Origin of the sequence: Nocardioides sp. (assembly GCF_029937575.1) — a bacterium.
Taxonomy (GTDB): Bacteria; Actinomycetota; Actinomycetes; order Propionibacteriales; family Nocardioidaceae; genus Nocardioides.
In genome coordinates, this window is record NZ_JAPYPS010000006.1 from 57,239 (window position 1) to 114,909 (window position 57,671).

56 protein-coding genes (2 of these 56 running past the window's edge) are annotated in these 57,671 nt (G+C 70.4%); 36 read left to right on the top strand and 20 right to left on the bottom strand.

All coding sequences use genetic code 11. The features are described 5' to 3' along the window. The 8 genes in view from Q1K33_RS03800 to era are tightly spaced (at most 45 nt apart) and all read left to right on the top strand, a layout consistent with a single transcriptional unit that may run on beyond the window. Positions 1–940 carry the 3' portion of a PhoH family protein gene (locus Q1K33_RS03800; RefSeq protein ID WP_300400778.1) on the top strand. 107 nt of this gene lie to the left of the window's left edge, so 940 of the gene's 1,047 nt are visible here — the last part of the coding sequence; its start codon lies beyond the left edge, outside the window; it ends in the stop codon at positions 938–940. Beyond that, the gene (gene ybeY, locus Q1K33_RS03805; protein WP_300400781.1) at positions 937–1,407 is read left to right on the top strand and encodes an rRNA maturation RNase YbeY; all 471 of its coding nucleotides are present in this window, start codon (positions 937–939) and stop codon (positions 1,405–1,407) included. The genes Q1K33_RS03800 and ybeY overlap by 4 nt, the downstream gene beginning before the upstream one ends. Continuing rightward, entirely contained in the window at positions 1,404–2,738 is a 1,335-nt protein-coding gene (locus Q1K33_RS03810) for a hemolysin family protein (protein WP_300400783.1), read from the top strand. The genes ybeY and Q1K33_RS03810 overlap by 4 nt, the downstream gene beginning before the upstream one ends. Positions 2,739–2,768: 30 nt before the next feature. Beyond that, on the top strand, positions 2,769–3,107 hold the full coding sequence (locus Q1K33_RS03815; protein WP_300400785.1) for a cytidine deaminase: 339 nt from the start codon (positions 2,769–2,771) through the stop codon (positions 3,105–3,107). 45 nt (positions 3,108–3,152) lie between these two features. Then, positions 3,153–4,550 carry an FAD-binding oxidoreductase gene (locus Q1K33_RS03820; RefSeq protein ID WP_363319626.1) on the top strand — a complete coding sequence of 466 codons (1,398 nt, stop codon included), beginning with the start codon at positions 3,153–3,155 and terminating at the stop codon, positions 4,548–4,550. Positions 4,551–4,558: 8 nt separating this feature from the next. After that, a complete protein-coding gene (locus tag Q1K33_RS03825) occupies positions 4,559–5,842 on the top strand; it encodes a cyclopropane-fatty-acyl-phospholipid synthase family protein (RefSeq protein ID WP_363319627.1) in 1,284 nt (427 codons plus the stop codon). 31 nt (positions 5,843–5,873) lie between these two features. After that, positions 5,874–6,656 (top strand): siderophore-interacting protein, encoded by a 783-nt coding sequence (locus tag Q1K33_RS03830; protein WP_300400787.1) that lies wholly within the window; start codon positions 5,874–5,876, stop codon positions 6,654–6,656. Continuing rightward, complete coding sequence (gene era / locus Q1K33_RS03835; RefSeq protein WP_300400789.1) at positions 6,653–7,600, top strand: GTPase Era; 948 nt, start codon at positions 6,653–6,655, stop codon at positions 7,598–7,600. Before Q1K33_RS03830 ends, era begins: the two co-directional genes overlap by 4 nt. Positions 7,601–7,707: 107 nt before the next feature. On the opposite strand, the gene Q1K33_RS03840 is transcribed toward era, so the two are convergent. The 4 genes from Q1K33_RS03840 to Q1K33_RS03855 form a co-directional block, all read right to left on the bottom strand. After that, entirely contained in the window at positions 7,708–12,261 is a 4,554-nt protein-coding gene (locus Q1K33_RS03840) for a hypothetical protein (protein WP_300400791.1), read from the bottom strand. Between the two features lie 168 nt (positions 12,262–12,429). Then, on the bottom strand, positions 12,430–13,293 hold the full coding sequence (locus Q1K33_RS03845; RefSeq protein ID WP_300400793.1) for a septum formation family protein: 864 nt from the start codon (positions 13,291–13,293) through the stop codon (positions 12,430–12,432). Continuing rightward, complete coding sequence (locus tag Q1K33_RS03850; protein WP_300400795.1) at positions 13,286–13,987, bottom strand: septum formation family protein; 702 nt, start codon at positions 13,985–13,987, stop codon at positions 13,286–13,288. The genes Q1K33_RS03845 and Q1K33_RS03850 overlap by 8 nt, the downstream gene beginning before the upstream one ends. A gap of 172 nt (positions 13,988–14,159) precedes the next feature. Further along, positions 14,160–14,645, bottom strand: coding sequence for an NAD(P)H-dependent oxidoreductase (locus tag Q1K33_RS03855; protein WP_300400797.1), 486 nt, complete (start codon positions 14,643–14,645; stop codon positions 14,160–14,162). 132 nt (positions 14,646–14,777) lie between these two features. Here Q1K33_RS03855 and Q1K33_RS03860 point away from each other — a divergent pair, with 132 nt between their 5' ends. Then, on the top strand, positions 14,778–15,425 hold the full coding sequence (locus tag Q1K33_RS03860) for a hypothetical protein (RefSeq protein ID WP_300400799.1): 648 nt from the start codon (positions 14,778–14,780) through the stop codon (positions 15,423–15,425). 327 nt (positions 15,426–15,752) lie between these two features. After that, positions 15,753–17,510, top strand: coding sequence for a 2-isopropylmalate synthase (leuA, locus tag Q1K33_RS03865; protein ID WP_300400801.1), 1,758 nt, complete (start codon positions 15,753–15,755; stop codon positions 17,508–17,510). On the opposite strand, the gene Q1K33_RS03870 is transcribed toward leuA, so the two are convergent. Next, on the bottom strand, positions 17,511–20,288 hold the full coding sequence (locus Q1K33_RS03870) for a PAS domain S-box protein (RefSeq protein WP_300400804.1): 2,778 nt from the start codon (positions 20,286–20,288) through the stop codon (positions 17,511–17,513). Positions 20,289–20,420: 132 nt separating this feature from the next. Between Q1K33_RS03870 and recO the strand changes: the two genes are divergently transcribed. Further along, positions 20,421–21,149, top strand: a complete 729-nt coding sequence (recO, locus tag Q1K33_RS03875; protein WP_300400806.1) for a DNA repair protein RecO — start codon at positions 20,421–20,423, stop codon at positions 21,147–21,149. 10 nt (positions 21,150–21,159) lie between these two features. Next, positions 21,160–21,936 (top strand): isoprenyl transferase, encoded by a 777-nt coding sequence (locus Q1K33_RS03880; protein ID WP_300400808.1) that lies wholly within the window; start codon positions 21,160–21,162, stop codon positions 21,934–21,936. A gap of 28 nt (positions 21,937–21,964) precedes the next feature. On the opposite strand, the gene Q1K33_RS03885 is transcribed toward Q1K33_RS03880, so the two are convergent. The 7 genes from Q1K33_RS03885 to Q1K33_RS03915 form a co-directional block, all read right to left on the bottom strand. Beyond that, entirely contained in the window at positions 21,965–22,384 is a 420-nt protein-coding gene (locus Q1K33_RS03885; protein ID WP_300400810.1) for a Fur family transcriptional regulator, read from the bottom strand. Beyond that, entirely contained in the window at positions 22,371–23,372 is a 1,002-nt protein-coding gene (locus Q1K33_RS03890; RefSeq protein WP_300400813.1) for a metal ABC transporter permease, read from the bottom strand. The genes Q1K33_RS03885 and Q1K33_RS03890 overlap by 14 nt, the downstream gene beginning before the upstream one ends. After that, a complete protein-coding gene (locus Q1K33_RS03895) occupies positions 23,369–24,166 on the bottom strand; it encodes an ABC transporter ATP-binding protein (protein WP_300400815.1) in 798 nt (265 codons plus the stop codon). Before Q1K33_RS03895 ends, Q1K33_RS03890 begins: the two co-directional genes overlap by 4 nt. Beyond that, positions 24,157–25,119: a metal ABC transporter substrate-binding protein gene (locus Q1K33_RS03900; RefSeq protein ID WP_300400818.1), complete on the bottom strand. Its 963-nt coding sequence runs from the start codon at positions 25,117–25,119 to the stop codon at positions 24,157–24,159. Before Q1K33_RS03900 ends, Q1K33_RS03895 begins: the two co-directional genes overlap by 10 nt. A gap of 214 nt (positions 25,120–25,333) precedes the next feature. After that, positions 25,334–27,346, bottom strand: coding sequence for an SDR family oxidoreductase (locus tag Q1K33_RS03905; RefSeq protein ID WP_300400820.1), 2,013 nt, complete (start codon positions 27,344–27,346; stop codon positions 25,334–25,336). 61 nt (positions 27,347–27,407) lie between these two features. Then, complete coding sequence (gene sepH / locus Q1K33_RS03910; RefSeq protein WP_300400822.1) at positions 27,408–28,463, bottom strand: septation protein SepH; 1,056 nt, start codon at positions 28,461–28,463, stop codon at positions 27,408–27,410. 73 nt (positions 28,464–28,536) lie between these two features. After that, positions 28,537–29,766: an MFS transporter gene (locus Q1K33_RS03915; protein WP_300400824.1), complete on the bottom strand. Its 1,230-nt coding sequence runs from the start codon at positions 29,764–29,766 to the stop codon at positions 28,537–28,539. 141 nt (positions 29,767–29,907) lie between these two features. Here Q1K33_RS03915 and Q1K33_RS03920 point away from each other — a divergent pair, with 141 nt between their 5' ends. The 3 genes from Q1K33_RS03920 to Q1K33_RS03930 all read left to right on the top strand — a co-directional run bounded on the left by Q1K33_RS03920 (position 29,908) and on the right by Q1K33_RS03930 (position 32,321). Continuing rightward, positions 29,908–31,020: a ferrochelatase gene (locus Q1K33_RS03920; RefSeq protein ID WP_300400827.1), complete on the top strand. Its 1,113-nt coding sequence runs from the start codon at positions 29,908–29,910 to the stop codon at positions 31,018–31,020. Beyond that, complete coding sequence (locus tag Q1K33_RS03925) at positions 31,017–31,835, top strand: inositol monophosphatase family protein (RefSeq protein ID WP_300400828.1); 819 nt, start codon at positions 31,017–31,019, stop codon at positions 31,833–31,835. The genes Q1K33_RS03920 and Q1K33_RS03925 overlap by 4 nt, the downstream gene beginning before the upstream one ends. Before the next feature lie 195 nt (positions 31,836–32,030). Further along, a complete protein-coding gene (locus Q1K33_RS03930) occupies positions 32,031–32,321 on the top strand; it encodes a DUF4193 domain-containing protein (RefSeq protein WP_300400831.1) in 291 nt (96 codons plus the stop codon). A gap of 62 nt (positions 32,322–32,383) precedes the next feature. Here the strand turns inward: Q1K33_RS03930 and Q1K33_RS03935 are convergent, their stop codons facing one another. Both Q1K33_RS03935 and Q1K33_RS03940 read right to left on the bottom strand, forming a co-directional pair. Then, the gene (locus tag Q1K33_RS03935; protein ID WP_300400835.1) at positions 32,384–32,707 is read right to left on the bottom strand and encodes a DUF4235 domain-containing protein; all 324 of its coding nucleotides are present in this window, start codon (positions 32,705–32,707) and stop codon (positions 32,384–32,386) included. Positions 32,708–32,716: 9 nt separating this feature from the next. After that, the gene (locus Q1K33_RS03940) at positions 32,717–33,169 is read right to left on the bottom strand and encodes a DUF3093 domain-containing protein (protein ID WP_300400837.1); all 453 of its coding nucleotides are present in this window, start codon (positions 33,167–33,169) and stop codon (positions 32,717–32,719) included. A gap of 75 nt (positions 33,170–33,244) precedes the next feature. On the opposite strand from Q1K33_RS03940, the gene dut reads away from it, so the two are divergent. From dut to Q1K33_RS03960, 4 genes are read left to right on the top strand one after another with little or no spacing between them, the layout of a single operon-like run. Then, positions 33,245–33,724, top strand: a complete 480-nt coding sequence (gene dut / locus Q1K33_RS03945) for a dUTP diphosphatase (protein ID WP_300400840.1) — start codon at positions 33,245–33,247, stop codon at positions 33,722–33,724. 15 nt (positions 33,725–33,739) lie between these two features. Then, positions 33,740–34,381: a DUF3710 domain-containing protein gene (locus Q1K33_RS03950; protein ID WP_300400842.1), complete on the top strand. Its 642-nt coding sequence runs from the start codon at positions 33,740–33,742 to the stop codon at positions 34,379–34,381. Between the two features lie 22 nt (positions 34,382–34,403). Then, positions 34,404–34,766 (top strand): OB-fold nucleic acid binding domain-containing protein, encoded by a 363-nt coding sequence (locus Q1K33_RS03955; RefSeq protein WP_300400844.1) that lies wholly within the window; start codon positions 34,404–34,406, stop codon positions 34,764–34,766. Next, positions 34,763–35,485 carry a DUF3159 domain-containing protein gene (locus tag Q1K33_RS03960; protein WP_300400846.1) on the top strand — a complete coding sequence of 241 codons (723 nt, stop codon included), beginning with the start codon at positions 34,763–34,765 and terminating at the stop codon, positions 35,483–35,485. Before Q1K33_RS03955 ends, Q1K33_RS03960 begins: the two co-directional genes overlap by 4 nt. On the opposite strand, the gene Q1K33_RS03965 is transcribed toward Q1K33_RS03960, so the two are convergent. Both Q1K33_RS03965 and Q1K33_RS03970 read right to left on the bottom strand, forming a co-directional pair. Further along, positions 35,473–36,144 carry a TrkA family potassium uptake protein gene (locus Q1K33_RS03965; protein ID WP_300400848.1) on the bottom strand — a complete coding sequence of 224 codons (672 nt, stop codon included), beginning with the start codon at positions 36,142–36,144 and terminating at the stop codon, positions 35,473–35,475. The two genes, Q1K33_RS03960 and Q1K33_RS03965, sit on opposite strands and share 13 nt — an antisense overlap. Continuing rightward, positions 36,141–36,806 (bottom strand): TrkA family potassium uptake protein, encoded by a 666-nt coding sequence (locus Q1K33_RS03970; RefSeq protein ID WP_300400850.1) that lies wholly within the window; start codon positions 36,804–36,806, stop codon positions 36,141–36,143. Before Q1K33_RS03970 ends, Q1K33_RS03965 begins: the two co-directional genes overlap by 4 nt. A 55-nt stretch (positions 36,807–36,861) precedes the next feature. On the opposite strand from Q1K33_RS03970, the gene Q1K33_RS03975 reads away from it, so the two are divergent. From Q1K33_RS03975 to Q1K33_RS03990, 4 genes are read left to right on the top strand one after another with little or no spacing between them, the layout of a single operon-like run. Further along, positions 36,862–38,907, top strand: coding sequence for an APC family permease (locus Q1K33_RS03975; RefSeq protein ID WP_300400852.1), 2,046 nt, complete (start codon positions 36,862–36,864; stop codon positions 38,905–38,907). A gap of 40 nt (positions 38,908–38,947) precedes the next feature. After that, a complete protein-coding gene (locus Q1K33_RS03980) occupies positions 38,948–39,997 on the top strand; it encodes a TRAM domain-containing protein (RefSeq protein WP_300400854.1) in 1,050 nt (349 codons plus the stop codon). Further along, positions 39,994–40,449 (top strand): hypothetical protein, encoded by a 456-nt coding sequence (locus tag Q1K33_RS03985; RefSeq protein ID WP_300400856.1) that lies wholly within the window; start codon positions 39,994–39,996, stop codon positions 40,447–40,449. The genes Q1K33_RS03980 and Q1K33_RS03985 overlap by 4 nt, the downstream gene beginning before the upstream one ends. A gap of 31 nt (positions 40,450–40,480) precedes the next feature. Beyond that, positions 40,481–41,272, top strand: coding sequence for an aminoglycoside phosphotransferase family protein (locus Q1K33_RS03990; protein ID WP_300400858.1), 792 nt, complete (start codon positions 40,481–40,483; stop codon positions 41,270–41,272). A 10-nt stretch (positions 41,273–41,282) separates the two neighbouring features. Here Q1K33_RS03990 and Q1K33_RS03995 read toward each other — a convergent pair whose 3' ends face one another. From Q1K33_RS03995 to Q1K33_RS04005, 3 genes are read right to left on the bottom strand one after another with little or no spacing between them, the layout of a single operon-like run. Next, entirely contained in the window at positions 41,283–42,245 is a 963-nt protein-coding gene (locus Q1K33_RS03995) for an ATP-binding cassette domain-containing protein (protein ID WP_300400861.1), read from the bottom strand. Then, positions 42,242–43,066 (bottom strand): ABC-2 family transporter protein, encoded by an 825-nt coding sequence (locus tag Q1K33_RS04000; protein WP_300400863.1) that lies wholly within the window; start codon positions 43,064–43,066, stop codon positions 42,242–42,244. Before Q1K33_RS04000 ends, Q1K33_RS03995 begins: the two co-directional genes overlap by 4 nt. After that, the gene (locus Q1K33_RS04005) at positions 43,059–43,889 is read right to left on the bottom strand and encodes an ABC-2 family transporter protein (RefSeq protein WP_300400865.1); all 831 of its coding nucleotides are present in this window, start codon (positions 43,887–43,889) and stop codon (positions 43,059–43,061) included. Before Q1K33_RS04005 ends, Q1K33_RS04000 begins: the two co-directional genes overlap by 8 nt. A 194-nt stretch (positions 43,890–44,083) precedes the next feature. Here Q1K33_RS04005 and acnA point away from each other — a divergent pair, with 194 nt between their 5' ends. The 13 genes from acnA (at position 44,084) to Q1K33_RS04070 (ending at position 57,628) form a co-directional block, all read left to right on the top strand. Beyond that, entirely contained in the window at positions 44,084–46,768 is a 2,685-nt protein-coding gene (acnA, locus tag Q1K33_RS04010) for an aconitate hydratase AcnA (RefSeq protein ID WP_300400867.1), read from the top strand. 148 nt (positions 46,769–46,916) lie between these two features. Continuing rightward, positions 46,917–48,317 (top strand): hypothetical protein, encoded by a 1,401-nt coding sequence (locus Q1K33_RS04015; RefSeq protein ID WP_300400870.1) that lies wholly within the window; start codon positions 46,917–46,919, stop codon positions 48,315–48,317. Then, positions 48,304–48,846 (top strand): SigE family RNA polymerase sigma factor, encoded by a 543-nt coding sequence (locus tag Q1K33_RS04020; RefSeq protein ID WP_300400873.1) that lies wholly within the window; start codon positions 48,304–48,306, stop codon positions 48,844–48,846. Before Q1K33_RS04015 ends, Q1K33_RS04020 begins: the two co-directional genes overlap by 14 nt. A 68-nt stretch (positions 48,847–48,914) precedes the next feature. Next, on the top strand, positions 48,915–49,607 hold the full coding sequence (locus Q1K33_RS04025) for a hypothetical protein (RefSeq protein WP_300400876.1): 693 nt from the start codon (positions 48,915–48,917) through the stop codon (positions 49,605–49,607). 31 nt (positions 49,608–49,638) lie between these two features. Continuing rightward, entirely contained in the window at positions 49,639–49,941 is a 303-nt protein-coding gene (locus Q1K33_RS04030) for a thiamine-binding protein (protein ID WP_300400879.1), read from the top strand. Positions 49,942–50,068: 127 nt separating this feature from the next. Then, complete coding sequence (locus tag Q1K33_RS04035) at positions 50,069–50,641, top strand: DUF3105 domain-containing protein (protein WP_300400882.1); 573 nt, start codon at positions 50,069–50,071, stop codon at positions 50,639–50,641. A 4-nt stretch (positions 50,642–50,645) separates the two neighbouring features. Then, positions 50,646–51,050: a YjbQ family protein gene (locus Q1K33_RS04040; protein WP_300400884.1), complete on the top strand. Its 405-nt coding sequence runs from the start codon at positions 50,646–50,648 to the stop codon at positions 51,048–51,050. Between the two features lie 34 nt (positions 51,051–51,084). Next, the gene (locus Q1K33_RS04045) at positions 51,085–51,456 is read left to right on the top strand and encodes a hypothetical protein (RefSeq protein WP_300400886.1); all 372 of its coding nucleotides are present in this window, start codon (positions 51,085–51,087) and stop codon (positions 51,454–51,456) included. A 34-nt stretch (positions 51,457–51,490) separates the two neighbouring features. Beyond that, positions 51,491–52,438, top strand: a complete 948-nt coding sequence (locus Q1K33_RS04050; protein ID WP_300400888.1) for an SMP-30/gluconolactonase/LRE family protein — start codon at positions 51,491–51,493, stop codon at positions 52,436–52,438. A gap of 32 nt (positions 52,439–52,470) precedes the next feature. Next, positions 52,471–54,378 (top strand): 1-deoxy-D-xylulose-5-phosphate synthase, encoded by a 1,908-nt coding sequence (gene dxs, locus Q1K33_RS04055; RefSeq protein WP_300400891.1) that lies wholly within the window; start codon positions 52,471–52,473, stop codon positions 54,376–54,378. Further along, a complete protein-coding gene (locus tag Q1K33_RS04060) occupies positions 54,359–55,798 on the top strand; it encodes a hypothetical protein (RefSeq protein ID WP_300400895.1) in 1,440 nt (479 codons plus the stop codon). Before dxs ends, Q1K33_RS04060 begins: the two co-directional genes overlap by 20 nt. 34 nt (positions 55,799–55,832) lie before the next feature. Further along, positions 55,833–56,780 carry a PAC2 family protein gene (locus tag Q1K33_RS04065; protein ID WP_300400898.1) on the top strand — a complete coding sequence of 316 codons (948 nt, stop codon included), beginning with the start codon at positions 55,833–55,835 and terminating at the stop codon, positions 56,778–56,780. Next, a complete protein-coding gene (locus Q1K33_RS04070; protein WP_300400900.1) occupies positions 56,777–57,628 on the top strand; it encodes an acyl-CoA thioesterase II in 852 nt (283 codons plus the stop codon). The genes Q1K33_RS04065 and Q1K33_RS04070 overlap by 4 nt, the downstream gene beginning before the upstream one ends. Here Q1K33_RS04070 and Q1K33_RS04075 read toward each other — a convergent pair. Continuing rightward, positions 57,612–57,671, bottom strand: the final stretch of a protein-coding gene (locus Q1K33_RS04075) for a MaoC/PaaZ C-terminal domain-containing protein (RefSeq protein ID WP_300400902.1). 852 nt of this gene lie beyond the right edge of the window; 60 of the gene's 912 nt are visible here — the last part of the coding sequence; the start codon falls outside the window, past its right edge — the gene reads right to left on this strand; its stop codon occupies positions 57,612–57,614. The genes Q1K33_RS04070 and Q1K33_RS04075 overlap by 17 nt on opposite strands.

The following is a 57,671-nucleotide window of genomic DNA, read 5'->3' on the forward strand; positions in this document are numbered from 1 at the left end:
CCTCGAGGGCGCCTTCGCCGTCGAGCTCCACGTCCGGGGCAATCGGATCACGCTGCGCGGCGAGCCCGGCGAGGTCGCCCTGGCGGAACGGCTCCTCGACGAGCTGATCGCGATCATCCGCACGGGCCAGGGGATGACCGACGAGACCGTCGAGCGGGTCATCGACATGCTGCGCGCGGAGACGACCGAGAAGCCGGCAGACGTGCTCTCGCTCAACATCCTGAGCAACCGCGGGCGCTCCATCAGGCCCAAGACGCTCAACCAGAAGAAGTACGTCGACGCGATCGACAAGCACACGATCACCTTCGGCATCGGCCCCGCCGGCACCGGCAAGACCTACCTGGCGATGGCCAAGGCGGTCCAGGCGCTGCAGGCCAAGAACATCAACCGGATCATCCTCACCCGCCCGGCCGTCGAGGCCGGCGAGAGCCTCGGCTACCTCCCCGGCACCCTGAGCGAGAAGATCGACCCCTACCTGCGTCCGCTGTACGACGCCCTGCACGACATGATCGACCCCGACACGATCCCCAAGCTGATGGCGGCCGGCACGATCGAGGTCGCGCCCCTGGCCTACATGCGCGGCCGCTCGCTGAACGACTCGTTCATCATCCTCGACGAGGCGCAGAACACCACGCCCGAGCAGATGAAGATGTTCCTCACCCGGCTCGGCTTCGGCTCCAAGATCGTGGTCACCGGCGACGTCACCCAGGTCGACCTGCCCAACGGGGCGAAGTCGGGCCTGCGGATCATCGAGGGGATCCTCGACGAGGTCGAGGACATCGCCTTCAACCGACTCACCAGCAACGACGTCGTACGGCACCGGCTGGTCGGCAAGATCGTCGCCGCCTACGACGAGTTCGACGCCGAGAGCCAAGCCCGGATCGAGGGCCGCCAGGGGCCCACCCGCACGAGTGAGCAACGGAGCGCTGAACCCCGGTGACCATCGAGATCATCGACGAGTCGGGTCACCGCCTCGACGTCAAGCACCTCGCCACGCTCAGCCGCTTCGTGATGGACCAGATGCGGGTCCACCCCCAGGCGGAGCTGTGCATCAAGGCCGTCGACGAGGACACCATCGCCCAGCTCAACGAGCAGTGGATGGAGAAGGACGGGCCGACCGACGTGCTGGCCTTCCCGATGGACGAGCTCCGGCCCGGACTGGTCAACGAGGAGCCCGAGGAGGGCGTCCTCGGAGACCTCGTGCTCTGCCCGGCGATCGCCGCGACCCAAGGTGAGAGCGCCGGTCACGGCACGCTGGCGGAGATCGAGCTGCTCACCACGCACGGCATCCTCCACCTCCTCGGCTACGACCACGCCGAGCCGGAGGAGCACCGCGAGATGTTCGGCCTGCAGGACCGGTTGCTGGAGCAGTGGCGCGCACAGGGGCGGGAGGGTCGCGAGAAGTGACCTCGACCCAGCTCCTGCTCTTCCTGCTGGCTGCCCTGCTGGTCGTGGTCGCCGGTGTCTTCACCGCCGCCGACGCGGCGCTCGCGTCCTTCTCCCGTGCCCGGGCCACCGAGCTCGTCTCGGAGGAGCGCGCCGGTGCCAAGCGGCTGGTTGCCCTGCTCGACGACGCCCCGCGCCACCTCAACACGGCCCTGTTCCTCGAGCTCCTCGCCGAGATCTCGGCCATCGTCATCGTCACCCTGCAGATCTCCGCCATCGTCGACGGCCGCGGCTGGCCGTCGGCGCTGAGCACGATCGCGGTGATGCTCGTGGTCTCGTTCGTCGTCATCGGCGTCGCGCCCCGCACCCTCGGCCGCCAGCACGCCGAGACGTTCGCACTCCTGGTCGCGGGTCCCGTCACGGCGTTCACCCGCGTCCTCGGCCCGCTGCCCCGAGTGCTGATCCTGGCGGGCAACGCGATCACTCCCGGCAAGGGCTTCCGCGAGGGTCCGTTCTCCTCGGAGACCGAGCTGCGCGAGATGGTCGACATCGCCGAGCAGTCGGCGCTGATCGAGTCCGGCGAGCGCAAGATGATCCACTCCGTCTTCGAGCTGGGCGACACGACCGTGCGGGAGGTGATGGTCCCGCGCAACGACGTCGTCTACATCGAGCGCCACAAGAACCTGCGTCAGACGATGTCGTTGTTCCTGCGCAGCGGCTACTCCCGGGTGCCGGTCATCGGCGAGAACCTCGACGACATCTGCGGGATCGCCTACCTCAAGGACATCGTCCGCCGCGACTTCGAGGCGCCCGACGTCGAGCTCACCCAACGCGTCGACGAGGTGATGCGCCCGGTCTCGTGGGTGCCGGAGTCCAAGCCGGTCGACGCGCAGCTCTCGGAGATGCAGGCCAACCGGGCCCACATCGCCGTCGTCGTCGACGAGTACGGCGGCACCGCCGGACTGATCACGATCGAGGACCTGCTCGAGGAGATCGTGGGGGAGATCACCGACGAGTACGACGACGACGAGATCGAGGTCGAGCTCGTCGACGACGCCCCGATGACGACCTACCGGGTCTCCTCGCGCTACCCGATCGACGACCTCGAGGAGCTGTTCGGCTTCGACGTCGAGGAGGAGGACGTCGACTCCGTCGGCGGCCTGATGGCCAAGCACCTCGGACGGGTGCCGATCCCTGGGTCGCACGTCGAGGCGCACGGCCTGCGCTTCGACGCCGAGGACGCCGCGGGCCGGCGCAACAAGATCGGCACCGTCGTGATCCGCCTCCTCGAGTCGGACCAGCACGTGACCACGACCACGGGCGAGCTGGAGACGGTCGACGCCACCGACTGACGGGCTCACGGACGCCCCTAACCTGAGACCATGACTATCAGCACCGAGGACGCCAAGCTGGTCACCCTGGCCCGGGCCACTCGCGCTCGGGTCGGCGCCGCAGAGGGTGCTGCCGTGCGCGACCAGGACGGGCGCACCTACGCGGCGGCGACGGTGGACCTCCCCTCGCTCCAGCTCTCGGCCCTCCAGGTGTGCGTTGCCATGGCCGTGGCGTCGGGTGCCCGGAGCCTCGCAGCTGCTGTGGTGCTGGGGGAGAGCGGCGCTCTGGCTGACGCCGACCGGGCCGCACTGGGCGACCTGGCCGCCCCGGGCCTGCCGATCCACCTCGGGGATCCACGCGGCACCATCACGACCTCGTTCCCCGAATGAAACGTTGCGGGAGTAAGTTGCGGCAACGTGGTGTTGGAACCTCTCGTGGCAACTGATCCCTGGCAGCGACACGCGGACGCGGTGGCGCGTCTGGCGGCGTCGTACGACGCGATGCCCGGCGACGCCCCGGTGCGCCTGGCCAAGTCGACGACCAACCTCTTCCGCGTGCGCAGCGCCAGCAGCGCTCCCGGGCTCGACGTCTCCGGTCTGACCGGCGTCATCGACATCGACGCGGAGGCCCGCACCGCCGAGGTGCAGGGCATGTGCACCTACGAGGACCTCGTCGACGCCACGCTGCCGCACGGCCTGATCCCCCTGGTCGTCCCCCAGCTGCGCACCATCACCTTGGGCGGGGCGGTGACGGGCCTCGGTATCGAGTCGACCAGCTTCCGCAACGGGCTGCCCCACGAGTCGGTGCTCGAGATGGACGTCTTCACCGGTGCCGGCGAGGTCGTCACCACCCGACCCGGTGACGACCTCTTCGACGCCTTCCCCAACTCCTACGGCTCCCTGGGTTACGCCACCCGGCTGCGCATCTCCCTCGAGCAGGTGCCGGCCTACGTCGCGCTGCACCACGTGCGCTTCGACGACGCGGCGCTGATGGCCAAGACGATCGCGGAGATCACCGAGACCGGTGAGTACGACGGGCAGCCGGTCGACGGGCTCGACGGCGTCGCCTTCGCGCCCGGCGAGCTCTACCTGACGCTGGCCCGGTGGACCGACGACGCCACCTCGGTGCCCGGCGCCACGACCCCGAGCGACTATGCCGGCGCCAAGATCTTCTTCCGGTCCCTGCAGGAGCGCGAGCACGACCTCCTGACGGTCTACGACTACCTGTGGCGGTGGGACACCGACTGGTTCTGGTGCTCGGGGGCCTTCGGTGCCCAGAACCCGACCGTCCGGCGACTGTGGCCGCGCCGCCTGCGCCGCTCGGACGTCTACATGAGGCTGCTGGCCCTGGATCGTCGCTTCGACATCGCCGACCGCCTGGATCGCCGCGCCGGCAGGCCTCAGCGCGAGCGCGTCGTGCAGGACATCGAGGTCCCGGTCGAGCGGCTGCCCGAGTTCCTCGCGTGGTTCGACGCCGAGATCGGGATGCGCCCGGTCTGGGTCTGCCCGCTGGTCTCGACCGGTCCCGACGGCCAGGGCGGCGGCCGGGGTTGGACGACGTACCCCTTGGCGCCGGGTGAGACCTACGTCAACGTCGGCTTCTGGGGCACCGTCCACGTGGGTCCCGAGGCGCCCGAGGGGCCACGCAACCGTGCCATCGAGGCCAAGGTGCACGAGCTGGGTGGCCACAAGTCCCTCTACTCCGAGTCGTTCTACGACCGCGAGACCTTCGACCGGCTCTACCGCGGCGACGACCTCGCCACGGTCAAGCGCCGCTACGACCCTGACGACCGCCTGACCAACCTCTACGACAAGACCGTTCGGAAGAAGTGAGAGAGATCGTGCCCACCCCTGCGAAGACCCAGCTCAAGATCGGCGACGTCGTCGGTGACCTGATGCGCGGCGGCATGCCGGTGCGCTTCACCGCCTACGACGGGAGCTCCGCCGGCCCGGAGGACGCCGAGATCCACCTCGAGCTCATCAACCAGCGCGGACTCCAGTACCTCGTCACCGCACCGGGCGACCTGGGCCTGGCCCGCGCCTACGTCGCCGGCGACCTGGTCGTCCACGGTGCCCACCCGGGCAACCCGTACGAAGCCATGCAGAAGATCAAGGACCACACGAAGTTCCGGGCGCCGTCGGCCTCCGAGCTCATCACCATCCTGCGTGGCCTGGGCCTGTCCAACCTCAAGCCGCCCCCGCCGCCGCCCCAGGAGCACCTCCCGCGGTGGCGCCGGGTGATGGAGGGACTGCGGCACTCGATGGTCCGCGACGCCGAGGCGATCCACCACCACTACGACGTCTCCAACACGTTCTACGAGATGGTGCTCGGCCCGTCGATGGCCTACACGTGCGCGGTCTACCCGAGCGACACGGCGACGCTCGAGGAGGCGCAGCACGAGAAGTTCGACCTGGTCGCGCGCAAGCTCGACCTCAAGCCCGGCATGCGCCTGCTCGACGTGGGCTGCGGCTGGGGCGGCATGGTGCGCCACGCGGCCCAGGAGTACGGCGTGCAGGCGCTGGGCGTCACGCTGAGCCAGGAGCAGGCGTCGTACGCCAAGGAGATGCTCGACCGCGAGGGGTTGAGTGACCTGGCCGAGGTGCGACACCTGGACTACCGCGACGTGCTGGAGTCCGACTTCGACGCCGTCAGCTCGATCGGGCTCACCGAGCACATCGGCATCAAGAACTACCCGGCGTACTTCGACTTCCTGCACAACAAGCTGAAGCCGGGCGGGCGTCTGCTCAACCACTCGATCACCCGGCACCACAACCGCCCGACGCCGGCGGGTGCCTTCATCGACCGCTACGTCTTCCCCGACGGCGAGCTCACCGGCAGCGGGACGATCGTCACGGCGGCCGAGAACTCCGGCTTCGAGGTCATGCACAGCGAGAACCTCCGCGTGCACTACGCCCGCACCCTGGCCCACTGGAACGACAACCTCGTCGCCAACTGGGACGCAGCGGTCGAGGAGGTCGGCATCGGCACCGCCCGCGTGTGGGGCCTCTACATGGCCGCCTGTCGAGTCGGGTTCGAGCGCAACGAGGTCCAGCTGGTGCAGGTGCTCGGTGGCAAGGTCGACGCCGAGGGCAACGACGGGTTTCCGCTGCGCCCCACGTGGTGACGAGTCCCGCCTGAGGGATAGCCTCACGCTGATGAGCACCCGGGCCAGCACGTACGACGCGCAGGTGCTGCGCCGTGAGCCGCTGTCGGACCACCTGGTCCGCCTCGTGCTCGGCGGACCGGGACTGGCGGGTTGGACCTCGACCGGAGTCCCGGACGAATGGGTCGGACTCGTGGTGCCCGGCCAGTTCCAGAGCCGCTACTACACCGTCCGGTCGTGGGACCCAGCGTCCGAGGGCGCCGAGCTCACGCTCGACATCGTGCGCCACGACGTGGGGCTGGTCACCGAGTGGACCGGCACCGACTGCATCGGGCAGACCTGCACGGTGACCGAGCCGAAGGGATCGTTCGCGCTGCCCCCCGACGCGGCGTGGTTGATGCTCGTGGGAGACCTGACCGCGCTGCCGGCGATGGCGAGGATCCTGGAGGAGACCGACCTGCCGGCTCGGGTCTGGGCGGAGGTGCCCGACGTGCTCGACGGCTACCTCGGAGACGCACAGGAGGTCAGCTGGCTGCGTCAGCCCGGCGACGGGGTGAGCGCGCTGGGCACCGTCGTGCCCGACCTCACGTGGCCGGAGGGAGACGGCTACTTCTGGATGGCGGGGGAGTCCGCGCAGATGCGGGCCATCCGCAAGCACCTGATGCGCGAGAAGCGGCTGCCCAGCAGCGCCTACGACGTGATGGGGTACTGGCGCGGAGGTGCCGTGCGCCAGCCACGCGCCGTGGACCCGGGTCCGATCTATCGCGCCGGCAAGGCGGCGGGCAAGAGCGACGAAGAGATCTGGGCCGACTACGACGAGGCGAGGGACCGATGAGCGAGGCACCGATGGACCATCAGTCGAGGAGCGGGCACCGGAGCGGGTTCGCGTCCTTCGTCGGTCGGCCCAATGCCGGCAAGTCGACGCTGACCAACGCGCTGGTGGGTCAGAAGGTGGTGATCACCTCCTCCAAGCCGCAGACCACGCGCACGGTGGTGCGAGGGATCGTGCACCGGCCCGACGCCCAGCTGATCCTGGTGGACACTCCTGGGCTGCACCGTCCGCGGACGCTGCTCGGCGAGCGGCTCAACGACCTGGTGACGACGACGCTGGCCGAGGTCGACGTGGTCGCCGTCTGCTTTCCGGCCAACGAGAAGGTGGGTCCCGGGGACCGCTTCATCGTGAAGGAGGTCGGCAAGGTCAAGCGCACCATCAAGGTCGCGATCGCCACCAAGACCGACCTGGCCAGCCCCGAGCAGCTCGGTCAGCACCTGCTCGACATCGCGGCGCTCGGGGAGGAGACCGGCATCGAGTGGGCCGAGATCGTGCCTGTCTCGGCGCAGGGCGACGATCAGGTCGGTCTGCTCGCCGACCTGCTCGTGGGTCTGTTGCCCGAGGGGCCGCAGCTGTACCCGGACGGCGACCTGAGCGACGCCCCGGAGGAGATCCTGGTCGCCGAGCTCATCCGTGAGGCCGCCCTCGAGGGCGTGCGCGACGAGCTCCCGCACTCGATCGCGGTGGTGGTGCAGGAGATGAACCTGCGTGAGGACCGCCCCACGGACAAGCCACTGCTCGACGTCCACGTCAACCTCTACGTCGAGCGGGAGTCGCAGAAGGGGATCATGATCGGCCACAAGGGTGCGCGGCTGCGCGAGATCGGCACCGCCGCTCGCAAGCAGATCGAGGCGCTGCTCGGCACGCCGATCTACCTCGACCTGCAGGTGAAGATCGCCAAGGACTGGCAGCGCGACCCGAAGCAGCTGCGCAAGCTCGGCTTCTGAGCCGCCCGCCCGCACCCTGGGCGCCGTACGGCACGAGCCCGCCCGGCCTCAACGGAACTGAGAGGCCGGACGGGCTGGACTGCCCGAGGTCCGGGCGGTGCGGGCTGCTACGTCAGGCGCACCGTGCGCACCAGGCGCTCGCCGTCGCGCGTGGTGACGACCATCGTGGCCCGGTTGATGCGACCCTTCCGGACGTCCTTGGCCGCCTTCTTGGTGGCACGGACCTTGACGGTGTTGTCGCCGGGGCGCAGCGTGGTGCGGCCCTTGGCAACGACGGCGCCCTTGCGCAGGCCGGCTCCGCGCTTGAGCGTCTTGAGCTTGACGTCGGCCACCCGCTTCTCGGACGAGCCGATCATCACCTTCACCCGGGCCGGGCCCCTGGACGGGACCGTCGCGGTGGACGTGGCGGTGATGGGACGGACCGGGCCGACAGCCCGGGAGGCCTGGAAGGTCGCCGAGGACTGGTCGTTTGCCGTGGTGTTGTCCGCAGAGCTGGTCGAGACCGACGCCGTGTTGGTGATGTCGGAGACGGCGACCTCACCGCCGGTGGCGGTGCTCAGGCAGCGGAGTCCGACGCGAGCCGTCAGCGGCGCCGACGTCGGGTTGAAGAACTTGAACACTCGCGTCTTGGGCTGCGGGTCGTTGCCCAGCGAGACCAGGCCCGGGTCGAGGTCGTAGGAGGCCACGATCCCCTTCTCCAGGTCGCCACAGGTCAGCTGGATCTCGGCGGTCGCACCCGGCTGCACGGTGACGGTGCCGCTGATCTGGCGCAGGTCGAGGTCGTGCGTGTGACCCTGCGTGACACTCAGCGACTTGGACAGGCAGCTGATCGCGAAGGTGGCGTCGGCCGACTCGGGGACGTCCACGGTGAAGTGCCACCCGCTGCCGTCCGTCTGGCTGGTGCGCACGACTCCCTCGCCCGACACGAACTCGAAGCTCGGCGACGTGGCGAGACGACCACCGCTGCAGGACAGGTCGACGTCCCAGGTGCCCGCGGTCCAGCTCTGCGAGCTGACGATGGGCGCCGAGAGGACCACGTCGTGCGAGTGACCCTCACCCGAGGTCGTGCTCTGGCTCAGGCACACGACGTTGACCTTGCCCTGGGCCTGGCCGGTGGCCTCGTTGCGGATCGTGCCGGTCCAGCCACGCCCGTCGTCGGTGACCCGGTCGGCGAGCACGATCGCGTCGGCGAAGGTGCCGCTGCCCTGGTCGACGGCGTCCAGCCGCACGCTGCCGTCGGTGGCGACGTAGCCGCTGGGGCAGGTGGCCGTCGCGGAGGCGGTGCTCGCGCCGGCGGCGCTGAGGTGGGTCTCCACCTTGGTGACGTCCAGCTGGTGGCCGGACGACGAGGTGCCCGCGGCGATCGGGTCGACGGTGGCGCGAATCCTGACCGCCGTGTCCTCGCCCGCCCTCACGGTGCCGACGGGGCAGGTGACCTCGTTGCCGGACACCGTGCACGACGGGCTGTCGACGCCGGCGAAGGTGACGCCGGCGGGCAGCACGTCGCTGATGACGACGTCGTGGGCGTTGGCGGGCCCGAAGTTGCTGGCGGTGAGGGCGTAGACGACCTCGTCACCGGGGGAGGCCTGCGCACGGTTGACCGTCTTGTTGATCGACAGGCCGGCGTAGGCATTCACCGGGACCGAGGTGGTCGCCTGGTTGTTGGACAGGTCTCCGTCCGGCGTGTCGGCCGAGACCGTGGCCGTTGCCGTCAGCGGACCCACGGGGCTGTCGCCGACGCGGACGACGATCTCGCCGCTCACGCTCTCGCCGGGCTCCAGCTCGTCGGCCGGGAGGTCGCAGGTGACGGTGCGGTCGGTGTCGTCGTAGGTGCAGTTGCCCGGAGCGGAGACGAACGTCGTCCCGGCCGGGAGGGTGATCACGACGACCGGGTTCACCGGGGTACCGGGACCGTAGTTGGTGACCTGACCGCTGAGGGTGAGCAGGTCACCGGCGCCGACACTGGTCGGCGAGGAGCTGATCGTCACGCCGAGGTCGGCGCCGCTGACCACAGGCGTGGCCGTGGCCGCGGAGTCGTTGCCCGCGTCCGCGTCTGGCTCGGAGGTCTGCACCGTGGCGAGCGTGCTGATGGTCGCCGGGGCGCCGGTGGTGGCGACGACGGCGTCGATCAGGATCGTCGGCACATCGGCCTGCGGTCCCACGGTTCCGAGCTGGCAGACCACCGTTGCGCCGTCCAGGGCGCACCGCGGGTCCAGGCTGCTCTCGTCGACCGTGAGTCCGTCAGGGACGCTGAACCGTACGGTGCTGTCGGCGGCCGGGGACAGTCCCAGGTTGGTCACGTCGAGGCGCCAGGTGTAGGTGCCGCCGGCGTCCAGCGACGCGGGGTTGCCGACGATCGAGTTGGAGACGGCCAGGTCGACCGGCTGGACCGAGACGTCGACGGCGGAGGTGTTGTCATCCGTGCTCGGGTCGTCCTCGTGAGCAGTCACCGTCGCGGAGTTCGTCAGCACGGCGCCGGCAGTGCCGAGGGCCGCCTTGGCGGTGACCTTCACCGTGGTGCTGTCTCCGGAGGCCAAGGGACCGACCTCGCAGATCACGGTGGAAGCAGTCGTCCCGCTCGCGCAACCGGCGTCTCCGGACACGAAGGTCAGGCCCGACGGCAGGGTGTCCAGGATGGTCGATCCGGTCGACGCGGAGGGACCGTTGTTGGTCACTTTCAGGCGGAAGGTGAAGATGCCGCCGACCGGCACGGAGGCCGGGTAGGCGCTCTTGGCGATCTCGAGGTCGGTGCCCGCCACGGTGGGGGCGGAGTCGACCGACGAGTTGTTGGCGAGCAGCGCGTCCCCACCACCGGAGACCGTGGCCGTGTTGGCGACCTGGGCGGGGGCGTCGTTGTCGACAGCCACGACGAGGCTGATGCTGGGGTAGGCCGTGCCCGTGGCCAGCGAGTCGTTGCGCGTGCAGGTGAGCGTCCCGGTGGCGAAGGAGCAGTCCCACCCGGTGCCGGTCGCGCTGACGTAGGTCAGGCCCGCGGGCAGGGTGTCGGTCACCGTGACGGTGCCCTGGCTCTTGGCGTCGCCGACGTTGGACACGTCGAGCTCGAACGTCGCCTGACCGCCCTTGACGAGCGACCCGGTGTGCGACTTGACCAGCTCGAGGTCGGGGCCGACGACGTCGACGGTCGCGGTCGACTGCGCCGTCAGCGCGGTGCCCAGGGACGCCGAGGAGAAGCTCGCGGTCACGGTGTTGGTGATGGTGGTGCCATCGGGAACGACCGGCGACGGGCCGTTGACCTTCACATCGAACGTCAGCGCGTACGACTTGCCGACGGCGATGGTCCCGCCCGCGGAAGCGCTCGCACCCGTGCCGAGGCGAGCCACGACGCGGTTGTTCGCGGCGTCGTGCTCGGCGAGGTCGTCGCCGGGGGCGTCGCTTGGCGAGGAGGTCGACCCGGTCACCTGGGTGAGCTTGATGCTGCCGGGGACGTACGTCGTGTCCGCAGGGACGGGGTCGCGCAGGATGAAGCCGGCGGCGCCGTCCTGGCCGTTGTTGGTGCCGGCGATCGTGTAGCGCAGCACGTCGCCCTGCTCCACGTTGCCGCCGTTGAGGTCGGTGACCGTCTTGGTCTGGTCGATGCGCGGGGCGTAGAGGTCGGTGGCGAAGGTGATGACGCCAGGTGCGTAGACGTCGCCGGCGGTGCTCAGTCCGATGGTCGCGCTGGTGGCACCGTTGCTGATGTAGGTGTTGCCGACCGTCAGCATGGAGTGCTCGAAGCCGAGGTTGTTGGCGTAGCCGGGGTTGGCACCGGTGCGCAGGACACCGTTGCGGCTGCTGCGCGAGTCGAAGAAGTTGGTGGCGGGGTGCTGGGCATCGCTGAGCGCTTTGCCGTTGAGGCTGGCGCCGTCGCCGACCAGGCCGAGGTCACCCTCGTAGGTCACGAAGCCCACGGTGGTGCTGACGGTTCCGGCAGGCGGGGTCTGGAAGCCGGACACCGAGATCGTGCCCCCGCCCGAGGAGCTGATCGACTTCAGGCCGTCGAAGACGGTGAGGTTGCGAGCAGGCTGGGTGGTGTCGCGGTAGGCGACCACGATGGTCCAGCCCCCGAGGCGGTCGGAGCCGGTGGCGGTCTGGATGTTGGCCACGGTGTAGAGGCCGTTGCCGGCCGCCGCGACGCGCGAGGTGATGTCGGCGTAGCCCTGGTAGATGATCGCGCCGTCGTCGACGGTGGTGGCGGTGATCGTGGAGTACGACGTGTCGCCGGGGGCCTTGAGACGCACGGTGTTGCGGGCGGCGGCGTTGGGGGCGGCGGATCCGCCGTTGCCGGCGGCGACCTCGCCACCCCAGTACAGGCCGGCGAAGAGCACGCTGGCACCGCTGGGGATGCTCACCGTCGCCTGGCTGGAGTTGAACGTCGACGAGTCGCTGTCGACGTCGATGTAGACCATGTTGTACGAGTTGTTGATCACCGAGCTGTCCGCGACGGCGGAGACGGGCGCGTTGCGCGCCGCCGTACATCCGCTGGCGGACGTCTGGCACGTCATGACCGTGTTGCCGAAGATGTCGATGTCGCCGGTGTCGTTGGCTGTGAAGCGCGGCGCGAAGTTGCGGTCCGCGGCCTGGGCCGACGGAGACGGCAGCACCGCCAGCGCGGTCAGCGCGACCAACAGTGCGAGTGCGGCGCGGGTCAAGGTGGTTCTCATGTGTGCCCCCCCAGGCATAGCGAGAGCGCCGGCTTCGTGGCTGGCGCCACCAGCGAGTATGGGGCCGGGGGTGTCTGACCTGGGCCGATGAGGACGAGCTGTGGTGGAACTGTGGATGTTTCCTTACGGAAACGTTGCGGCAACCTCAGGCGCGACGAACCGCGGGTGTCAGTCAGGCGCCCAGCAGCGGATGAAGGTCTGCCCGGCCGCCCACTGCTCGGCGTCAGGACCCTCGAAGCCCCACTCGTAGTCGAGGGAGTCGTCGGCGATGGCGGCCGCGGCGTCCTTGCAGGGCTGTCCCGCACGGGAGACGGCGGCCCTGCCCGGGTAGCGGCCGTCCGGCAGGGGGCGGACCGAGAACGCCCTCCAGGAGTGCGGGTCGGCGCACAGGACGCGTTCGAAGGACCGCTCGTCGGGACCCGCGGTGCCGCACATCCCGTAGCGCTGACGTCCCTGGTCGGTGTCGAGCACTCCCGTCAAGGAGCCCTGGACACGGGACAGCGTGTCCGCTCCGGCCAGGACGATCGCGTCGCAGCGGTACCAGGAAGCCCCCGCATCGGACTCCTCGACGGTGGGGGTGAACCACACCGCGCGCAGCATGCTGAGACGTTGCTGCTCGATCGAGCCGCCCACGGCGGCGCCGAGCTCGGCGGGGCAGGTCTCGGCCACCTGTCGCTGCACCCGGTCGGAGTCGATGGCCAGCAGGTGGCCGTCGACGAGGTTGTCGACCGTGCCCACGGCGTACGTCTCGGCGGTGTGGGCCTTGCGACACGGGACCGAACCGACGGTGGCGGTGGGGGAGAGCGCCTCGTCGAAGCTGAGCCGGTGGCACGTGCCCGTTTCCGGACGGGGCCGGGCGGCGGCCGTGGGCGGGGGGTCGGGTGGCGCCGTGGTGCTGCTCGGGCTCGCCGGTGGCGTCTGCGACTCGGGCGACGGGTCGGCGGAGCACGAGGCGAGCAGCACGGTCAGCAGCGTGACCAGCACCGGCGCCAGCAGCGGGACGGGGGCCGGCCTCGGCCTCCGGTCAGTCACGGGTCTTGGCCCAGCAGATCGATCGGCGATTCCCGGCGTCCCACTCGGGCTCGTGGAACCACGTGTAGCCGTAGTCGAAGTCGACGGGGTAGTTGAGCCAGGCGCCCACGGAGTCGGAGCAGAAGTCACGGGTCGTCGTCTCGACCTGGGCGTCTCCGGGGTAGGCCTCCGCGGGCTCACCCAGCTTGATGGTGGTCACCGCACGCCAGTCGTGAGCCTTGGTGCACGGGATGGTGGCACTTCCGCTCACCGAAGGTCCCTTGACGCACGCCATCCAGGCGTCCTCCGGCCGGCCTTCCAGCAGCCCACGAGCCGTGTCCGGAAGCGTCAGCAGGGTCGCGCTCTGCTCGCCGCCCCCGACGGCGTCGCAGCGGTACCAGCGGGCGCCGCTGTCCCAGGCCTTCTGCGAGGGCCGGAACCACACCCACGTCAGGATCGACCGCATGGTCACGCTGACGTCTCCTCCGAGGAACTTCTCCAGCTCGGTGGTGCAGGCCTCGAAGGCGAAGGCGCCGACCTCCGGGGCGTCGTACGCCGCGTCCGCCAGCGAGTCGGGCAGCTCGCCGACGGCGTACGTCTCGGCCGTGTGCTCCTGGCTGCACGGCACGGTCGCCGTGGCGTCGAAGGCCCGGGCGATGTCCGGCAGGGTGAGCTGTCGGCAGACCCCCTGCTCAGGGGCATCGACGGCGTCCACCTGCGCCGGGTCCGATCCGGGAGCCGACGGCTCCCCGCAGCCAACCAGACCAGCGCACAGCAGGACGGTCGTCGCGGTCAGTCGCGCGATCCTTCCCCCTCGTGTCACAGGGAGCGATGCTACCGGCGAGGGTGTGAAGCGACTTCAGGGCAACGGCTTCAGGACAACGGCTTCAGGTCAACAGTGCCGCGAGGGTCCCACCGAGCTCGTAGGCCGCTGCTTCATCAGCCTGAGTGACGTCGCCGAGCACCGCGAGCGTCTCGGCAGCCTGCCGCCAGGGCAGAGCGCCGGTGATCGAGAGGACCGAGCGCACGGCGCCCGTGGTGTCGTAGCGTCCGTGGACGTAGAGACCGAACGGCTTCTTCCCGTCCGGCGCGCCACCTGCTGCCGATCCGTCGTCGGACAGGGAGCCCCCGATGTCGAGGAACAGTGAGTCGAAGAAGTGCTTGAGCGCGCCGCTCATGTAGCCGAAGTTGGCCGGAGTGCCGAGAAGGATGCCGTCCGCGGCCAGGACGTCGTCCGCGGTGGCCTGGAGAGCTGGAAGGACTGCGACGTCGACGCCCTGGATCTCGTCATCGTTGGCGCCGGCGAGGACCGCGTCCGTGAGCGTCATGACCGAGGCGGTGGGGGAGTGGTGGACCAGGACCAGGCGAGGCATGGGGACAGTCTGCCCGGAGCGGATCCCCTCCCGGGTGAGCCGCGTGACCGCTTTGTGACCTACGCCTCCAATCCGGCTGGCTGGGAGCGTCGAACTACTGGCGTTCACAGACTCGAGAGATGGGAAGAACCCATGAAGTTCCGTAACCCCCGCACCAAGACCGCCGCCGGCCTCGCCGGCCTCATGCTCGTCGCCTTTCCGCTGGCGGCCTGCGGCAGCGACGACGACAGCCCGGAGCGCGTCAACGCGGTCGCGTCCATCGACAACCTCACCGGTGACATGACTCAGATCACCGTCGACGACGACTTCTTCCCGACGCTGGACAGCCTCGGCGTGACGCCGGGAGTGATTCCGGACGCCACGCTGGACGGCAACGTCCTGTCGTTCCCGATCACCGGTGGCCACGTGTCGGTCTTCGAGCCCGGCTCGGTGCCGAACTACGTGACCGGCACGATCTTCCACGAGAACTCCGGCCTCACGCTGACGGCCGGCGACATCGAGGTCGAGCTCCGCAACTTCAACGTCGACCCCGAGATCTCGCTGGTCTACGGCGACGTGGTTGCCAACGGTCAGGTCGCCGCGACCAGCGCGCCCCTGTTCCGTCTGAACGGCTCGACCCTGCAGCCGCTGAAGACCGAGGGTGACACCGCCATCCTCGAGGGCACGAAGGTCTTCATCTCCGACGTGGCCGCCGGTCTGCTCAACGACACCTTCGGCACCGACGCGATCACCGACCAGGTGCTCGTCGGCGTCGCGAAGATCACCGTCAACACCAAGTAGGACCCTGCGTCCCGCTGCTCGTCCACGCAGTGAGGCGGCAGTGACCCGAGGCCCGCGACACTCCCGTGTCTCGGGCCTCGGCACGTCCGGATCGTCCACCGGCCGGGTTGGGCCGCGTGCGGCCGGCGTACGGCGCCGCGACCTGCACCGGGAGGATTTCGGCTGGTGAGCGTTGCTGCAGATCCTGGTGGGGGTGGCTATGGTGGTCACACCATGACGCGTCTTCACCTCCTCCTTCGCTGCCGCAGCGAGGTCTGACCAGCCGACCTCCTCGCTGCGGAGTGCGCGTGTGCCGGCACCAACCGCCCCGCCCAGCAGGAGAAGATCATGACCAGCACCAACGCCCAGCAGGACAACCCGCAGCAGCCCAATCCCCAGCAACCCAGCGGGATGCCGTTCCAGCGCTACGAGCCGTTCATCCCGGTCGTGCTGGAGGACCGGACCTGGCCGGCCAAGAAGATCGAGAAGGCGCCGCGCTGGTGCGCGGTCGACCTGCGCGACGGCAACCAGGCCTTGATCGACCCGATGTCGCCGGCTCGCAAGCTGGAGATGTTCCAGCTGCTCGTGCGGATGGGCTACAAGGAGATCGAGGTCGGGTTCCCCAGCGCGAGCCAGACCGACTTCGACTTCGTGCGCCAGCTGATCGACGACGACCTGATTCCCGGCGACGTCGTGATCCAGGTGTTGACGCAGGCCCGCGAGGAGCTCATCGAGCGCACCTACGATGCGATCCGCGGGGCCAAGCAGGCCATCGTCCACCTCTACAACTCGACCTCGACCCTGCAGCGCCGGGTGGTCTTCGGCCTCGACGAGGACGGCATCGCCGACATCGCGGTCACCGGCGCGCGGCTGTGCAAGAAGTTCGAGGAGGGCGTCCCGGAGACCGAGGTCTTCTACGAGTACAGCCCCGAGAGCTACACCGGCACGGAGCTCGAGTTCGCGGTCCGCGTCTGCAACGAGGTGCTGGAGGTCTTTCAGCCCACCGCCGAGAAGCCGGTCATCATCAACCTCCCGGCCACGGTCGAGATGGCCACCCCCAACGTCTACGCCGACTCGATCGAGTGGATGGATCGGCACCTGGCGCACCGCGAGCACGTCGTGCTCTCGCTGCACCCCCACAACGACCGCGGGACCGCCGTGGCCGCCGCCGAGCTCGGCTACCTGGCCGGTGCCGACAGGATCGAGGGGTGCCTGTTCGGCAACGGCGAGCGCACCGGAAACGTCTGCCTGGTCACGTTGGGGCTCAACCTCTTCACCCAGGGGATCGACCCCGAGATCGACTTCGCGAGCGACGGCGGAATCGACGGGATCCGGCGCACCGTGGAGTACTGCAACCAGCTCGACGTCCCCGAGCGGCACCCGTACGGCGGCGACCTGGTCTACACGGCGTTCTCCGGCTCCCACCAGGACGCCATCAAGAAGGGCTTCGAGCATCTCGAGCTGGACGCCCAGCGTGACGGGATCCCGGTGGAGGAGCGCCGCTGGGAGGTGCCCTACCTGCCGATCGACCCCAAGGACGTCGGCCGCAGCTACGAGGCCGTGATCCGTGTCAACAGTCAGTCCGGCAAGGGAGGCGTGGCCTACATCCTCAAGACCGAGCACAAGCTCGAGCTGCCGCGCCGAGCCCAGATCGAGTTCAGCCGAGTGATCCAGCAGCGCACGGACGCCGAGGGGGGAGAGGTCACTCCCGACGAGATCTGGAGGGCGTTCCGCGCCGAGTACCTCGACCGCGCCACCCCCCTGGCTCTCGACTCGGTCCACACCAGCTCGGCGGCGGGGGAGAAGGACGCCCTCACCGTCGACGTCTCGGTGGAGGGAGAGCGGCGCACGCTCGAGGGAAGCGGCAACGGACCCATCGCGGCATTCGTGACCGCGATCAACGGACTCCCGCAGGACTACGACGTCCGCGTGCTCGACTACCACGAGCACGCATTGAGCTCCGGGGGCGACGCCATCGCTGCGGCGTACGTCGAGTGCGCGGTCCGCGGCGAGCTCTACTGGGGTGTCGGCCTGGACGCCAACATCGTCACCGCCTCCCTCGAGGCTGTGGTGAGTGCGGTCAACCGCGCAGCGCAGCCGCGCTGATCAGGCGACGACCGGCAGGGACACGGTGAACGTCGTGCCCTCGCCGGGCGTCGAGTCGACCGCGATCGTCCCCCCGTGGGCGTCGACGATGCCGGCGACGATCGACAGGCCCAGGCCCGTGCCGGGGATGGCCATCGACTGGGCCGTGTCGCTGCGGTAGAAGCGCTGGAACACCAGTTCCTGGTCGTCCTTGTGGATGCCGATGCCGGTGTCGCCGACCGTGATGACGGCACCGAGCCGGTCGTCGTTCCTCACGCGGATGTCGACCGTGCCGTCGTCCGCGGTGAACTTGATCGCGTTGCTGACGAGGTTGATGAACACCCGGTCGAGCTGACTGCGATCGCCGGAGACCATCACGGGCTCGTCCGGAGCTTCGAACGTGATGGTGAGCCGACGTTGGGCCGCGGCGGCCTTGGCGAACTCCTCGGCCACGCCGATCGCCTCGCGCAGGTCGTAGGTCTCCCGGTTGGCGAGCGCCTCGCGCTGCTCGAAGCCGCTGAGCAGGAGCAGGTCGTTGCAGATCGCGATCAGCCGGTGGCTGCTGCGCGCGATCGTCTCGAGCATGGTGGCCTGCTGGGGATGCGGCTCGACGACGTCACCGTCGAGGAGCAGCTCGGTGTAGCCCAGGATGCTGGTGACCGGCGTGCGCAGCTCGTGGGAGACCGTGGAGACGAACTCGTCCTTGGCGCGGTCGAGCGCCCGCAGCCGCTCGACGGCCGTTCGCTCCTTGTCGAGGGCTGCGACCAAGGTCTCCTGGCCCTCGCGCTGCTCGGTCACGTCGCGGCCGACGCACAGGAAGCCGACGCGGTCCTCGACGTCGTCGTCGGTGACGCTCAGCGTCATCGAGACGATCAGCTCGTGGCCGCCACGGGTGCGCCACGTCCAGTCTCGTGCCGACGACTCGTCCCGCTTGCCGATCATCCCGATCAGGCACAGGAAGGCCTCCCGGTCCCCCACGGCGCCGGTGCGCACGAGGAGCTGTGACGGCTCGAGGATGCCGACGAAGGGTTGGCCGATCATCTCCTCGGCGGAGTAGCCCAGCATGTGGGTGGCGCCGGCGTTGAAGACGGTGATCCGACCGGTGACGTCGATCCCGATCAGCGCGGTGGCGATCGAGGCCTGGAGGAGATGGGCCATCAGGCCGGTGCTGGATCGCTCAGCCGTCACGTCGACGCCGGTCAGCACGGCGTACGACGGCGTACCGGCCTCGTCTCGCACGACGTTGTTGTTCCACACCAGGCGTACGGGGTCGCCCGCGGCGGTGTAGGACTGTCTCTCGCGCACCATCGCGAAGCCGGACCTGTTCGGCCACAGGAACATCGCCTCGGTCTCCGAGCGGGTCAGCGCGGCGAGGGGCGTCTCCCAGATCCGAGCGCCCACGAGCGTCGCCTCGTCGTAGCCGGTGATCTCCTTGGTCGCGGCGTTGACGCGGATGACCGTGCCGCTGTCGTCGGTGACGACGATGATGCAGGCGGTGGTGTCGAGAGTGGCGTCGGTGAGCTTGTTGGCTGCCTCGAGGCGGCGCATGCTGTCGTGCTGCTGGGTCTGGTCGAGGAGCTGGGCGGAGAAGACGCGTGACCCGTCGGCGGAGGCGATCGCGGCGATCGCCAGGTCGACACGGCTGCCCGGTCGGCCGAGCACCGAGGCCTGGCCGTGCCAGATGTCGGACTCCCGCGAGAGCAGGGCCTCGAAGACGTGCTCGCGGTGGTCCAGGGTGGCGACGAGGTCGGTGAACCGGCGACCGTCGAGCTCGACGGTCGGGGCGCCGAGGATCTGCACGGCCGCGCTGTTGACCTCGGTGATCTCCAGCGCCCCTGCCCGCTCCCGCATGAGGACCATCCCGAGGGGCGACTCGGTGAAGGTGCGCCGGAACAGCTGCTCGTCGGAGACGACGCGCTCCATCAGCACGCGTCGCTGGCTGACGATGGCGGCCAGCGGCAGGGCGATCAGGGCTGCGCAGGCGATGTAGCCCAGGGTGATGATGCCGACCAGCTCGGGTCGCTCGACCTCCTCGGCGAAGGGTCCACGCCCGTGTGCTGTCGCAAGCGTGACGGCCGTCGCCATGCCGAGGAGCTGCCAGCTGACGACCCGCAGGTCGAACGCGATCGCGGCCCACACCAGGATCGGGATCGGCGCAAAGGTGAGAGGTGCGGAGTCGGTCGGCGAGAACACGAGTGCCAGGACCGTGAGCAGCGCCGCCGCCTGAACCCCGATGAGGAGGGACTTGCCGCGCAGGCGTTGGCCCCAGCCGTCGCGGGTGGCCAGCACGACGGCGCCCAGCAGCAGGATGGACAGCGCGTGCTGGGAGCCGACCTGGACGGCCAGGGCGGTGGAGGCGGGGAGCTGGTCCACCCTGGTCTGGGTCTCCACCACGACCGACAGGAGCCCACCCAGCACGGCTGCCGCGGTCAGGCGGGCGAGGTCTGGCATCGAGTCGACGTGCGCCCGACGCCGACCGAGGTGCGTGAGCACGGCCGCGACCACCATCGCCTGAGCCACGTGCGACCCGCAGATCGCCACCGCGTCCCTCAGGGGCACGCCGTAGGCCAGGAACGCGCCCAGCGGGAGGCCCAAGACGAGGGGGACCACGACCACCCAGCGGCGCAGCGGTGAGACGGCCAGCAGCCCGGCGCTGGCCCCCACGCTCGACCAGTACGTCGTGAGCGCGCCCAGGTCGTCGCGTACCGAGAGCAGCGCGAGGTCGATCAGCAGGATCGACGCGAGCAGCACACCGGTGAACCCGACGTCGACCTGGCGTTGCTGCGACGGGGGACTCACTCCTGCATTGTGGTCGATGTCGCTGGCCATGTTGGGAGGTCGGGAAGGCTCGTCGGCTTCGGTCTAGACCGCACGACGCCGCGCCGCCGTCGACGTACCGCTTCCGCTGGGCGAACAGGGCAGAATCGGCGTGTGCCTCTCTATCGCGACGAGGCGGTCGTCCTGCGCACCCACAAGCTGGGGGAGGCCGATCGCATCATCACCCTGTTGACCCGACACCACGGGCGGGTGCGTGCCGTGGCCAAGGGCGTGCGACGCACGACCTCGAAGTTCGGCTCCCGGCTCGAGCCGTTCACCTACGTCGACCTGCAGCTGGCCGAGGGGCGCACCTTCGACATCGTGACCCAGGCCGAGACCCGGTTCCCGTTCTCCTCCGGCCTCGGCAACGACTACGAGCGCTACACGGCCGGGACTGCCATGCTCGAGACCGCCGACCGCCTGGTGCCGGAGGAGAAGCAGGCCTCGGTGCAGCAGTTCCTGTTGCTGGTGGGGGGTCTGCGAGCGATGGTGGAGGGGACGCGACGCCCCGGGCAGGTGCTCGACTCCTATCTCCTGCGGTCGCTGGCCGTGGCCGGCTACGCGCCGTCGTTCGACCTCTGTGCCCACTGCGGGCGGGAGGGACCGCACCGCTGGTTCAACCCCTCCATGGGCGGGCTGCTCTGCACCACGTGCCGGGTGCCGGGCTCCATGGCTCCGGCGCCGGAGACGGTCGCGGTGCTGGGGGCGCTGCTGGCCGGTGACTGGGAGACCGTCGAGGCCGCAGACGCGCGTCACCTCGGTGAGGCAAGCAGCCTCGTGGCGGCCTTCCTGACCTGGCACCTCGAGCGATCCCTGCGCTCCCTGGAGCACGTCGAACGGTAGCGTCCGCACCGTGAAGCGCACTGCCCCGGAGCCCAGGCCACCCACGCCGCACGCCTCCGGCGCCCGCCCGCCCGCGATCCCGGCGCAGTTCGTCCCGCAGCACGTCGCGATCGTGATGGACGGCAACGGGCGCTGGGCCAAGCAACGCGGCCTCCCGCGCACCCAGGGCCACGAGATGGGGGAGGCGTCGCTCTTCGACGTCGTGGAGGGCGCCATCGAGATCGGGGTGAAGGCGATCTCGGCCTACGCGTTCTCGACCGAGAACTGGACCAGGTCGCCCGACGAGGTCAAGTTCCTGATGGGCTTCAACCGCGACGTGATCCGACGCCGCCGCGACGAGATGCACGAGCTGGGGGTGCGCGTGCGGTGGGCAGGCCGGGCACCTCGGTTGTGGAAGTCGGTGATCCGCGAGCTCCAGGTGGCCGAGGAGCTGACCCGCGACAACGATGTCCTGACATTGACGATGTGCGTCAACTACGGGGGGCGGGCGGAGCTGGCCGACACCGCGCGCTCGATCGCCCGCGAGGTCGCTGCGGGGAGGCTCAACCCCGACAGGATCGACGAGAAGACCTTCGCCCGACACCTCTACGTGCCCGAGATCGGTGACGCCGACCTGATCTGGCGCACGTCCGGCGAGCAGCGGCTGTCCAACTTCATGCTCTGGCAGGCCGCCTACGCGGAGATGGTGTTCACCGACATCCTGTGGCCGGACGTCGACCGGCTCGCCCTGTGGCGCGCCATCGAGATCTACGCCGAGCGCGACCGGAGGTACGGCGGCGCGAAGTGACGTCGTCCGTGAGCGTAGCGATCCAGGCTCAGGCGCTTCGACAGGAAGCGCAGGTGCCGAAGACCTCGAGGGTGTGGCTGACGTCGACGAAGCCGTGCTCCGAGGACACCCGCTCGGTCCATCGTTCGACGGCCGGCCCCTCGACCTCGACCGTCGCGCCGCAGGAGCGGCACACCAGGTGGTGGTGGTGGTGGCGCGAGCAGCGCCGGTAGGTCGCCTCGCCGTCCTCGCGGCGCAGCACGTCGACCGCGCCGGCGTCGGCGAGCAGCTGCAGGGTGCGGTAGACGGTGGCAAGACCGACCTGGGCCTCGCGCGACTCGAGGAGATCGTGGAGCTCGCGCGCTGAGCGGAAGTCGTCGACCGAGACCAAGGCCTCGATCACCGCAGTGCGTTGCCGGGTGGGGCGTACGCCCGCGTCGGGCGGCAGTGACGGGTCAGTGCTCGTCATAGTGCGTCCCGTGGGGTGCGTGCCGGTGCCCGTCGTGGACGTAGTCGACGTGGTCGTCGTGTGGTACGGCGACGTGGCCGCACCCCGGTCCGTGGTCGTGGTCGTGGTCGCTGACCGTGTGCTCGTCGGGGGCCTCGTCGGCGAAGGGCCGACGAAGGCGGGCACGATGTCGCAGCCAGACCCCGAGGGGCCAGGTGATGACGAAGCCCGCGAGGGAGAGAAGGACGATGGTGGGGCCGGGTGCCACCGTGGCCTGGTAGGAGGCGAACGCCGAGATGACCAGGCCTCCCACCGAGGCGAGCGTGCCCAGGGCCATCGCGGCCACCAAGGTGGCCCGGAAGGACCGGGTGAGCTGCTGGGACGTGGCGACCGGGACCACCATGAGGGCCGAGACGAGCAGGAGACCCACGGTGCGCATCGCGACGGTGACGGTGACGGCCGCGAGCACCGCCACGATCAGGTTGTAGAACCGCACACGCAGCCCGGCGACCCGCGCGAACTCGGGGTCCTGGGCCACCGCGAAGAGCTGTGGTGACAGACCCACGCCCACGACGATGACCAGGGCGGCCAGGACCATGGTGACCACCACGTCCCCGTCGGAGATCGTGGTGATCGAGCCGAAGAGATACTGCTGGAGCTCAGCGGCACGTCGCCCGCCGAGGCCGGTGAGCAGGACGCCGCCGGCGAGCCCCCCGTAGAAGAGCAGCGCCAGCGCGACGTCCCCGTTGGTGTTGCCTCGCTCCCGCACGACCTCGATCGCGATCGCCCCCAGGATGGCCACGACGACCGCGGTCCAGGTCGGCGAGTAGCCGGTCAGGAGCCCCACGGCGACGCCCGTGACGGCGACGTGCCCCAGTCCGTCGCCCATCAGGGCCAGGCGACGCTGCACGAGGTAGGTCCCGATCACCGGAGCAGCGAGTCCGGTGAACAGGGCGGCGAGCAGGGCACGCTGCATGAAGGGCTCGCTGAAGAGCTCGACGGGTGTCATGGACGGCCCTCCAACGGGGAACGTACGTGCGGGGCGTGGTCGTGCTCGTGCGCCGACTCGTGGCGAGCGTGGTGGTGGTGACCGTGAGCCTCGCCGAGCCACGGCTCGTGCACCGCGTGGTCGGGGATGGGCTCACCGTCGTAGGCCACCCGCCCGTCGCGCATCACGACGGCGCGCTCGACCAGGGCCGCCAGGGGACCGAGCTCGTGGGCGACCAGGACGATGGTCGCACCGCGCTCCTTGAGGGAGGCGAGGGCGTCGGTGAGGACCTTCTGGTTGGGCAGGTCGACGCCAGCCGTCGGCTCGTCGAGGAAGAACAGCTCTGGGTCAGCGGCCAACGCGCGGGCGATCAGCACCCGCTGCTGCTGGCCACCGGACAGGGTGCTGACACCGTCACGTGCTCGATCGCCGAGGCCGACCAGCTCGATCGCGTCGTCGATGGCGCGCCGATCCGTCGCGCCGAGGGGCCGCAGCAGCCTTCTGCGGGTGAGTCGCCCCGAGGAGACGACCTCACGCACGGAGGCGGGTACGCCGGAGGCGGCGCCGGAGCGCTGCGGGACGAAACCGATGCGGTGCCACTCGTGGAAGTCCTCCAACGGCGTCCCGAACAGCGTGATCGCACCTCGACTCAACGGCCGCAGGCCGGTCAGGGCACGCACCAGCGTGGACTTGCCGGAGCCGTTGGCGCCCATCAGCGCCACGAACTCTCCGCGGCCGACGCACAGGTCGATGCCGCGCAGGACGGGCCGTCCACTGATGGCCACTGCGCCGTCCTGGACCTCGATCACCGGCATGCGTTGGCCTCCTGTAGCGCGGCGAGGTTCTCCTCCATCAGGCTGAGGTAGTCCTCCTCGGACGTCTCGTCCGACAGGCCTTCGATCGGGTCGAGGACCGCGGTGCGCACACCGGCGTCGTCGGCAAGCGTCTGGGTCAACCTAGGACTGGCCAGCCGCTCACCGAACACGGTGGTGATGCCGTCCTCCTCGATCAGCTGCCGGAGCCTGCCCAGGTCGGCCGGAGTGGGTTCGGCATCGGGGGAGAGTCCCGCGACGGGCGCGAGCTCGAGGCCGTACTGCGTGAGGTAGCCGAACGCGTCGTGGGAGACCACGATCGTCGAGCGCTCGCAGTCGGCCAACCCCGTGGTGAAGGCGGCGTCGAGACGCTCGAGGTCGTTGCGCAGTGCCGCGGCGTTGGCGTCGAAGGCGTCGGCGTTCGTCGGGTCGATCTCGCTCAACGACGCCGCGATCGCGTCGCCGAGGGTTGCCATCCGCAGGGGGTCGAGCCAGAAGTGCGGGTCGAGTCCGCCCTCGTGGTCGTGGTCCGTGTGGTCCTCGGACTCGCCATCCCCGTCCCCGTCCCCGTCCCCGTCCCCATCCCCGTGCTGGTCGTCGGAGCTGAAGGGCCGGAGCCCGACCACGGCGGCGGCGTCGATGACCTCGCCGGTGGCGTTCTGCTCGATGGCGGCGTCGATGGAGGCCTGGAAGTCGGCCTCGTGGACAACGAGGTCCGCCTGGGCGATGTCGGCGGTCTCCTTGATCGTCGGCTCCAGGTCGTGCGGCTCCTTGCCCGGCGTGGTCAGCCCGACCACGTCGGCGTACGGCCCGGCGACGCGCTCCACGACGTACTGCAGGGGGTAGAAGGCAGCCGCGACCTGGACGCCGGACGTGTCGTTGTCGGCCAACGCCGTACACCCGGTCGAGGCCAGCAGCAGACCGACGAGCAGGGACCTCTGGGGACGAATGCGCATGAGAATGATTATCAACAGCAATGAGAATGGTTGTCAAAACCAATCTCGGACGTGCGGCACGCTGGCGGGATGAAGCCGCTGATCAGCGCCGACGACCTCCGCGCCCGCCCCGACGACGGTGAGCAGACCCCGGTCTCGGTCGACGCGCCTGGCTGAGGCTGCTCCTCGGCTCACCGGGTTCGACGCGTCGGTTGCGACTTCGTCCGACCTGCGATCACCAATGAATCCCCTTGAAGACCTTGGCGAGCATGATCTGCTCGGTCTCCCGGGTGCCGCTCTGCGGCACCTGACCCTTGGCCGCGGCCGAGTCGGGGAACACGTGGTAGGCCATGTTGAGCACGCGGAAGGCGAGCTTGGGCGCCACGGTGTGGGCGACGGCGCCGACGTTGCCGAGCGCCGTGTTGATCTCGTGCGGCTTGCTGACCATCGCGGTGATCACGGTGTCGGCAGCCTGCGCCGGTGAGATCGTGGGGAACTTGTCGTAGAGCTTGGTCGGGGCGATCATCGGCGTGCGCACCAGCGGCATGTGGATGTTGGTGAACGTGATCCCGTTGCCGACGACCTCCGAGGCCACCACGTTGCTCCAGGAGTCGAGGGCGGACTTGGAGGCGACGTACGCCGAGAACCGAGGCGGGTTGGTCTGCACGCCGATGGAGGAGATGTTGACGATGTGGCCGGACTTCTGGCGTTGCATGGCCGGCATCAGCCCCATGACCAGTCGGATCGCGCCGAAGTAGTTGAGCTGCATGGTGCGCTCGAAGTCGTGGAACCGATCGGTCGAGAGTCGCAGTGAGCGACGGATCGAGCGGCCGGCGTTGTTGACCACGAAGTCGACCGACGGCAGCTCGGTCGCGATCTGCTCGCACAGCCGGTCGATGGCCTCGAGGTCCGAGAGGTCGCAGGGAAAGACGTGGGCGGTGCCACCGCGCATCTCGATCGTGGAGCGGGTCTCCTCGAGCTTGTCCTTGCCGCGTGCCACGAGGACGGGGATGCCGCCGGCCTGGGCGACCTTGAGGGCGGTGACCTGCCCGATGCCCGACGAGGCGCCGGTGATGACGACGTGCTTGCCGGCAAGGGCCGCACGTACCTTCGGGTCCTGGCCGGTGGAGGTATCGAGATTCTCCTCCCAGTAGCCCCACAGGGTGCGGACGTAGCTCTCCAGGTCGGGGACCGCGATACCGGAGCCCGCCAGGGCACGCTCGGTCCGCGAGGAGTCGAAGACCGCCGTGAAACCGGTGTGGGCCAGGACCTCGGCGGGAATCCCGACGCGGCCGAGGGTCTGGTCGAGCACCGTCTGCACGGCCTTGTTGCGCACCAGGGTGTTGATGACTGCGCCCGGGCGCAAGCGCCGGGGGACCAGCGCACCGGCGCGCGCCAGGCTGCGGTCGATCGGCGAGGCGAACTGCGGAGCCCCGGCGGCCTTGCAGAAGGCGTTGACCATCTCGACGGTGGACTGCGGCTCCGGGTTGACCAGGTGGAACGCCTCGCCGTCGTGGTCGGGGAGGTGCGCCAGGTGATCCATCGCCTTGGCGACGTAGTCGACCGGGACGACGTTGGTGTCGCCGAGATCGACACCGGCGAGTGGCAGCCAGGCGGGCAGCCGGTCACGCATCGCCTTCATCAGGGGGAAGAAGTAGTAGGGGCCGTCGATCTTGTCCATCGCCCCGGTCTCGGAGTGACCCACGACGATCGCCGGACGGTAGACCCGCCACGGGATGCCCAGCGTTGTGGCCTCCTCGCGCACGATCCTCTCCGACTCGTACTTCGTCCGGTGGTACGGCGAGGGCAGGTGCTGGCCCTCGTCGAACATCGTCTCGTCGAAGCGCCCGCGGTACTCGCCGGCGGCCGCGACCGACGAGACCTGGTGGAAGCAACCGACGCGCAGAGACCCGGCCAGCTCGACGGCGTGCCGGGTGCCGCCGACGTTCATCGTCTCGTTCGTCGCGTCGTCGGCAGTCATGTCGTAGATCGCTGCCAGGTGGAAGAAGTGCTCGATGGAGCCGGCGTGCTCGGAGACCCACTGCCCGTCCACGCCGAGTCCGGCGGTGGACAGGTCGCCCACCACGGGCACGACGCGGCTCGAGCCCCAGCGCCTCATCAGGGTCTCGAGACGCCCCAGGGAGCCGGACCTGCAGAGGACGAAGATGTCGCCCTCGCGCGTGTCGACGAGCTCCTGGACGAGATGACGGCCGATGAACCCTGTGGCGCCGGTCACGAAGTAGGACATGTGCGCCAGACTACTGCGTGGTAGCCGCCCGGATGGAGGCTCGCGCAGGGTGGGGAACGGGCTAGGAGCGGGCGCCGGGATCGTCGGAACCGGAGCCGAACATGATCTCGTCCCAGCTCGGGACCGAGGCACGTCCCTTCTTCTTCTGCACGGGACGGCGGGTGGCTGCGGCCTCCTCGGCGGCCTCCTCAGCTGCCGGCTCCGGCTGCTTCGGGCTCTCGACCGTCAGGTCGGCGTCGGGTTCCTCGCCCTGGCCCTCGAAGAAGGCCTCCAGCGGCAGCGTGCCCTCCTCGACGGGTGGCTCGACGGGTGTCTCGAGGCGCGGCTCGACGGGCGGAGGCGCGGCCTGGTCCTCGTGGACCAGCTCGATCGCGTCGTCGCCGAGCGGCAGCTCGTCGGGCGGCACCGAGGTCAGACGGCGCTCCCGAACGCTCTGGAGGTCGTCGCGTGCGGGCGCTGGCGAGGCGACGGACTCACCGACGAGCCATCGGGCGTCCTCGTTGTCGAGCACCACGTAGTTGCCGCGCACATCGAAGGTGAACTGGGCCGAGCCCGAGCGCACGGTCAGCTCGTAGTCACCGAGCAGTGACCAGCGTCCGTCCTCACGACGCCAGGCGTCCCAGGCGACCACACCCGGGTCGACGTTGCACGAGCGGAGGTGCGCCTCCACGGCGTCGCCCAGGGTGCGTGCGGCTCCGGAGGACTCGCCGGCAGGTCGGCGGAGGTTGGAGCGTTGGGCGCGCTCGGCGACGTGCTCACGCTCGGCGAGGACGGGGCCGGCGAACGCCATGATCTTCTCGACGCTCGTCTGGGCCGCCTCGGCGACGGCCTCGGCGCTCTCTCCGGCGCGGATGCGCGCCTGGATGTCGCGGGGACGGAGGGTGCTGTCCATCGTGGTCTCCAACTTGCCGGTGCGGGAGGCGTCGCCACGCAGAGCAGCGCGCAGGCCAGGGGTGATGTCGAGGACGAACCCGGCCCCGGACCCGTCGGTGAGGAGCAGGGCTGCTCCGTCGCGGCTCAGTCCTCGCAACGAGAGGGGAGCGGGCGCACCCGCCCCGGGGCGGGGCTGGGCAGGAACGGCGCCGTCGAGCGGGTTGCCTGCCTGGTGCCCTGCCATGGTCATCTGCCTTCTTCGCCTGCGGGTCTACCCCGATTCTTCTTCCGACCGACCCTACGCCAGCGACGGCTGATCAGCCCGGCACCGCGCCGCGACCAGGCGCTTCAGAAGCCGCCACCGGGATCGAACGTGCCGTCGCCCTCGTGGCGAGTGCGGCCACCAGCGCCAGGGCGCCGCCCCCGATGGAGACGACGTAGGCCGCCGAGGCGCCGTGCGCATCCACGACCAGCCCGGCCACGGCTGCTCCGGGGGCGACACCGGCGACGAGGCCGGTCTGCAGGAAGGCCAGGCCCTCGGTCAGTCGGGCGGGCGGCACGTTGGCCTCGGCCAACGAGATGGAGGCGATCAGCGTGGGCGCGATCGCGAAGCCGGCGCCGAACAGGACCGCGCCCATCACCCACATCGAGTCGATGAGCAGCAGCGGGACCATCGTCACGGCCATGGCGGCGGCTCCGATCCGCAGGCGCTGGAGGACCGGACGGTGCCACGTCACGGCGCCGGTGATGGCGCCGGCGATCAGGCTGCCGGCCGCCCACAGGGCGAGCAGCACGCCGGCGTACGCCGTGGCTCCTTGCTCGTCGCTGAAGGCGACCGTCGTCACCTCCGCGGCCCCGAACAGCGAGCCCAGGGCCAGGCACACCACGCTCAGCGGCGCGACGGTGGCCCACGGCATCTGCGGGCGGGCGGAGCGGTGGACCGCACGGGGGTGCGGCGGCGGCTCCGTGCGACGCTGGGCGCTGAACAGGAGCGTTCCGCCGACGCCGGCCAGCACGGCCGCCGACAGGCCTGCGACGGGGTGCACGGCGGTGGCGAGCAGGGTGACGATGATGGGGCCGGTCATGAAGACCGTCTCGTCCGCGACGGCCTCGAGCGCGAAGGCCGTCTGCCGCTGTCCGGGGTCGGTCAGGACATGGGCCCAGCGAGCGCGCACGCAGCTCCCGACCGCCGGCAGGGCAGCGCCGGTCGCCGCGGCCAGCGCGAAGGTGACCGGCAGTGCTGCCTCGGCCTCCACCGACCACATGAGCGAGGCCAGAGCCACCCCCCAGACGGAGATGGCGACGGGGAGCACCCGGGACTGGCCGAACCGGTCGGTCCAGCGCGCCTGCAGGATCGCGAAGCCCGCGTTGGCGACCAGGGTCACGGCGGAGACCGCCCCGGCCAGCCCGTAGGAGCCCGACTGTGCCTCGACGAGCAGGACGATGCCGAGCCCGACCATCGAGATGGGCAGTCGCGCGACCAGTCCGCTGGCGCTGAACAGCGCCGTCCCGGGATGGGCGAGGATCCGGGCGTAGGAACCGAGCACGTCGGGAGCCTACTGGGCGGACGCGGGTACTTCGTTGCTGCCTGAGTGGCCGGGCGCCCCCTCCACCGGAGCGCTGCGCCGTACGACGGCTCGCACTCCACCCCTCCCGACGGGTGGCCCGGACCTCCCTACGATGACGGGGTGACACCTCCTGACGTGGCCCCCTACGACGCACTCCTGCTGGTCTCCTTCGGGGGGCCGGAGAAGCCCGAGGACGTCGTTCCCTTCCTCGAGAACGTCACGCGCGGTCGCGGCATCCCGCGCGAGCGTCTGGAGCAGGTGGGTGAGCACTACTTCCTCTTCGGGGGCCGCTCGCCCATCAACGACCAGAACCGCGCCTTCATCGCTGCCGTCGAGCGGGACCTCGCCGAGCACGGCATCGATGTGCCGGTCTACTGGGGCAACCGCAACTGGGATCCCTACCTGCGCGACACCGTCGCCCGCATGGCGGCCGACGGCATCACGCGCGCAGCGTGCTTCGTGACCAGCGCCTACTCGTCCTGGTCGAGCTGTCGGCAGTACCGCGAGAACCTGTACGACGCCGTCGAGGGCATCGAGGGTGCGCCTCGCCTGGACAAGCTGCGGCACTACTTCAACCACCCCGGATTCCTCGAGCCGGTCGTCGATGCCACCCGCGCGGCGTTGGACGACCTCCCCGACGGGCTCGGGCACGGTGCGCGGATCGTCTTCGTCACCCACTCGATCCCTACGGCCATGAACGAGGCCAGCGGGCCACCGCAGTCAGGCGGTTCGGCCTACGTCGCCCAGCACCTGAGCGCGGCGCGGGTCGTGGTCGATCGGATCGCCGAGCAGACGGGGCGGCGCCACGAGCACGACCTGGTCTTCTGCTCCCGCTCCGGCTCGCCGCGCACGCCGTGGTTGGAGCCCGACGTCAACGACCACCTGGAGGCGCTCGCCGAGGCGGAGGAGGTCCGGGCCGTGGTGCTGGTGCCGATCGGCTTCGTCTCCGACCACATGGAGGTGATCTACGACCTCGACACCGAGGCGTTGGCCACGGCCGAGCGGCTGCGACTGCCGGCTCGGCGAGCTGCGACCCCCGGCGAGGACCCGCGATTCGTCGCCGTGGTCCGCGATCTCGTCACCGAGCGCGCTGTGGCCGAGTCAGGAGTGGCGGCCGGTCGGGCGGCGTGGGGCGAGCTCGGGGCACTGTGGGACCGGTGCCCGGTGGGCTGCTGCGCCAACCCCGGTGCTGCCGGCGGTGACCGTCCCGCGTTGTGCGGCGAGACCGCGTGAGCACTGACAGCGCGGTCGACCTTGATGAGCTGGCCGACCTCGCCGTCGAGGTCGCCCGCGAGGCGGCCACGCTGGTGCGCGGGCGCGCCCAGCGCGAGGTGACCGTCGCCGACACCAAGACCAGCCCCATCGACGTCGTCACCGAGGCGGACAAGGCCTCCGAGGAGCTCGTGCGCGGGCGCATCCTCGCCCGACGACCCGCCGACGCGTTTCTCGGCGAGGAGGGCGACGACGTGCCCGGCACGAGTGGTGTGCGGTGGATCGTCGATCCCATCGACGGCACCGTCAACTTCCTCTACGGGATCCCGCAGTACGCCGTGTCCATCGCCGCCGAGGTCGACGGCGACGTCGTCGTCGGCGTGGTGCTCGACGTCGCCAAGGGTGTGGAGTACGTCGCCCGGCCCGGTGCCGACGGCCGCACGGTCGCGACGAGGGACGGCGTACCGATCTCGGTCCGGGGACCGGCTCCTCTGGCGGAGCGGCTGATCGCCACGGGCTTCTCCTACGTCGCGGAGGTCAAGGTGCACCAGGCCGCTGCCGTGGCGCACCTGCTGCCGCGCATCCGCGACATCCGCCGACTCGGCTCGTGCGCCCTGGACCTGTGCCACGTGGCAGAGGGGATCATCGACGGCTACGTCGAGGAGGGGGTCAACCTGTGGGACCACGCGGCCGGAGGGCTGATCGCGCGAGCGGCGGGCGCAGCGACGCGCACCGGCCTCGGAGCAGGAGGTCGGACCCTGCTGCTGTGTGCCCCGTCACACGGCCTGGACGAGCTCCTCGGGGCGACGCTGGAGGCGGGATTCTGGGGGGAATAGTGCGCCCCCGGGCGACGTTCGGATGTACCTGCGGCGCCCGGTGTTCCCTCGTGAGGGGGGATGGTGCACAATCTGCCCCGCTGGGGCCCGAGTTCACTCGGGGACGCAGGGTCCACACACAGACGATTCCGGCGCCCGGACACACCCGGGCAGCCGACATACCGGGCAACTGGGCGAGAGGGGAGTGAGCGACGCATGGCGACCGACTACGACGCACCGCGCAAGAACGAGGAAGATCAGTCCGAGGAGAGCATCGAAGAGCTCAAGGCGCGTCGTCACGACAAGAACTCGGGCAAGGTCGACGAGGACGAGACCGAGGCCGCAGAGAGCTTCGAGCTCCCTGGCGCCGATCTGTCCCACGAGGAGCTTGCCGTCGAGGTGAAGCCCAAGCAGGAGGACGAGTTCACCTGCATGAGCTGCTTCCTGGTGCACCACCGCAGCCAGCTGGCCGACGAGAAGAAGCTCTACTGCGTTGATTGCGTCTGACACGACGAAGGAGTGACAGGCGCAATCGTCGGTGGCCGAGCCGCGGCCTCGGGTTGTCGGCTCTAGACGTCCTTCTCCAGGCCGGGAGGCAGCTTGCCGGTCGACTTGAGGTAGTAGCCGGCGGCACGCCGCTGGGCGAGCATCCGCGCCATGGCGACGAGCGTGCCGCTCGCGGCCGCCCACATCACGGCCTCGCGCATCTGCACGTCCGGGTCGGCGGGGTTGGCCGGCGGGTTCTTGCCGGTTGCGGCCTTCCACGAGGTGGTGAGGCCCTTCCGGGCGACCGCGGCGGCACCCAGCGACGCGACCAGCGAGAAGACGGACCAGACCTTGGAGCTGTCGGCGACGTCGCGCTGCTGCGCCGGCTCCGGAGACTTCTTTGCCATGTCTCGACCCTAGAGCATGGCGTTGATGGCAGCAGCGAGCCCATCGGGATCACGTGTGGCGATCAACCAGTACGGCGCCGGGTCGACCGGGTCGTCGATCCGGAGCCGAACAGCCCGGTCGAGGTAGGGCCGCAGCACGAGGTAGGCGCGCGCGTCGGCCTCCACGCCCGCCGTACGGCGCGTCTGCTCGGCGTCCAACGCCACCGCGGGCCCGAGGTGCTGGGCTGCGATGTGGGCACGCCCGACCCGCAGCTCGCCGTCCTCGACCCTCACCTCGACACCGCCGTACCGGGCGAAGAAGGCCGCCAGCAGGAGCAGGCACACCGCCGTGACGCTCCAGGCGATGTGCCCCGGGATCGCCACGACGAGCGCGAGCCACAGGGTCGCGACGAGCATCGTGCCCTGGACCCACCACCGCAGGGGGACGTGCAGCCGCTCGCGATGGGCGGCGGTCGTGGTCACAGGGCGATTCTCCCACCCGGGACGGTGGTCGAGTCACCGGGCCCGGCTGCTCCTCGGCCCACTAAGGTCGCGCACGTGAACCCGAACCCCGTTCCCACGGACCTGGCTGTGCAGGTTCTCCGGCTCGATCCTGAGCTGCCGCTCCCGTCGTACGCCCGCGCCGGCGACGCCGGCGCCGACCTGATGACCACCACCGACGTCACCCTGGCGCCGGGGGAGCGCGTCCTCGTCCCGACGGGGATAGCGGTTGCGCTGCCCGAGGGGTACGTCGCCCTCGTGCATCCGCGCTCGGGCCTGGCGGTGCGTCACGGGCTGTCGATCGTCAACACGCCCGGCACCGTCGACGCCGGCTACCGGGGCGAGATCAAGGTGCTGCTGGTCAACCACGACGCCCGCGAGCCGGTCGTGCTGCGTCGTGGCGACCGGATCGCCCAGCTGGTGATCCAGCGGGTCGAGCGGGCTGCGTTCACCGAGGTGGAACGACTCCCCGAGAGCGAGCGTGGCGACGGGGGCTACGGTTCTACCGGGGGTTTCGGATCCGGGACCCCTTCGTGAGTCAGGAGTGAGTTCGTGAAGTTCCGTCGCAAGTCCGCCACCGGCGACGCCGAGAGCCCTGAGGGCGCCTCCTCCGAGGCATCCCAGGTCGAGACGCCCCCTGGCCCCTACGACGCCGACGACCTGCCGGACGACGGTGTCGAGCGCGTCGATCTCGGCTCCCTGCTGATCGCCCCGGAGGAGGGCCGCGAGCTGCGGCTGCAGGTCGACGATTCCTCGGGCAACGTGCAGTCGGTGATGCTGGCGGGGGCCGACGGTGCCATCGAGATCCGAGCCTTCGCTGCGCCGCGCAACGGAGACCTCTGGAACGACGTGCGGCCCCAGATCGCTGCCGACACCGCCCAGCGCGGCGGGACCGCCACCGAGCGCGAGGGTCGCTTCGGCACCGAGCTGCTGTGCCAGATGAAGGTGCAGCGACCCGAGGGCGGCACGGCGACCCAGCCGTCGCGCATCGTCGGGATCAACGGTCCGCGCTGGTTGCTGCGGGCCACGATGCTCGGGCGCCCGGCGATCGAGCCGGACGCTGAGGACTCGGCGCAGTGGGAGGACGTCCTCACCCGCGTGGCCGTGCGACGAGGCGCGCACGCGCTTCCCGTCGGTGAGCCGTTGCCGCTGATCCTGCCTGACCAGGCTCGACGGGTCAGCCCGCCCGCCTGAGCGGCGGGGAGCGGAGCCAGCCATGGCCGAGAAGAGCAGACTGCGCCGCACGATCAGCAAGTGGGCCAACAACGACGACCAGGACGCCCGAGACCTGCGCGCCCAGTACGTCGGCGAGGGCGACGTGTGCATCGGTGACGCCGTCGACCGCACCCTGGTCACCCTGCAGGGGACGATCCGTTCCCTGACGGTTCGGCCGCGTGGTGGGGTGCCCGCTCTGGAGGCCGAGCTGTACGACGGCTCCGGCGTCATCACCCTCGTCTGGCTCGGACGCCGACGGATCGCCGGCATCGACCCCGGCCGCTCGATGCGGGTCCGTGGCCGCGTCGGCCGTCAGGACGGCGTACGGATCGTGTACAACCCGCGCTACGAGCTGATGTCGTGAGCGAGCAGGAGCAGGCTCCCGGCCCGACCGTCGCCACCGTCGAGGCCCTCGTGCGCAGCCAGATGGCGACCGCCCTCGGCGGCCGACGCGGCATGATCGAGGCCGGCGTCCCCGGCATCCTGTTCACCGCCGTCTGGCTCCCGACCAAGGACCTCCAGCTCGCCCTGGTCCTGAGCCTGGTGGCGGTCGGCGTCGCCGCCGCGCTGCGACTGCTCCAGCGGGGCCCCTTGCAGTACATCTTCAACGCCTTGTTCTCGATCGGCATCGGCTACCTGTTCGTCCGGATCGCCGCCTCCTCGGGAGGCTCCGAGTCCGACCAGGCGCTGGCGTTCTTCCTGCCCGGCATCATCTACAGCCTCGTCTACACGATCGTGCTCTTCGGCTCGTCCTTCGCCGGGTGGCCGGTGGTGGGGTTCATGGTCGGCAGCGTCACCGGCGATCCGACCGCCTGGCACGACGACAAGCAGATCGTGAGGCTCTGCTCGCGGCTCACCCTGCTGCTCGCCGCGCCGGGCGCGATCGGGGTGCTGCTCCAGGGGCCCGTGTGGTTCCTCGGCTGGCGCGACATCGTCGACGCGGACGTGGCGGTGGGGATCATCGCAGGCCTGCGCTACGGGCTCGGGTGGCCGCTGCGGATCGCCTCCTGGTCGGCGATGATCTGGCTGCTGGCCCGCAACGCGACGCCCATCGTCCAGGAGAGCAGCCCTCAGGAAGGGTGACTCGACGGCGCGAGCAGCCGCTCGAGCTCGTCCTCGCCCTCGGCGGGGACGACGAACAACAGCTCGTCGCCGGCCTCGACCGGCTGCTCGCTGTCGGGCACGTAGACCTGGCCGTCGCGCAGGATCGTGACCAGGGCGCAGTTGTCGGGAAACGGGATCAGCCCCATCGGCTTGCCGACGTACGGCGAGTCCTCGGGCAACGTCATCTCGACCAGGTTGGCGTTGCCCTGACGGAAGGTGAACAGCCGCACCAGGTCGCCGACCGTGACGGCCTCCTCGACGAGCGCCGACATGATCCGGGGAGTCGAGACGTTGACGTCGACGCCCCAGGCCTCGGTGAAGAGCCACTCGTTGTTGGGGTGGTTGACCCGGCCGACGGTGCGCGGGACGCCGAACTCGGTCTTGGCCAGCAGCGCGGTCACGAGGTTGGCCTTGTCGTCACCGGTCGCGGCGATCACCACGTCGCAGGTGTCGAGGCGCGCCTCCTCGAGCGAGGACATCTCGCACGAGTCGGCGAGAAGCCACTCGGCGTCCGGGACACGGTCCGGCATCACCGACCGCGGGTTCTTGTCGATCAGCAGCACCTCGTGGCCGTTGTGGATCAGCTCGCGCGCGATCGAACGGCCCACGGCGCCCGCTCCGGCGATGGCGACTCTCATGAGGACTCCTCCGGACCGTTCTGGATCACCTTGTAGGCGCGGGCGGCGTTCTCCTCGCGCATCACCAGGTGGATGAGGTCGCCCTCCTGGATGACGGACTCGCGGTTGGGCAGCATGCCCTCGCCGAGGCGGTCGATCCAGGCGATGCGGCACTGGGTCTGCGTCTGGAAGTCGACGGTGCGTTGCCCGACCCACACCTCGGGCACCGGCACCTGGTCGACCCGGATGGTGCCGCTGGGGTCGCGGAAGTCGGGCTCGGCCCCGGCGGGCAGGATCCGGCGCAGCACCTGGTCGGCGGTCCACTTGACGGTGGCGACCGTCGTGATGCCGAGGCGCTGGTAGACCTCGGCGCGGCCGGGGTCGTAGATGCGGGCCACGACCTGCTGGATGCCGAACGTCTCGCGGGCGACCCGGGCGGCGATGATGTTGGAGTTGTCGCCGCTGGAGACAGCGGCGAAGGCGTCGGCGCGCTTGATGCCGGCCTTCTCCAGCACCTGCTGGTCGAAGCCGTACCCGGTGACCTTGTCGCCGTTGAACGCCGGGCCGAGTCGGCGAAACGCGTCCGGGTCGCTGTCGATCACGGCCACGGTGTGGTTGCGGTCCTCGAGGCTACGGGCGAGCGTGGAGCCGACACGTCCACAACCCATGATCACAACATGCACGGGTTCACCGTAGCGGCAGCGGCGTTCGGGGGCGGCGTCCCGTAGGGTTCCGCCCGTGGGTGTCGGTGACGTCTCCAAGCGCATTCTGCTGGGACGCAAGCTTCGGAGTGCGCAGCTGGGGGAGACCCTGCTGCCCAAGCGCATCGCCCTTCCCGTCTTCGCCAGTGACGCGCTCTCCTCGGTGGCCTACGCCCCCGACGAGGTCTTCATCATGCTCTCGCTGGCCGGAGCGTCGTACTACGTCTGGTCGTGGAAGATCGCGATCGCCGTCGCGATCGTGATGGCGGCGGTGATCGCCTCCTACCGGCAGACGGTGCACGCCTACCCGAGCGGCGGTGGCGACTACGAGGTGGCGCAGGTCAACCTCGGCAAGACGGCGGGCACCACCGTGGCCAGCGCCCTGCTGGTCGACTACATCCTCACGGTGGCGGTCTCCATCTCCTCGGCAGCGCAGTACGCCGCCTCGGCCGTCGGCTGGTTGCAGGGCCACGAGGCACTCTTCGCCTCGGCGATGGTGCTGCTGCTGACGGCCAGCAACCTGCGCGGGATCCGTGAGTCCGGCTCGTTCTTCGCCTGGCCGACCTACGCGTTCATGTTCGCGATCCTCGGGATGTGCCTCTTCGGGTTCTTCCAGCTGGTGGCAGGCACGCTGCCGGACGTCGAGAGCGCCGACCTCGTGATCTCCCCGGCGCCCGAGTACGAGGGCGCGGTCACCACGCTGGGGCTGCTCTTCCTGCTGGCTCGGGCGTTCTCGTCGGGATGTGCGGCGCTGACGGGGGTCGAGGCCATCTCCAACGGCGTGCCGGCCTTCAAGCGGCCCAAGAGTCGCAACGCCGCGACGACGCTGCTGCTGCTCGGCATGATCGCGATCACGATGATGGTGAGCATCATCGTGCTCGCCAAGAAGATGGGCCTGCGCTACGTCGACCCGCGCGAGTTCGACCGGATGACCTACTTCGACGGCGCGCCGCTGCCCGAGGACTACGACCAGCACGCTGTGATCGCCCAGATCGCTCGGGCGGTCTTCCTCGACTTCAGCCCAGGCTTCTACTTCGTGGTCACCGTGACCGGCATCATCCTGGTGCTGGCGGCCAACACGGCGTTCAACGGCTTCCCGGTCCTCGGCTCGATCCTCGCCAAGGACGGCTACGCCCCACGCGCCCTGGGCTCTCGGGGTGACCGGCTGGCCTACTCCAACGGCATCCTGTTCCTGGCCGGGATGGCGATCGTGCTGATCATCGCGTTCGACGCGGAGGTCACCAAGCTGATCCAGCTCTACATCGTCGGCGTCTTCATCTCCTTCAACCTCAGCCAGCTGGGGATGATCAAGCACTGGACCCGTGAGCTGACCACCGAGCGCGACCCCGATCGTCGCGGCAAGATCTACCGCTCCAGGGTCATCAACGCGGTCGGGCTGAGCTTCACCTCCGTGGTGCTCGTGGTCGTGCTGATCACCAAGTTCCTCGCCGGCGCCTGGATCACCATCCTCGCCATGCTGTTCTTCTTCGCGGTGATGCGTGCGATCAAGGGCCACTACGACAAGGTCCAGCTCGAGCTGGCGGCCGACGAGGACGACAAGGTGCTGCCGACCCGGGTGCACGCCGTCGTGCTCGTCTCCAAGATCCACAAGCCGACGCTGCGGGCGTTGGCCTTCGCCAAGGCCTCGCGTCCCAACGTGCTCGAGGGCATCTACGTCGCCACCGATCCGGTCGAGACCAACCGGCTGATCGATGCCTGGGACGAGCGCAACCTCGGCGTCCCGCTCAAGGTGCTGCACTCGCCGTACCGCGAGCTGGTCCGACCGATCCTCCAGTACGTCGCGGAGATCCGGAAGAGCAACCCGCGCGGGGTCGTGGCGGTCTACATCCCGGAGTACGTCGTGGGCCGCTGGTGGGAGCAGCTGCTGCACAACCAGACGGCCCTGCGCCTCAAGGGTCGGTTGTTGTTCAGTCCCGGCGTCATGGTCACGTCGGTGCCCTACCAGCTGCGTTCCTCGGAGATCGCCCGCGAGCGCGAGGAGCGCGAGGACTTCCGGGTCCGCCCCGGTGACCTGCGCCGCGGCCAGGTCGACGAGCGACGCGATCCCGGTCGCCGTGGCTGAGCGTCGTCGGCACCGACCTCGGCGTCCACGTGGCACCTCGATGGTCGGCACCCGCGCGGAGGTCGAGGTCGGGCCTATCGCGCACGGCGGCTTCTGCGTCGCGCGCCTGGACGGGCGGGCGGTCTTCGTGCGGCACTCCCTGCCCGGGGAACGCGTCGTCATCGAGGTGACCGAGGGGGCGACGGGCGACACCTTCTGGCGCGCCGACGCGGTCGAGGTGCTGAGCGCCTCGCCCGACCGGGTCCCCGCACCATGTCCCTACGCGGGCCCCGACGCCTGCGGGGGCTGCGACTTCCAGCACGTGTCCCGCGGCCGGCAGCGCTCCCTCAAGGGCGAGGTCGTCTCCGAGCAGCTGCGTCGGCTGGCCGGTCTCGACGTCGCCGTGACCGTCGAGCAGGTGCCCGGGGACGACGAGGGGCTGCGCTGGCGCACCCGGCAGCGCTACGTCGAGCGCCCCGACGGCGGCAAGGCGATGCGCAAGCACCGCTCGCACGAGCTGGTGCCGGTCGACGAGTGCCTGCTCGAAGCACCACACGGCCCACGCCACGTGGCGATGGGGATCGACTTCGAGGTCGCCGACGGTGGCTTCTGGCAGGTACACCCCGGGGCGCCCGACGCCCTGGTGGAGGCGGTGCTCGGCGTCCTCGACCCGCAGCCTGGCGAGTCGGCGCTGGACCTGTACGCCGGGGTGGGGCTGTTCGCGCGCTTCCTGCAGGACCGCGTCGGCGAGTCCGGCCGCGTCGTGGCCGTGGAGGGTGATCGTCGCGCCTCGCGCCTGAGCATCACGAACGCCCCCGGCATCGAGGCGACCGCCGGCGACGTGGGGGAGGTGCTGGCGGCGTCGTACGACGGGGCCTTCGACCTCGTGGTGCTCGATCCTCCGCGCGAGGGCGCCAAGCGCACGGTGGTCGAGCAGGTCGTGGCCCGCACCCCCCGCGCGGTCGCCTACGTGGCCTGCGACCCCGCGGCACTGGCGCGTGACGTGGCGATCTTCGCCGAGCACGGCTACGCGCTGGTCTCGCTGCGCGCCTTCGACGTCTTCCCGATGACCCACCACGTGGAGTGCGTCGCGCTGCTGGCGCCGAGATGAGCCGGCCCCTCCTGGCGAGGTTGGCCGAGGCCGTGCTCGACCCGGTGCTGTGCGCCGGCCCGTTCGCGCGCGGCGACGGACAGGAGCCCGTGGTCGACGATCTCGTCGGGGAGTGGCCGTCGCCGTGGCCGGCTCCGGACGAGGCGGTGCAGCTCGTGTGGTGCGCGACGACGGAGTCGGTCTCGACGACGCTCCCGGGGCTCTGGCGACAGCTCCGTGCGCAGCTGCCCGACGAGGGCGGCTGCGTCGACGTGACGGTGGACCTCGACGTCCTGGGCCGACTGGTCGCCGCCGACATCGAAGCCGTCCCGTTGGCCGACGTGCTGCACGGCCTCGGCGAGGTGGAAGCGGCTGCCGCCGCGGCCGAGCTCCCGGGCCTGCCTGCCGAGGTCGCCGTACCGGCCCTGGCGGACCTCGTCGAACGGCTGCTCGTCGCGGCGCAAACCGGTTGACGCGCCGGACGGCGACGCCGAGGGTTGCCGGGTGAGCGACGAGATGGGCCGACTGGACCGAGCCGCCGACGTCAACGAGGAGTACCGCGACGTCCGGATCGTCGACGGCGTGGTCGCGCGCCCGGCGACGCCGGGGACCGCGACCGGGCACAGTCTCCTGCGCCACCTGCGGGGCCAGGGGCTCGACTGCGTGCCCGAGCCGATCGGTGTCGTCGACGGAGTCGAGACGCTGCGCTTCGTCGAGGGTGCGGACGGAGGTGACGGGTGGTACCACCAGCACACCGACGCCGGTCTCGCCTCGGCCGCCCGGCTGCTGCGCCGCATCCACGACGCGAGCGCCGACTGGGTGCCGCCGGCGGACGCGGTCTGGGGTGCGCCGCCTGTGCCGGTCGCCGCGGGTGAGGACCGCGTCCTCTGCCACGGCGACCCGGGGCCGTGGAACTTCGTCTGGCGCGACCAGGAGGCCGTGGCCCTGATCGACTGGGACTACCTCCACCCGGGTCCACGCCTGCACGACGTCTCCTACGCACTGCGCTGGTTCGCCCCGCTGCGCTCCGACGAGATGGCGCTGGCGTGGCATCACTTCCCCGAGGTGCCCGACCGGCGGGCGCGGGTGGCGACGTTCGTCGAGGCGTACGGCGACCTGCCGGCGTTCGACGTCGTCGCGGCCACGGCGGGTCGCGTGCGCGACACGATCCGCCTGATGGGCTCGCTCGCCGAGCAGGGCCAGGAGCCCCAGCGCACCTGGGTCGCCGAGGGCGCGCTGGAGGGCGAGGAGCGGGAGGCGGCGTGGATCGAGGAGCATCGGCACCTGATCGAGTAGCCGGGTCTCGTCAGCGCCGCGCGGCGTACACCCGTCGGACGACGTCCTCGACGTCCGGCTCCTCGACGGCGAGGTCGAGCACCTCGACCCGCTCCGAGACCGCGGCGAGCACCTTGGCCGCCGTGGTCGTGTCCGGGTCGAAGGCGAGCCGCTGGCGGAGCCCGCCTCCCTCGCTGCCGAGGTGCTGGGTGGAGGGGACGTCGACGAGGTCCGGGGTGGAAGCGGCCAGGTCGACGACGAGCACCCGCTGCGCGCCGACCGTGCGCGACAGCCCGGCGAGGGTGCCGTCCCAGACCAGGCGACCTCGGTCCACCAGCAGGATCCGGTCGCAGAGCCGCTCGACGTCACCCATGTCGTGGGTGGTGAGCAGCAGGGTCGTGCCGTGGACGGTGCGCTCGGCGACGAGGAACTCGCGCAGCCGCTGCTTGGAGAGCACGTCGAGGCCGATCGTGGGTTCGTCGAGGATCACCAGCCTGGGGGAGTGCAGGAGGGCGGCGGCGACCTCGGCGCGCATCCGCTGGCCGAGGGAGAGCTGGCGCACCGGGGTCCCGAGGAACTCCGCGAGCTCGAGTCGGTCGACGAGCTCCTCGGTGCGTGCGGTCTCCGCCGTGCGGCCGAGGCCGTGGATGGCGGCCAGGATCGTGAACGACTCCCGCACCGGCAGGTCCCACCACAGCTGGGTGCGCTGACCGAAGACCACGCCCACCTGTCGCGCCAGCTCCCGGCGGTCCGCCACGGGCCGCAGGCCGCAGGTCGTGACGGAGCCCCGGGTCGGCACCAGGATGCCGCAGAGCATCTTGATGGTCGTCGACTTCCCGGCGCCGTTCGCGCCGATGTAGCCGACCGCTTCGCCGGCGCCGACGCAGACGCTGAGGTCGTCGACGGCGGTGAGGGTACGACGCCGTACCCCGTCGCGGACCTTGAAGTCGCGACCCAGCTCCCGCGTCTCGATGATCGCAGTGTCAGTGCTCATCCGCCGCCTCCTCGATAGTGCCGGACGCCGATGCGCCACGACAGCAGGGCCATCGCCCAGGTGAAGATCGCCGCGAGCGGGGCGCACCAGCCCAGCCACGACGGCATCAGGTCGGTGCCGGGAAGCCCGAGCAGGGTCACTGTCGGCAGGTAGGCGGTGAAGGCCATCGGGAAGAAGAACCCGAAGACCACCTTGAGCGGCCGGTTCCACACGCTCGCGGGCTGGCTGGCGGCGTACCGGCCGCCGTACACGAACGCATTGGTGGCCTCGGCGCCGTCGATCAGGAAGAACTGCGCCCCCGCGGCCCACACGAACATGGCCGCGAACGTGGCGATGCCGCTCAGCGCCGAGACGAGCAGCAGCGCCACCGCGGCGAACGACCAGTCGACGTCGGCCAGCACGAGGCCGGTCACCAGCGAGGCGAGTCCCACCATGGCCCGCGCCAGACGTCGCAGCGAGATGTTGGAGGTGATCAGCTGGAGCAGCAGCGGCTGGGGGCGCAGGTAGAACACGTCGAGCGTGCCCGCGCGCAGGTACGTCGGCAGGTTGTCGCAGTGCCCGAACGCGAGGTCGGCGACGGAGAAGGCGAGATCGGCCAGGCCGAAGACGATGAGGATCTGGGTGAACTCGAGACCGCCGAGCCGGTCGACGTTAAGGAACAGCACGCCGACCTCGGCGAGCTCGACGATGCCGACGAGCAGCGAGCTGACGAGGTCGATGGTGAAGTTGGCGCGGTAGCTGCGCTGCGAACGGATCCGGGAGGAGAGCACGGCGCGGTAGGGCCGGGTCAGGGTGACCAGCGGGGAGGTCGGGTCAGCCACCCTGCACCTCCAGCTTGCGACGGCCTGCGCGTGTCATCAGGTGCCCGGCCAGGGCCGTGAGCACCAGCCAGAGGACCTGGAGGCCCACCAGGCCGAGCGCATCCATGCCGACGACGCGTCCGGAGAGGACGTCGACGGGGTACATCAGCATCGACGGGAACGGCGTGCACTCGGCCACGATCCGCAGGGCGTTCGGGAAGAGGTCGATCGGCACGAAGAGTCCGGCGAAGAAGCCCGAGACGACCATGTAGAGGATCTGGAGGCCGCGGGTCTCGACCAGCCAGAAGCCGGCCGCGGCGACGAGGTAGACCGTGGTGGCGGACACGACGATGCCGAGCAGCAGGCTGAGGGCACCGAGCAGGTAGCCCGAGGCCGCGGAGGGGACGTTCATCCCGACCACGAGGACACCGATGCTCACGGTCGGCAGACCGCGGGGGATCAGCGCGAAGATCGACTGGCCGACCTCGGTGGCGACGCTCGCGGCCTGCACGCTGAGAGGTCGGAGGAAGTCGACGACGATGCCGCCGTCCTTGATCCGGGTGGCGATGTCGCTGCGGCCGTTGAGGTTGACCGAGCCGAGCAGCCCCTGCGAGATCCAGATGTAGGCGCTGATGGTGCCGATGTCGTAGCCGTTGAGGTCGCCGCCGGCGGCACGGACGGTGGCGAAGAGGATCGCGACCTTCAGCAGGCCGAAGGTGGTGTTGGCGATCAGCCCGCCGAGGGCCGCGAGCCGGTACGTCGACTGGCGGCGGAAGCCCGCGACGAGGATCCGCCAGTAGGGCCGCCAGGAGGTGCGCCCGGTGGTCTGGATCGAGGTGGGCACAAACGCGGGAGCCTACGCGACGAGTGGCCCTGGAGCGATCCGGGCGCTACCGTGAAAAATGACTTGATGTCGTGTATCTTGATGTCAAGACAGATTGATTCGGACCGGTTAGGCATCCCTTACTACCGCCGCCCGATGGTGCGGCGGCAAGATGGCCACCGAGGTTCGAGACCCACACGACGAGGAGACGACTGATGGCCAGTCAGGACAGCTTCGGTGCCAAGGGCACCCTGGACGTGGACGGGAAGGCCTACGAGATCTTCCGCCTCGACGCCGTGAGTGGCGACGGGTTGGACGTGGACAGTCTCCCGTTCAGCCTCAAGGTGCTCCTGGAGAACCTCCTGCGCACCGAGGACGGTGCCGACATCACCGCCGACGACATCAAGGCGATCGCCGGCTGGGACGCGGACGCGGACCCGAGCAAGGAGATCCAGTTCACGCCGGCGCGCGTGATCATGCAGGACTTCACCGGCGTCCCCTGCGTCGTCGACCTCGCCACGATGCGCGAGGCGATGGCCGACCTCGGGGGAGACCCCGCCAAGATCAACCCGCTCGCGCCGGCCGAGATGGTCATCGACCACTCCGTCATCGCCGATGTCTTCGGCACGCCCGGAGCCTTCGAGCGCAACGTCGAGATCGAGTACGAGCGCAACCGCGAGCGCTACCAGTTCCTGCGCTGGGGCCAGGGCGCCTTCGACGACTTCAAGGTCGTCCCCCCGGGCACCGGCATCGTGCACCAGGTCAACATCGAGCACCTGGCGCGCACGATCTTCACGCGCGAGGTGGACGGTGAGCTGCAGGCCTACCCCGACACCTGCGTCGGCACCGACTCCCACACCACCATGGTCAACGGCATCGGCGTCGTCGGCTGGGGCGTCGGCGGCATCGAGGCCGAGGCCGCGATGCTGGGCCAGCCCGTCTCGATGCTGATCCCGCGCGTGGTCGGCTTCAAGCTCAACGGCGACCTGCCCGAGGGTGCGACCGCCACCGACCTGGTCCTCACGATCACCGAGATGCTGCGCCAGCACGGCGTCGTCGGCAAGTTCGTCGAGTTCTACGGCCCCGGCGTCTCGGCGCTGCCGCTGGCCAACCGCGCCACGATTGGCAACATGAGCCCGGAGTTCGGCTCGACCATCGCGGTCTTCCCCATCGACGAGCAGACCATCGACTACCTCAAGCTGACCGGACGCTCCGCCGAGCAGCTCGCCCTGGTCGAGGCCTACGCCAAGGAGCAGGGCCTCTGGCACGACCCCGCTGCCGAGCCGCGCTACTCCGAGCAGCTCGAGCTCGACGTCTCCACCGTCGTCCCGAGCCTCGCCGGGCCCAAGCGTCCCCAGGACCGGGTGGCCGTCACCGAGGCCGGCCCGAAGTTCGTCGAGGCGCTCAAGGACTACACCGACGCGCCCGACAAGACGATCGACTTCGAGATCGACGGCCAACCGGTGACCATCGGCCACGGTGCCGTCACGATCGCGGCCATCACCTCGTGCACCAACACGTCCAACCCGTCGGTGATGATCGGCGCAGCGCTGCTGGCGAAGAAGGCCGTCGAGAAGGGCCTGGCCCGCAAGCCGTGGGTCAAGACCACGCTCGCACCCGGCTCCAAGGTCGTCTCCGACTACTACGAGAAGTCCGGCCTCACGCCGTACCTCGACAAGCTCGGCTTCAACCTCGTCGGCTACGGCTGCACGACCTGCATCGGCAACTCCGGCCCGCTGATCCCCGAGGTCAGCGCCGCGGTCAACGAGGCCGACCTGGCGGTGACCAGTGTGCTGTCGGGCAACCGCAACTTCGAGGGTCGGATCAACCCCGACATCAAGATGAACTACCTCGCCAGCCCGCCCCTGGTCGTGGCCTACGCGCTGGCCGGGTCGATGGACGTCGACCTGTTCAACGACGCGCTGGGCCAGGACACCGACGGCAACGACGTGTTCCTCAAGGACATCTGGCCGAGCCCGTCCGAGGTCGAGGAGGTCATCGCGGGAGCGATCAACTCCGAGATGTTCGACGACCGCTACGCCGACGTCTTCGCCGGTGACGAGCAGTGGCGCTCGCTGCCCACCCCCGAGGGCAAGACCTTCGAGTGGGACAGCGAGTCGACCTACGTCCGCAAGCCTCCGTACTTCGACGGCATGCCGGCCGAGCCGGAGGCCGTGACCGACATCGAGGGCGCACGGGTGCTGCTCAAGCTGGGTGACTCGGTGACCACCGACCACATCAGCCCCGCCGGTGCGATCAAGAAGGACAGCCCGGCCGGCAAGTACCTCGCCGAGAACGGCGTGGGTCAGCGTGACTTCAACTCCTACGGCTCGCGCCGGGGCAACCACGAGGTCATGATCCGCGGCACGTTCGCCAACATCCGGCTGCGCAACCAGCTGGCCGAGGGCACCGAGGGCGGCTTCACCCGCGACTTCACGCAGGCCGACGCGCCGGTGACCTCGGTCTACGAGGCCTCCGAGGCGTACGCCGCCGCCGGCACGCCGCTGGTCGTCCTCTGCGGCAAGGAGTACGGCTCGGGGTCCTCGCGCGACTGGGCCGCCAAGGGCACCGCGCTGCTGGGGGTCAAGGCCGTCATCGCCGAGTCCTACGAGCGGATCCACCGCTCCAACCTGATCGGTATGGGGGTCATCCCGCTGCAGTTCCCGGCGGGCGAGAACGCCGACTCGCTGGGCCTGGACGGCACCGAGACGTTCTCGATCTCGGGGATCACCGCCCTCAACGAGGGTTCGACGCCGAAGACGGTCAAGGTCGTGGCCTCCGGCGACGGTGACGACGTCGAGTTCGAGGCAGTCGTCCGGATCGACACCCCCGGTGAGGCCAACTACTACCGCAACGGCGGGATCATGCAGTACGTCCTGCGGAGCCTGCTCAAGGCCTGACCTGCAGGTCTGATCACCAAGGCCCGCTCCGACTCCGGTCGGGGCGGGCCTTCGTCGTACGGGGAAAGAGCTCGTGCTCGGACCCCTCCTACAGGTGACCTGGCGGCGTGGGTACGGGTAGAGAATCCTGAGGCGAGAACAGGACACCATGACCACACTCCACGACCGGTTGAACGAGCTGGCCGACGACGTCCCCGCGAGCGGGGCCACCGGCGACCTCGACGCCGACCTCTGGAAGCGCGGTAAGCGGCTGCAGCGGCGGCGCCAGGTCGCGTCGGCGTCGTTCGCCGCTGTGCTGGTCCTGGCGGTCGGGTCCCTCGCCACCGTCGTGGTCGACGCCACCAGCGGGCCGGAACTCCCCGCCGCGGATGCCGACACCACCCTGGCGCTGCCCGATGAGCTCTACTTGGCGAGTCCGTGGGCCAACGGCACGGAGGAGACCGGTCCCATCGGTCCGCTGGCGGCGCTGGTGGGGGCGGAGCGCCGGACGTTCTGGGGAGACTCGACCCTGGGCGTCACCGGCGTGACGCCGACGGGCGACTACGCGTTCCTCGACCTGGAGTCCCGGGCCGAGACCTACGACGTCGACCCCGGCGTCAAGCTGTCGGCGGATGGCGAGCGGGTCGCCTACCTGCTGACGGGCGAGACCGATGAGGAAGCCAACACGTTCCGGGGGGATCCGGTCGTCGGGCTCGCGGTCCTCGACACCGTCACCGGGACGACGACCGAGCAGCGGATCCCGACCGATCACGGGCTCGAGGTCGACGACTTCACCTGGATCGGTGACACGCTGGTGATGCGGTACTCGCAGTACCTCACCTTCGAGGAAGGGTCCTCCACCTCCACCCGGCCAGTCCTGCTCCGCTGGAACCTGAAGACCGGTGCGGCTGACGCGGGCCTGCCGCGCAGCAGCTACCCCGACCTGTTCGAGTCGGCCCCTGCGGGTGACCGGGTCGTGGTGACGACCGGGCGCCGTACCTTCGTCATCGTCTCCGCCGACGGCGAGACCGAGCCCGGACCGCGCCTCGACGTCGCGACGGACAGCCCGGTGTTCCTGAGTCCCGACGGCCGGCGCCTGGCCACCAACAAGGACCCCGACGGTCCGCACACGGTCAGCAACCTGGCCGGCCCGGTCGTCGTGGGGCCGGCGACCGGCGCCGGGGCAGGGACGACCCGCAAGGTCGAGCCGGTCGTGATCGAGCAGCAGGAGGACGGGGAAACGATGACCGGCAGCGTCTCGTCTGTCTCCTCCGTCGAGGCCGCCGTCGTCGGATGGCGCGACAACGACCACCTCGTCGTGGCCGCAGGCGACGGCTACGAGGTCATCGACGTCACCGACGTCACCCTCGGATTCACCGAGCCCCTCGTCACCCTCCCGCAGGCCTACGGGATGCAGCCCCAGGTCGCCGCCGACGCCTTGCAGGCGCCCACCTTCGCGGCCGCGGAGCCCGACGGTCCCGGCGACCCACGCCGGATCCTCTGGCTCGGTGGTGGCCTGCTGGTCACCCTGGCCGGCGCGGCCTTCTGGAGGTTCCGTGTCCGGCTCTGAGGCAGAGCGCGTCGACTTCGAGGAGTTCGTCCGTGGCCGACGCCGCGCGCTGCTGCGCACGGCGTACCTCCTGACGGGTCAGCATGCCGACGCCGAGGACCTGGTGCAGGCGGCGCTGATCAAGGCGGTGCCGCACTGGCGCAAGATCTCCGACAACCCCGAGCCCTACGTACGACGCATCCTGGCGCGGGAGAGCGTGTCGCGGTGGCGACGCCGGAGGTGGCGCGAGATCAGCAGCGACGACCTTCCGGACGGTGCGCTGCAGGATCCGGACGTCGCGGCCCGCGAGGACCTGCGGCGAGCTCTGGCCGGGCTTGCCCCTCGTCAGCGCGCGGTGATCGTCCTGCGCTACTTCGAGGACCTCTCGGAGGCGGAGACGGCGGACTCGCTCGGCATCGCGGTCGGCACCGTGAAGTCCCAGACACGCGATGCCCTGCGCGTGCTGCGGGAGCGGATGCCGGCGTTGGGCGACCGAGGTCGGCCTGGCGCGTCACGAGTGGCCGCGCCGGGGCGCGGTGGTCTCCGATGAGGTGATCGCTTCATCCAACGACGGCCAGGCGTCTGGACCCGCGTCGCCTGAGCGCTCACCATGGCCTGGTGACCTCCGGACTTGCCCGTGCGCCCCTTGCCGCGGTCGCCCTCGCCCTGGCTCTGGCGCTTGTCGGCTGCAGCGACGGTGAGCCGGCGGAGCCTGCGGCGCAGGAATCTCCGACGCCGAACGCCAGCGAGAGCGTCGCCCCGACGGAGACCCCGACCCCGACCCCGGCCCCGACGCCGATCTCGACGCCGACCCCGGCCCCGACGCCGATCTCGACGCCGACTGATTCGAGCGCCCCGTCGGCGACCCCGAGTCCGTCCGAGCCCGCTCCCGTCAACGGCCCGCCGCGTACGTACGAGGAGGCGCTGGTCCTGTTCGACCAGGCCTCGGGGTCTCAGAAGTTCAGTCGCTTCGCCTCACCCACGGGCAACATCTACTGCGTCCTCGACTCGCCGTACCTCCCGCCGTCCTGCGAGCTGGGCACCGGTGCGATCCCGGACCCCGCTTCGTGTCCGGCCGACGGGCCGTCACAGAACGTCGGGCGCATCGAGTTCGGCGAGGCCGGCCCTCAGCCTGTCTGCAACAGTGACACGATCCGCGAGCCCGGTCCGCCGACCCTGGGGTACGGCGGCGTGGCCACCTGGCCCAAGTCGAGCGTGACGTGCCTGATGGAGAAGTACGGCGTGACCTGCGTCGACCCTCAGGCCAACGAGGGCTACTTCCTCGCCAAGGGCCGCTACCAGATCTTCTAGTGCTTCCCTCGGTCCCACTACGGTTGCTCCCATGATCGTCGCCTTCAGCATCAGCCCGACCGCCGGCTCCGAGGACGGCGGGGTCGCCGAGGCCGTCGCCGCCGCCGTCCGAGTGGTACGCGAGTCCGGACTCCCGCACGAGACCAACTCGATGTTCACCAACATCGAGGGGGAGTGGGACGAGGTGATGGACGTCGTCAAGCGTGCCGTCGACGTCGTCGCCGAGGTCTCGCCGCGGGTCGGCCTGGTCCTCAAGGCCGACATCCGGCCGGGCCGCACGGGCGAGATGACGGCCAAGCTGGAGCGCCTCGAGCGTGCGCTGGAGGGTGAGTGATCCGATGAGCGAGTCGCCGCCACCGCCGCCTCCCCCTCCGCCAGGACCCCCGCCGCCTCCGCCAGGACCCCCTCCGCCTCCGCCTCCGCCGCCTCCGCCCCCGCCGCGTCGGCGGAACCGAGCACGCGTGGTGCTGGCCGTCGTGGTGGCCGTCGTCCTCGTGGGCGCCGGCGCTGCGCTGCCGCTGCTGATGGACGACGAGGAGCCCGTGCCCGCTGAGGTCGACCTGAGCGCCGTGGACACCTACACGACCCTGCGCACCGACCACGTCACCGAGACCGTCGACGACTACGAGTCGTCGCCGCCCGCCGGCGGCAGGCACTTCCCGGTCTGGCTGGACTGCGGCGTGTACGACGAGCCGGTGCGCGACGAGCTCGCGGTTCACGACCTCGAGCACGGCGCCTTCTGGTACGCCTACGACGCCGACGTCCTGAGTGGCGACGACGTCGCGACGTTGGCGGACAGGCTGCCCGACAACGGCATCATGGCGCCGTACGTCGGCCTCGACGCGCCCGTGGTCGTCACCGTCTGGGAGGCCCAGCTCGCCCTTTCCGGTGTCGACGACCCGCGCCTGGACCTCTTCCTCGAGGAGTACGCCGACGGCGTCACCGCGCCGGAGCCGTTCGCCTCGTGCGCCGGGGGAGCGAGCCCGGACGACATCGACGAGCTCGGCCTGCCGAGCGACCTGCTGGAGGGATGAGCCCGTGCACTCCGAGACCCGCTCCTACCGCACCGGCGACCGAGAGGTCGTGCTGGATCTGACCGCCGACTGTGCAGATGTGGTCGAAGGGCGGGGCGACGGCATCCTCCAGCTCTTCGTCCCGCACGCGACTGCCGGCATCGCGATCCTCGAGACCGGCGCCGGCTCCGACGACGACCTGCTTGCCGCCCTGGGCGACCTGCTTCCCGCGGACGATCGCTGGCGCCACCGGCACGGCAGCCCGGGCCACGGACGCTCGCACGTGATGCCCGCGATCGTGCCCCCGCACGCGACCGTGCCGGTGCTCGACGGACGCTTGGCGCTCGGGACCTGGCAGAGCATCTGCCTGGTGGACCTCAATGTCGACAACGACGTGCGTGAGGTGCGGTTCAGCTTCCTGCACGGGTGAGTCGTTCGAACGCATGTTCGACTATGCTGGGATCATGAACCGCCTCGTCGCCCCTCCCGGCTGGCCCGACTCCGTCCGTCCGCCCGATGCGCCACGGTGGGAGCTCACGGCCGAGGCCTGGCTCCTGGACCTGTGCCCTCCCGAGTTCCGCACCTACCCCACGCTGCGTCGCCACATCGTGGTGCTGGCGCGGTTCGCCGTGCTGCACGTGGAGGCGTGCCAGGCGGCCTGTCGTCGCGGTCTGAGCGAGGCGCGCTCCGAGCTGCGCGAGGTCGCCCCGCCGGACATCATCGAGGCCGCCGTGGAGACCTGGCTCACCGAGGACGCGCGCCTCTCCGCCGTACGCCGTGAGGTCGGCCTCGTCGAGGACGCGCTGCGTGGCACGCGGTACCGCGCGCGCCTCTGAGCGGCGTGTCCGAGGCGGGCACTACGGTGGCCGGATGAGCCGTGCCGAGAGCTTCTCCGTCATTCCCGTCCCCGGACCCGGCGCCGAGGACGTCGTCGTCGGGTTGTCCGGCGCCGACGAGGGCGCGGTGTTCACCGGCACCGAGGACGGCTCGATCTTCCGGATCAGTCACGACGGCGGCAAGGTCGACCGGATCGCCCAGACCCAGGGGCGCCCGCTGGGCCTCGAGATCGACCTGGACGGTCGCCTGCTCGTCTGTGACGCCCACCGTGGCCTGCTGCGCGTCGACACGTCCAACGGTGCCGTCGAGGCCGTGACCGCCGAGGTGGGCGGCACGCCGATGAAGTTCTGCAACAACGCAGCCATCGCCTCCGACGGGACGGTGTGGTTCTCCGACTCCTCGACGAAGTTCGGGATCGAGGACTGGAAGTCCGACTTCGTCCAGCACACCCGCACGGGTCGCCTGATGCGGCTCGACGTCGACGGCACGATCACGGTGGTGCTCGACGGGCTGGCCTTCGCCAACGGCGTCGCGCTGTCGAAGGACGAGGACTTCGTGGTGGTCGCCGAGACCGGCGCGCGGACCGTCGTACGACGTTGGCTCACCGGCAACCGCGCCGGCATGCGCGACCTGCTCTGCCAGGGGCTCCCCGGTTACCCCGACAACGTCGCCCGCGGGAGCGACGGGCTGATCTGGGTCACGATCGCCAGTCCGACCGACCCGGTGGTGGAGCGTCTGCAGCGCGGCCCGGTCAAGCTGCGCAAGCTGGCCACGATGCTGCCCGACAAGCTGCAGCCCAAGCCGAAGGAGACCGTCCGCGTCCAGGCCTACGACGGGGAGGGCGTGCTGGTGCACGACCTGGACATCGACGTCGCCGAGCACGGCGTGAGCTACCACATGGTCACCGGAGTGCGTGAGCACGAGGGACGGGTCTGGATGGGAAGCCTGCACGAGGCCGCCGTCGCCGTCTGGGACCTGTGACCCCTCCCACCGGACCACGTAAACTCCCCGACATGTCTCTCCTGCCCTCGATCAGCGAGCCGCGCGACCTGCGCGGCCTCACCGACGAGCAGCTGGACACGCTGGCCACCGAGATCCGCGACCTCCTGGTGACCGCCTGCTCCAGGGCGGGCGGGCACCTCGGTCCCAACCTCGGAGTCGTCGAGCTGACGATGGCGATCCACCGCGTCTTCGAGTCGCCTCACGACCGCGTGGTCTTCGACACCGGTCATCAGTCCTACGTCCACAAGATCCTCACCGGGCGCGCCGGCGACTTCGACGCGCTGCGCACCGAGGGGGGCCTCAGCGGCTACCCCAGTCGCGCCGAGTCGCCCCACGACATCGTCGAGAACTCCCACGCCTCGACCGCCCTGAGCTACGCCGACGGCATCGCGAAGGCCTACCGGATCAAGGGCGAGGACCGCCACACCGTCGCGGTCATCGGCGACGGGGCACTCACGGGCGGCATGGCCTGGGAGGCGCTCAACAACATCGCGATCGCGGGCGACAGCAAGCTGGTCATCGTCGTCAACGACAACGGCCGCTCCTACACCCCGACCATCGGCGGCCTCGCGACCGCGCTGACGGCGCTGCGCACCAACCCCCGCTACGAGCAGGTGCTCGACCAGGTCAAGCGGCGTCTCAACGCCGTCAAGGGCGTCGGCCCGGCGGCGTACGACGCCCTGCACGCGATGAAGAAGGGGGTCAAGGACGCCTTCGCGCCCCAGGGCCTCTTCGAGGACCTCGGCCTCAAGTACGTCGGGCCGATCGACGGCCACGACCGCGCGGCGATGGAGCAGGCGCTCACCCAGGCCAAGCGCTTCGGGGGTCCGGTCATCGTCCACGCGATCACCCGCAAGGGCTTCGGCTATGACGCCGCCGAGCGGCACGAGGCCGACCAGTTCCACTCCCCGCAGCCCTTCGACATCGAGACCGGCGAGGAGAAGGCGCGCGGCGCCATCTGGACCGACCACTTCGCCGACTACATGGTCGACCTCGGCGCCCGACGACCTGACGTCGTCGGGATCACCGCCGCGATGATGCACCCGGTCGGGCTCGACAAGTTCGAGGCCGCCTACCCCGAGCGCACCTTCGACGTCGGCATCGCCGAGCAGCACGCCGCCACGTCCGCGGCAGGCCTGGCCATCGGCGGACTGCATCCCGTCGTCGCGCTGTACGCCACGTTCCTCAACCGGGCCTTCGACCAGGTGCTGATGGACGTCGCCCTCCACGAGTGCGGGGTCACCTTCGTGCTCGACCGCTCCGGCGTTACCGGCGACGACGGGGCCAGCCACAACGGCATGTGGGACATGTCGATCCTGCAGGTGGTGCCCGGGCTGCGTCTCGCGGCACCGCGCGACGCCACCCGGATGCGCGAGCTGCTCGACGAGGCGGTCGAGGTCGACGACGCCCCGACCGTGGTCCGCTTCCCGAAGGGCTCCCCGCCCGACGACGTACCCGCCATCGATCGCGCCGGCCAGGCCGACGTGCTGGTCCGCACGGGTGACCCGGACGTCCTCGTGGTCGCGGTCGGTGCGATGGCGACCCTCGCGGTCGAGGTCGCCGATCGACTCGGAGCCCAGGGGATCGGCGTGACCGTCGTCGACCCCCGGTGGGTCAAGCCCGTCGACCCCGCGATCGTCGACCTGGCGCGTCGGCACCGGCTCGTGGTCAGTGTCGAGGACAACGGGGTGGTCGGTGGCTGTGGTGCCGTCCTGCTGCAGACCCTCAACGACGCCGGCGTCACGACCCCGGTCCGCCTCCACGGGATCCCGCAGGACTTTCTCCAGCACGCCAAGCGGGCCGCCATCCTCGAACGGATCGGCCTCACCCCGCAGGCGCTGGCCCTCGGCATCGTGGAGGACATGACGGCCCTGGACGGGGACACGACGGCGCTGGTCGATGCCGACCGGACGAGCTGAGCTCTCCGGATCGCCCCTCCTCGGCGGTCTGCTCGCCCTGGCGCTCGTCGTCGTCGGCTGCTCCAGTGCCGACGATCGAGCCGCCCGGACAGCGCCCGAGGTCACCCAGCCGGGCCCGACCGGCGGCCCTGCCGACCCTGACGGGGTCGACCCGGACGACGTCCGTGGCAGCCCACCGGCCGTCGAGGGTCTCCCCGTGCCGCCCGATCTCGACGCCGCCTTCACCGAGCTGCTCGACACCCGCGCCCAGGCGCTTCGCCTGGGCGACCGCGAGGCGTTCCTCTCGGTGCTCGACCGGCGCGACGACGGGTTCCTGGTTGCCCAGGAGGGCTACTTCGACAACCTGGCACAGCTGCCGCTGGCGACGTTCTCCTACGACCTCGATCCCGCCAGCCTCGTGCGTGGCAGGCGCAGCTACTCGGTCGTGGTCGAGGTCGCGTTGCAGCTGGACGGCTTCGACGCCGTCCCGGTGCGCACGCTCGACCGCTTCCGCTTCGACCAGGTGGGCAAGCAGCGCTCGGGTCGCGCACCGCGCTTCCGTCTCTCCTCGGTCACCGACCGGGCGTGGGAGGAGGCCAACGACATCCCCTCCCAGCCGTGGGAGCGGCGTCCGATCCAGGTACGGCGAGGTGCCGGCGTGCTCGCCGTCTTCGACGACGCATCGGTCGCCGACGCCGGCCCGCTGCTGCGGGGGCTCGAACGGTCGGTCTCGGACGTGGCGGCGCGGCTGCCCTACCCGTGGGACGCCACCGTGGTGGTCTACGCGCTCTCGGACACCGACTTCATCCGGAGCCTGGACGACCTCCCCGGCGAGGATCCTGACGAGCTGGACGGGATCGCCTTCACGGTGCCGGCCGGACCGGGTGACCCCACGATCGCGGCCACGCGGATCGCACTCAACCCGCGCATCTCCACCCGCAGCGGCCTGGTCCGACAGCGGTTGCTCCGCCACGAGCTGACGCACGTGGCCGTGGGCGAGCGCGACGACAACGCGCCCGCGTGGCTCAGCGAGGGGCTGGCCGAGTGGGTCTCGGTGCAGGCCCTGCCCGAGCGCAAGCGACGCATCGGGACCGACGCTCTCGGTGCGGCTCAGCGAGGCGTGGAGGAGATGCCGGTCGACGAGACCTTCAACGACGTCGACGCGCCGCTGCACTACGCGGTGTCCTGGTGGGCCTGTGAGTACCTCGCCACGACGTACGGCGACAGCGCGCCCTGGACGGTCCTGGACGCGTTCGCGCCGGCGGACGTCCCGGAGCGGCCCACGATCAGGGCGCTGCTGCAGATCGGCGTCGACCAGCTGGCCCGGAGGGCGACGAAGCTGCTGGTCAGGACCTACGCGCCCGACGGACGGTCAGGCCAGGGCCGCTCGGGTCGGGATCGGTCGAACGGGTCGCTCGAACCGGGTGGCCGGACCGGGTGACCCGCTCGGACGCCGGTAGGAATATCGTGCACCGGTGACCTCAGAACGCCTCGTGCACATCGTCGACGACGTGCCGGACCTCGATGACGTCACCGGCCTGACGCTCGTGGTCGCGCTCGACGGGTTCCTGGATGCCGGCAGCTCGGCCGTGATCGCCGCGCGCCACCTGGTCGACGTCGGCAGCGAGGCCGGTGGGTCCGTGGTGGCGACGTTCGACGTCGACCAGTTCCACGACTACCGGGCCCGCCGGCCACCGGTGACGTTCGCCCGCGACCACTACGAGGCCTACGACGCGCCCCGGCTGGTCGTACGCCTGCTCCGCGACGCCGGCGGCACGCCGTACCTCCTGCTCGCCGGGCCCGAGCCCGACAACCGCTGGGAGGCGTTCTGTCGTGCGGTGCGTGAGGTGGTGGAGCGCTTCGGCGTCAACCTGGTGATCGGGATGGGTTCGGTGCCGATGGCGGTGCCGCACACCCGCCCGATCGCGATCACTCACCACGCCAACCGCGACGAGCTGCTCACCGGTGTCAGCCCGTGGTCCGGGGAGCTGCGGGTGCCGAGCAGCGCCCAGGCCCTGCTGGAGATCCGGCTGGGGGAGTGGGGGCACGACGCCCAGGGCTTCGTCGCCCACATCCCGCACTACCTCGCCCAGCTCGACTACCCACAGGCCGCTGCGATCCTGCTGGAGCAGATCGAGCTCGCCGGTCGCCTCACGCTGGACCTCTCCGCGCTCAAGACCTCCGCCGACGACCGCGAGGAGGAGATCACCCGCTACCTCGCGGCCAACGAGGAGGTCGGCGAGGTCGTGGCCTCCCTCGAGAGGCAGTACGACGCCTTCGCGCAGGCCGAGGACTCCGGGTCCAACCTCCTCGCCGAGGACCAGCCCCTGCCGACCGGCGACGAGATCGGTCAGCAGTTCGAGCAGTTCCTGGCAGGCCTGGAGCCTGACGACAAGGGCGACGACGAGGAGAACCCGACGTGACCGACGCCGCGCGCGAGCTGCTGGACCTGCTGCACCTGGAGGATCTCGACGTCGACCTCTTCCGGGGTCGCCAGCCCGAGTCGACCCGGCAGCGCGTGTACGGCGGTCAGGTCGCGGCCCAGGCGCTGATCGCGGCGGCCCGCACCGTGGACGAGGACTTCCACGTCCACTCCCTGCATTCCTACTTCCTGCTGCCCGGGGACTACTCGGTGCCGATCATCTACGACGTCGAGCGGATCCGCGACGGCCGTTCCTTCGCCACCCGCCGGGTGATGGCGCGCCAGCACGGGCGCCCGATCTACTACCAGACCCTCAACTTCCAGCGTCTCGAGGAGGGCTACGAGCACCAGGACGTGATGCCCGAGGTCGCCGGACCCGAGGAGGGTCTCGACCTGGTCGACCTGATGCGTCAGGGCGGCAACGACGACGCCGACGCCCTCGGCAAGGAGTGGGCCGCGCTCGACGTGCGCTGGCTCGGCAACTCGCGCCACGGCCTGGAGGCCGACCCCGTCCGCCCGTCGAAGGCGCGGATGTGGATCCGGATCGCGGGCGAGGTCGGGGACAACCCGATGGACCACCTGGCGGCCTTCACCTACGCCAGTGACGTGTCGCTGCTCGGCTCCACCCTGGCTGCCCACGACGTGAACCCGTCCAAGACCCAGATGGCCTCACTCGACCACACCATCTGGTTCCACCGGCCCTTCCGGGTCGACGACTGGTGGCTCTACGACCAGTGGTCACCCTCTGCGGGCGGAGCCCGCGGGCTCGCGTTCGGCCACGTCTACACCCCCGACGGCACCCTGGTGGCGTCGGTGGCGCAGGAGGGGCTGATCAGGCCCCGAGGGTAGTGGTCCGTCCCGCCAGGTGCGGGGCGCCGCTCCTCGGGTTGCT

Coding starts and splice junctions, on each gene's coding strand:
- Q1K33_RS04050 (WP_300400888.1), top strand. CDS start 51,491: ATGAGCCGTGCCGAGAGCTTCTCCGTCATTCCCGTCCCCGGACCCGGC.
- Q1K33_RS03955 (WP_300400844.1), top strand. CDS start 34,404: ATGGCCGAGAAGAGCAGACTGCGCCGCACGATCAGCAAGTGGGCCAAC.
- Q1K33_RS03985 (WP_300400856.1), top strand. CDS start 39,994: ATGAGCCGGCCCCTCCTGGCGAGGTTGGCCGAGGCCGTGCTCGACCCG.
- Q1K33_RS03905 (WP_300400820.1), bottom strand. CDS start 27,346: ATGTCCTACTTCGTGACCGGCGCCACAGGGTTCATCGGCCGTCATCTC.
- Q1K33_RS03885 (WP_300400810.1), bottom strand. CDS start 22,384: ATGACGAGCACTGACCCGTCACTGCCGCCCGACGCGGGCGTACGCCCC.
- Q1K33_RS04030 (WP_300400879.1), top strand. CDS start 49,639: ATGATCGTCGCCTTCAGCATCAGCCCGACCGCCGGCTCCGAGGACGGC.
- Q1K33_RS03930 (WP_300400831.1), top strand. CDS start 32,031: ATGGCGACCGACTACGACGCACCGCGCAAGAACGAGGAAGATCAGTCC.
- acnA (WP_300400867.1), top strand. CDS start 44,084: ATGGCCAGTCAGGACAGCTTCGGTGCCAAGGGCACCCTGGACGTGGAC.
- Q1K33_RS04045 (WP_300400886.1), top strand. CDS start 51,085: ATGAACCGCCTCGTCGCCCCTCCCGGCTGGCCCGACTCCGTCCGTCCG.
- sepH (WP_300400822.1), bottom strand. CDS start 28,463: ATGGCAGGGCACCAGGCAGGCAACCCGCTCGACGGCGCCGTTCCTGCC.
- Q1K33_RS03900 (WP_300400818.1), bottom strand. CDS start 25,119: ATGCGCATTCGTCCCCAGAGGTCCCTGCTCGTCGGTCTGCTGCTGGCC.
- Q1K33_RS03855 (WP_300400797.1), bottom strand. CDS start 14,645: ATGCCTCGCCTGGTCCTGGTCCACCACTCCCCCACCGCCTCGGTCATG.
- Q1K33_RS03840 (WP_300400791.1), bottom strand. CDS start 12,261: ATGAGAACCACCTTGACCCGCGCCGCACTCGCACTGTTGGTCGCGCTG.
- Q1K33_RS03890 (WP_300400813.1), bottom strand. CDS start 23,372: ATGACACCCGTCGAGCTCTTCAGCGAGCCCTTCATGCAGCGTGCCCTG.
- Q1K33_RS03965 (WP_300400848.1), bottom strand. CDS start 36,144: ATGAGAGTCGCCATCGCCGGAGCGGGCGCCGTGGGCCGTTCGATCGCG.
- Q1K33_RS03830 (WP_300400787.1), top strand. CDS start 5,874: ATGAGCACCCGGGCCAGCACGTACGACGCGCAGGTGCTGCGCCGTGAG.
- leuA (WP_300400801.1), top strand. CDS start 15,753: ATGACCAGCACCAACGCCCAGCAGGACAACCCGCAGCAGCCCAATCCC.
- Q1K33_RS03895 (WP_300400815.1), bottom strand. CDS start 24,166: ATGCCGGTGATCGAGGTCCAGGACGGCGCAGTGGCCATCAGTGGACGG.
- Q1K33_RS04015 (WP_300400870.1), top strand. CDS start 46,917: ATGACCACACTCCACGACCGGTTGAACGAGCTGGCCGACGACGTCCCC.
- Q1K33_RS03815 (WP_300400785.1), top strand. CDS start 2,769: ATGACTATCAGCACCGAGGACGCCAAGCTGGTCACCCTGGCCCGGGCC.
- Q1K33_RS03935 (WP_300400835.1), bottom strand. CDS start 32,707: ATGGCAAAGAAGTCTCCGGAGCCGGCGCAGCAGCGCGACGTCGCCGAC.
- era (WP_300400789.1), top strand. CDS start 6,653: ATGAGCGAGGCACCGATGGACCATCAGTCGAGGAGCGGGCACCGGAGC.
- Q1K33_RS03980 (WP_300400854.1), top strand. CDS start 38,948: ATGGTCGGCACCCGCGCGGAGGTCGAGGTCGGGCCTATCGCGCACGGC.
- Q1K33_RS04060 (WP_300400895.1), top strand. CDS start 54,359: ATGCCGACCGGACGAGCTGAGCTCTCCGGATCGCCCCTCCTCGGCGGT.
- Q1K33_RS03995 (WP_300400861.1), bottom strand. CDS start 42,245: ATGAGCACTGACACTGCGATCATCGAGACGCGGGAGCTGGGTCGCGAC.
- Q1K33_RS03860 (WP_300400799.1), top strand. CDS start 14,778: ATGAAGTTCCGTAACCCCCGCACCAAGACCGCCGCCGGCCTCGCCGGC.
- dxs (WP_300400891.1), top strand. CDS start 52,471: ATGTCTCTCCTGCCCTCGATCAGCGAGCCGCGCGACCTGCGCGGCCTC.